The organism is Microlunatus soli (assembly GCF_900105385.1).
In the GTDB taxonomy this organism is placed as follows: Bacteria; Actinomycetota; Actinomycetes; order Propionibacteriales; family Propionibacteriaceae; genus Microlunatus; species Microlunatus soli.
This window is the reverse complement of the sequence record NZ_LT629772.1, coordinates 4,648,142-4,705,812: the sequence shown is the minus strand read 5'-3', so window position 1 is coordinate 4,705,812 and position 57,671 is coordinate 4,648,142. Positions and strand designations below refer to the sequence as shown.

Below are 57,671 nucleotides of genomic sequence, written 5' to 3'. Positions count from 1 at the left end.
ATCGGCCACCACCAGGTCGACCGGCCCGTCGGTGATCGCCGGATCGAGATCACGCAGATTCAACCCCTCGTACGCGATCACCCGCGGGTCGGCCGACACCCGCGGGTGGAGTTGATCATGACCGACGTCGATCGCGTACAGCTGTCGACAGCCGCGCTCCAGCAGCACCTGGCTGAATCCGCCGGTGGACGCACCGGCGTCCAGCACCCGGGCCGGTACCTCGACGGCAAGATCATCCAGCGCCCCGATCAACTTGTACGCCGCCCGCGACACGTACGGGTCGTCACGTACCAGCGCCAGCCGATCGTCCGATTCCACCGGCAACGACGCCTTGCTGGCAACGGATTCGTTGACCAGCACCGTGCCGGCGTCGATCAGTTCACGGGCATGGCTGCGAGATCTGGCCAGACCGCGCCGGGCCAACGCAACGTCGAGTCGGCTCCTGCCAGACGGGGCCGTCATGCCGGCTCGGTCATTCAGAGTTCAGCGCGCGATGGAGATCCTCGTGCACCCGGGCCAGTCGATCATGACGCTCGTCCAGCGGAGCGTCGTCCAGATCCTGCAATCCGTCCAACGCCTGGTCGACGACCGGCTCACCGGTCCGCGGCAGGCTGCTGTCCGGATGATCGACAGCGCCACCCTCCGGCTGACGTGCCGGATCGGTTTCGACCGGTTCGGTTTCGGGGAATTCCTCGGTCATCGGTCAGCCTGCCTTCTTCGCCGTCTTCTTGGCCGCCTTCTTCGCTCCGGCCGGTCCGGTTGCGGTCTTCGCTGCTGTCTTCTTGACTGCGCTCGCCTTGGCCGGGGTCGTCTTGGTCGCGGTCTTCTTCGCAGTGGTCTTCTTGGCCGCCGTCTTCTTGGCCGTCGATGACGGCGCCTTCGCGGCCGGGCGGGTGCTGTTGATCTTGAGTTCGGCAAGGTCTGCGCGCAGCCCGGCTACCTCGTCCCGCAACGCGGTGACTTCCTCGGCACGAGCAAGACCGAGCCGGGTCAGGGACCTGTCCAGGGTCTTGTCCAGTTCGGCGGCCACGGTTCGCTGCAGCAGTTCGCGGTTGGCCTTGCGGGCAGCCATGATCTCTTCGGCGAGCTGATTGATCCGTGCACCGGCCTCGGATGCGGCCTCACCGAGATCGACCTTGCGCGGATCGACCTTGCTGAGATCCATCCTGCTCAGATCGATATTGTCCAAGCCGGTCTGGCTGAGCATCTTCTCGGCCAGCTCACGGGCCCGTTCCCGGGTCATCCGGGAGGCACCGTCGATCGCGGCACCGAAGACCTCGGCCAACGCCGACAGGTTGGGAGCGTTCACCGCTGCTCGGGGCAGGCCCGGCCGAGCCGCGCCCGCCCCGGTACGACGGGTGGACGTGCGGTCGGTCGGAGAATCGTCGCTGTTCATCGGGCGCCTCTCGTCGAACATGCCGTCGGGTTCGACCTCGGGGCGCAGCGCTGCCACCCCAGGTGTTCTGGAGTCAGCGTAACGGCGACAGCGGTCGCTGCGGCGATCAGCCGGCCGTCTGCAGCCGATTGGCCAGCTGAACCGCCAGGTCGAGGCCTCCGACCGGCAGTTCGGCGTCGGCGCACTGCCAGGCCAACTTGGTCGCCGCCCAGGTCGCGTCCAGCAACTCCTCGTCCTTCGGCTCGCGGGACAGCATCAGCTGCTGGCGCTCGACGTAGGCCTCGATCCCCCCGACGGCGATCCGTTCCTCTCCGGTCTGCCTGGTGATCCGTTCGGGCTGCAGCAGGGCACCCGCATCGCGACCGAGATGGGTCGGTCGTTCGATCCCGACTGCGGAGAACAGCTGGACCGGGCCGTGCGAGCCGGTCAGCACCAGCATGCTGTCCATGTCGAGATTGCCGGCACCGGCGATGTCGGTGTCGATCCGATCGCCGACGAAGATCGGCCGGTCGGCGGACAGCCGGCGCACCGTTTCTTCCATCAGCGGCCGGTACGGCTTGCCCGCGACGATCGGATCGGTGTCCACTGCCGTTCGGACGGCGGCCACCGCTGCCCCGTTGCCCGGGACCAATCCGCGTTCGGTCGGCCGCGTCGGATCGGTGTTGGTCGCGACCCAGGTGGCGCCCCGCCGGATCGCCAGCGCCGCCTCGGTGATCATCTGCCAGCTGAGTTCGGGGTAGTAGCCCTGGATCACCGCGACCGGGTTGTCGTCGGCGCTGTCGACGGCGACCAGACCTGCCTCGTCCAGCGCGACCCGCAGCCCTTCGCCACCGACCATCAGTACCGGCACACCGGCGCCGAAGCGGTCGACGAGTTCCCGCACCCCGGCCTGCGCGGAGGTGACGACGTCGGCCTCGTCGCAGCCGATGCCGAAGCTGCGCAACTGATCGGCCACCGCCTTCGGTGTCCGGGCCGCATTGTTGGTGACGAAGCCGACCCGGATGCCGAGCTGCTGGAGTCGATCGACAGCCTCCGGTGCACCCACGACCGGATCCGGCCCGAGGTAGAGCACGCCGTCCAGATCGAACAGGGCGGCGTCATAGCGGTCGATCAGCACGGGCGTTCCTTCATCATCGGTAGGTGTCGTCGGTATCGGTCCGTTCAGCGGTGTCAGGCTCGTCGACGTCGAGCCCTGCCCCATCCGCCAACCCGGATTCGTGATCGGGTCCGGACTCGTCGTCGTGACCGGACTCGTCGTCGGAGTCGTCGAACTCGATGTTCATCCCGTCCAGCTCGTCCACCCGTTCCTGGGCGTCGGTGTCGCCCTGGTCGTCCAACCCGGCCGCCCGGACGAACTCGACGTAGGCGTCGGCCCGGTTGCCCAGGGTCAACAGGACGTCGGCCAGCGCGTAGCGCAGCCGGGCGACCGGGAGTCGCATCGCACGCGACGGCGGCCGGTTGCCGGCCACCTCGGCGATGGTCGCCCGCAACAGCCGGGCCGCCTCGGCCGTCTGACCGAGATCGTCCCGGGCACCGGCCTCGACGATCTTCGCCTCGACCGAGGACGCCGGTTCCATCGGCTGTCCGGCCGCTTCGCGGAGGAGCCGCAACGCCTGCTGCGGACGGCCGAGCGCTCGTTCGCAGTCGGCCATCACCGGCAGGTACTCCGCGGCACCGGTCATCCGACGCAATGCCCGGTACTCTCCGAGAGCGACGTCGTATTTGCCGGCCGCGTACGCCGTCTCCGCGGCCCCTTCACGGACGATCGGCAGTCGTGCTGCCCGTCGCCGCGCTGCCTCGGCATGGGCGTAGGCGAGTTCGGGATTCTCGTCGACCAGCTCGCCGGCCAGCAACAGATGGCCGGCAACGATCTCGGCAAGGTCCTTGGGCAGGCTGCGCAGTTCGGCTCGGACACCGCGGTCCAGCCGGCGGATGTCTGTGCCCGCCGGGATCGTCGGTTCGACACCCTTGGGCTGCAGTCCCGGCGGAGTACGGCGTTCACCCCGATCCGCAGACGGCGCCCGGTCTCCGGCACCCCGGGTCCGCGCACCGCGGCTGCGGTCGCCGCCATCACGACCCCTGCCGTCACGCTCTCCGCGCCCGCGCTCCCCGTAACCTCGGCCCGAACCACCGCGACCGGAACCACCGCGGACCGAGTCACCCCGACCCCTGCCGGACCAGCCTGAACCGTCCCTGCCACCAGCCCGGCCCGAACGCCCGGCGCCGTCCGCTCGCGAATCGTCGCTGCGCCAGCCGCGTCCGGCTCCGTTGTCCCTGGATCTGTTGTCCCTGGATCTGTCATCGCCGGATCTGTTGTCGCCGTGCCTGTTGTTGCCGGCGCTGCTGCCGTTACGACCTCGGCCGCCTCCCCGACCGGAATCCCAGTCGGCACGACCGCCACTTCGTCCACCCGAGTCCCGCCCGGCCCCGCCGCGTCCTCCGGCGTCGCGGCCGTTTTGACGACCGCTACTTCCGCGTCCGGTGCCGCCCCGTCCGCCGGAACCCCGTCCACCGGAGCCCTGTCCAGCGGCCCCGCGCCCGGGTCGCCGCCCGCCGGAGCCCCGTCCATCGGAACCCCCTCCGTCAGAACCCCGTCCGCCGGCACCACCGGTCGGCCGGCCCGACGAGGGACCTCCGGACCGCCCGCCCGGGCGACCCTGTCGCCCGTCGCCGGATCTACCCTCGGAGGAGTCGTCGCCGCCGTACCGCTTCTCAGTCACCGCCCAATCCTCCTGCCACACCGGCATTACTGGCAAACCGCACCCCGTGATCGGACGGTCACCGCATCGGCACGACCCGTACCTCGGGCCCGTTCGCCCGCAGCTCGGCCAGCAGTTCGGCGTCGGCACCGTCGTCGGTGACGACGGTGTCGACCTCCTGCACCGCGGCAAAGCTGCAGAAGGAGTTGCGACCGAGTTTCGCCGACACCACCGGGACCAACCGACGGCGGGCACACAGCAGCATCGCCCGTTTGACCGCCGCCTCCTCGGGATTGGTCGTGGTCAACCCGAGCCCGGGCGACAGACCGTTCACGCCGACGATCGCGAGGTCCGCGCTCAGGCGCTCCAGCCGACGTGTCGTCCAGCCGTCCACGGAGGCCTGGGTCAGGCCACGGATCATCCCGGGCAGCGTGATCACCGTCAGGGCCGGACGGTTGATCAACAACGCGGCGGCGGGCAGGTTGTTGGTGACGATCGTCAGCGGCCGGTCCGCCGGCACCCGGGAGGCGACGACATAGGTCAGCGAGCCCGAATCGATCACCACCACGCCGTCCGGTGGAAGCTCCTCGATCACCGCCGCGGCGATCAGCTGCTTCTCCGCCCGCTGGTCGGCATGACGGGCGGCGAGAGCCTGCTCGAACGGCACCGACTCGACCAGCTCGGCCCCGCCACGGACCCGACGGACCAGGCCACGTCGGACCAACACCTCCAGATCCCGGCGAACGGTCTCGGTCGCCACCTGCAGCCGCTCAGCGATCATGGTCACGCCCGCCGACCGCGATCGCTGTTCCAGCAGGATGTCGGTGATCGCTCGCTGACGCTGCGGCGGATACATCGCCCCGCCGCGCTGCGGGCCCTTTGCCATGACGCCCTCCTCACGCGAGATTTTCACACATCCGGGCACCACAGTGTCCGAATCGGGCAGAAATTCTCTCGATTTGAACCGTTTTCCCTCTGGACCGGGCATTAGAGTGTCAAGTACTGTCCGTTCGCACGGAAGTTCACACCTCACCGCGGAGGTCTGGAACGAGAAGGGGCCGCCATGATCACCCGTCGACCGAACGGCCGCAGGATCCCCCGACCACCCCGAAGACGCCCCGGCGTCCTCGCGGTAGCGATCGCACTCTGCCTGGCGCTGTCCGTCTCCGGCTGCGCGGGTTTCGGCAACCTCGGCAACAAGCCGGGCGTCACCACGATCACGCTGGCCAGTGTCAACAATCCGCAGATGCAGGACCTGGCCCAGTTGCTCCCCGAGTTCAATCGGACCCATCCCAACATCAGGGTCAACGTGATCATGATGGAGGAGAACGACCTCCGCAACGCCACCACCAAGGACGTGGCGACCCGCGGCGGCCAGTACGACGTGATGACGGTCGGTGCCTACGAGGTCCCGATCTGGGCCAAGAACAAATGGCTCACCGACATCACCGACCGGACCACGGCCGACAGCAGCTACGACGTCGAAGACTTCTTCCCACCGGTCCGGGCCAGCTCGACCTACAACGATCGTTTGTATGCCGCCCCGTTCTACGGCGAGTCCTCGTTCCTGATGTATCGCAAGGACCTGTTCGAGAAGGCCGGGCTGACGATGCCGGACCATCCGACCTGGCAGCAGGTCGCCGACCTGGCAGCCAAGGTGAAGAAGCCGGCCGACGACCGCGCCGGCATCTGCCTGCGCGGCAAGCCCGGCTGGGGCGAGATGTTCGCTCCGCTGACCACGGTGGTGAACACCTTCGGCGGCCAGTGGTTCAACACCAACTGGGACGCCCAGGTCGACAAGCCCGGATTCACCGACGGCGTCCAGTTCTACGTCGACACCATCCTCAAATCCGGCGAACGCGACCCCGCCTCGTTCGGCTTCACCGAATGCCTGAACCTGTTCCAGCAGGGTCGGGCGGCGATGTGGTACGACGCGACCTCCGCCGCCGGCACGCTGGAGGCCGACGGCAGCCCGGTTGCCGGCAAGGTCGGCTACGTCGCCGCGCCGACCGACAAGACCGAGGAAGCCGGTTGGCTGTGGTCGTGGAACCTGGCGATCAACGCCGAGTCCCAGCACAAGGATGCGGCCTGGGAGTTCGTCAAGTGGGCCACCTCGAAGGACTACCAGCAGCTGGTTGCCGACAAGTTCGGCTGGACCCGGGTGCCACCGGGGACCCGCCAGTCGCTGTATGAGAATCCGCAGTACAAGAAGGCGAGTTCGGCGTTCGCCGGCATCACGGCCGAAACACTGAGCAAGGTCAATCCGACTCAGCCCGGCCTCGAGCCGCAACCGTGGACCGGCATCCAGTTCGTCGGCATCCCCGAGTTCCAGGACGTCGGAAACCAGACCTCGCAGGAGATCGCCGACGCACTGGCCGGTCGGCAGACCGTCGACGAAGCCTTGGCCAAGGGCCAGGACATCGCCCAGATCGCCGGCGACGTACAGAAGAGGGAGGCAACGCGATGACCACGGCCGCCCTGGATGCGGGCAGCGCCAAGGCGACCCGCAAGAAGGAGATCAAGCTGACCGGCCAGGAGCAGGGCGAACGGAAGTTCGCCCGCAAGCTGGTGCTGCCGGCCTTCATCGTCGCGATCGTCGTCACCCAGGTGCCGTTCCTGATCACGATCTTCTATTCCTTCCAGAACTGGAATCTGGCCCGGCCCGGCGCCAGATCCTTTGCCTGGTTCGACAATTACGTCGCCGTGGTCCGCAACGGTGCCTTCCTGCCGGCGCTGTTGAACACGGTGGTGATCGTCGGCTCGGCGGTGATCGTCTCGCTCGCACTCGGTCTGTTGTTCGCAGTCCTGCTGGACCGCAAGTTCCACGGTCAGGCCGTTGCCCGCACGCTGTTGATCACTCCGTTCCTGGTGATGCCGGCCGCCTCGGCACTGATCTGGAAATGGTCGTTGCTGGACGCCAACGTCGGCATGATCAACTGGGCGCTCGGCCTGATCAACATCCCGCCGGTGGCTTGGAACACCGATCACCCGGGGATGACGATCATGTTCGTGCTGACCTGGCAGTACACGCCGTTCATGATGCTGATCCTGCTGGCCGGACTGCAGTCCCAGTCCGCCGAGGTGCTCGAGGCGGCGAATGTCGACGGCGCCGGACCGTTGCGGATCTTCCGCAGCATGACGTTGCCGCATCTGCGCACCTACGCGGAGTTGGCCACCCTGCTCGGCACCGTGTTGATGATCCAGGTCTTCGACCCGGTGAACATCATGACCAAGGGCGCCGGCAACTCCAAGACCCTGCCCTACCTGCTCTATGAACGAGCCTTCATCGGCCAGCAGGTCGGCGAGGCTGCCGCCTACGGTGTGGTCACCGTGATCGTCACGATCGCGGTCACCACGGTCGCTCTGCGCACCCTGTTCAAGGTCTTCACCGAAGAAGGAGGTGGCGGACGATGAGCACCGCCGTCGAGACCGCAGCCGCCGGCGAGTCGACAACGGCTCCGATCAGGCGTTCGGGCAGCAGCCGGTTCACCCCACGCAAGATCCGGGGCGTGATCGTCACCGGCATCACCTGGGTACTCGTCTTCCTGTTCTTCTTCCCGGTGTTGTGGATGGTGTTCACCAGCTTCAAGAGTGAAGCCGCCGCGGCGCAGTTCCCGCCGAGCTTCATCACCCAGCTCTCCTTCGACCGCTACGCCGCGGTGTTCGAACGCGGGATGGGTCTCTACCTCGCCAACTCGGCCGCGCTCGCGGTCGGGTCGACCGTGGTGGTGATGCTGCTGGCGATACCAGCGGCGTACGCGCTCTCGGTCCGTCGGGTCGGCCGCTGGCGGGACCTGCTGTTCTTCTTCATCAGCACCAAGTTCATGCCCGTTGCCGCGTCGATCATCCCGGTCTTCCTGTTGCTGCGGGTGCTCGGACTGCTGGACAACCTGTGGGCGCTCGGCGTGCTCTATCTGGGGATGAATCTGCCGCTGGCGATCTGGATGATGCGATCGTTCTTCGCCGAGGTGCCTTATGCCGTCGTCGAGGCGGCCCAGATCGACGGCGCGTCCTACAGCCGTGAACTGTGGCGGGTGTCGTTGCCGATCGTCGCGCCCGGAGCCGCGGCAGCGGCATTGATCTGCTTCATCTTCGCCTGGAACGAATACTTCCTGGTCAACCTGCTGACCGCCGTCGTGGCCCGTACGACGCCGCCCTTCCTGGGCAGCTTCGTCGACGGCCGCGGCCAGTTCCTGGCCGTCCTGTCGGCAGCCTCGACGATCGCGGTGTTGCCGGTGATCATCGCGGGTTGGGTCGCCCAGAAGCGGCTGGTCCGCGGTCTGGCCATGGGGGCGGTGAAGTAGACGGACAGCGATCGCACCACCCGACATGACCGCATTGCCGGGTGGCTGGCGGCCGACGGGCGGGTCCAGGTCGTCGACGCCGCGGGCCGGCTCGGCGTCGCACCGGAGACCGTCCGCCGCGACCTGCGACAGATGGAATCGGTCGGCCGGCTGCAGCGGGTCCACGGCGGTGCGGTCCCGGTCCTGACCGAGCCGGATCCACCGCGCACCGACGGCGCATCGGACTACTCCGACCTGGGCCGACGGTTGTGGGGCCGGCTGCCTCGATCCGGGACTCTGTTGATCGGCACCGGCAGGCCGGCACTCGGACTGGCCGACGCCATCAGCGCCGACCCGCCGACGGCAGCGGGACTGACCATCGTGACGAACTCCTTGGACGTCGCCATCGTGTTGTCGAAGATTCCCACCATCGGGGTCTACAACATCGGCGGCACGGTCAGCCCGCAGTCGCACGGCCAGGAAGGCGACTGGGCGCTCAGCGAGCTCGACCGGCTCCGGGTCGACGTCGCCGTGGTCTGCCCGGCAGGCGTCGACGCCGAACGGGGGTTGACCGACCCGACGCCCGGTGGCGCCGCCGTCAACCGTGCCGAGACGCTGGTCGGTGGCCGAGTGATCGCGATGGTTGACGCAGCGTCGGTCGGCGCCGCCGCGTTCGTCCAGTTCGCTACCATCGACGAGATCGATGAGCTGGCGATCGCCGGCGACGTGGCGGCCAAGCTGCTGCAGCACTTCATCGATCGCGGAATAGAGCTCACAGTTGCGCCTGCCGACCAGGCCGAAGGGAGACCGGATCGATGACCCTGGTTGCCGGAGTCGACACCTCGACCCAATCGGTGAAGGTCGTCGTGTGCGACATCGAGACCGGACAGGTGGTACGGACCGGCAGGGCCTCCCATCCCGACGGCACCGAAGTCTCCGCCGCGGCCTGGTGGGACGCCTACCAGGAGGCGACGGCTGATCCGGAACTCCTCACCGACGTCGAGGCGATGGCCGTCGGCGGGCAGCAGCACGGCATGGTCACGCTGGACGACAACGGCGACCTGGTCCGCGATGCCCTGCTGTGGAACGACAACCGGTCCGCCCAGGATGCGCTCGACCTGATCGAGGAACTCGGTGGGCGGTCGGCCTGGGTGAGCAAGGTGGGTTCGGTTCCGGTTGCGTCGATGACGATCACCAAGCTGCGCTGGCTGGCTCGGTGCGAGCCGGACCATGCTGCTGCGACCCGGTCGGTGATCCTGCCGCATGACTACCTGACCTGGAAGATCGGCCAGCAGTCGTTCGCGCCGGTCACCGACCGTGGCGATGCCTCCGGCACGGCGTACTTCGACCCGGCCGGTGACAGCTATCTGCACGATCTCGTCGAACGGGCGATCGGCCACGATCTCGAGCTACCGAGAGTCGCCGGACCGCACGAGATCATCGGTGAGAATCCCGACGGGATCCGACTCGCCCCGGGCACCGGCGACAACATGGCAGGCGCCCTCGCGCTGGACAACGGCCCGGGCGAGGCGATCATCAGCCTCGGCACCAGCGGGACCGCCTATACCCGGGCGGACAGCCAGAGCCACGAACCGACCGGGACGGTGTGCGGATTCGCCGACGCCACCGGACGGTTCCTGCCCTTGGTGTGCACACTGAACTGCGCCCGCAACCTGGAGGCGACGGCGACCATGCTCGGCGTGGATCTCGCCGAGTTCAGTCGACTGGCGGCCTCCGCCCCGGCCGGAGCGGACGGCTTGGTCTTCATGCCCTACCTGGAAGGGGAACGCACTCCCCCGCTGCCCGAAGCGACCGGCGAACTGTTGGGGATGACCCGGGCGAACATGACCCCCGCGAACGTGGCGCGGGCCGCGATCGAGAGCGTGCTGTGGAGCCTGGCCTACGGCGTCGACGTGCTCGCCGAGCAGACCGGCGCGATCACCTCGATCACGTTGACCGGTGGCGCGGCGCAGTCCAGCGCGGTCCAACAGATCGCACCGGCGGTCCTCGGCAGACCGATCACCATCACCGAACCGTTCGAGAGCGTCGCCGTCGGCGCCGCACGGCAGGCCGCCTGGGCGCTGACCGGTGAGCTGCCGTCCTGGAAGATCCCGGTGGTCCGGGAGATCGAACCGACAGCCGCCGATCTCGAGGCCCATCAGGTGATCGCAGAACGCTACCGCAGCGCGCTGGCCGAGCACTACATTTCCTAGTGGGCTGGACGCCGGATCGGGTCAGCGAACGGTCCGCGAGCCCACCGAACCGCCCGCGCCGATTGTCCACCCGGGATCCTATGCCGGCCTGCAGGGAGCCTGGAACGTCGACGAAACGACGCCGGCTGTCGCCGTGTTTGTCCGATGCCATCCCCACGCCGATCTCTCCTCGCCCTGCGAAGGGTCCTGAACGTAAAAACACCTCATGGGTGGCCACGAATGGCCACCCATGAGGTGTTATTGTCCGGCGACGTCCTAGTCTCCCACACGGTCTCCCGTGCAGTACCATCGGCGCTGAAGGGCTTAACTTCCGGGTTCGGAATGGAGCCGGGTGTTTCCCCTTCGCAATGATCACCGAAACTCTATGGAGATGTAATCGGATCGAGGCAGAGCTGATCAATTCAGCCCGCCGATCTACGACCGTATCTCGGGAACTGCACAGTGGACGCGTAGCATCTTTGTATAAACAAGCCCTCGGCCTATTAGTATCGGTCAGCTCCATGCATTACTGCACTTCCACATCCGACCTATCACCCAGTGGTCTGCTGGGGGCCTTACCAGGTTAACCTGTGGGAGCCCTCATCTTGAAGCGTGCTTCCCGCTTAGATGCTTTCAGCGGTTATCACTTCCGAACGTAGCCAACCAGCCGTGCTCTTGGCAGAACAACTGGCACACCAGAGGTTCGTCCGTCCCGGTCCTCTCGTACTAAGGACAGCTCTTCTCAAGACTCCTACGCGCGCAGCGGATAGGGACCGAACTGTCTCACGACGTTCTGAACCCAGCTCGCGTGCCGCTTTAATGGGCGAACAGCCCAACCCTTGGGACCGACTCCAGCCCCAGGATGCGACGAGCCGACATCGAGGTGCCAAACCATGCCGTCGCTATGAACGCTCGGGCAAGATCAGCCTGTTATCCCCGGGGTACCTTTTAGCCGTTGATCTCCGGCGCTTCCACATGCCGCCGTCGGTTCACTAGTTCCGACTTTCGTCCCTGCTTGAGATGTCTCTCTCACAGTCAAGCTCCCTTGTGCACTTACACTCAAAACCTGATTGCCAACCAGGCTGAGGGAACCTTTGAGCGCCTCCGTTACCTTTTGGGAGGCGACCGCCCCAGTCAAACTACCCACCAGGCACTGTCCGTGATCCGGATAACGGACCTACGTTAGATAACCAGAAGAACCAGAGTGGTATTTCAACGTTGACTCCACAACCACTGGCGTGACTGCTTCAAAGTCTCCCACCTATCCTACACAAATTCATCCAATCACCAATACCAAGCTATAGTAAAGGTCCCGGGGTCTTTCCGTCCTGCTGCGCGTAACGAGCATCTTTACTCGTAGTGCAATTTCGCCGAGTCCGTGGTCGAGACAGCGCCCAAGTCGTTACGCCATTCGTGCAGGTCGGAACTTACCCGACAAGGAATTTCGCTACCTTAGGATGGTTATAGTTACCACCGCCGTTTACTGGCGCTTAAGTTCAAAGCTTCGCCCGAAGGCTAACTTCTCCCCTTAACGTTCCAGCACCGGGCAGGCGTCAGTCCGTATACATCGTCTTTCGACTTGGCACGGACCTGTGTTTTTGGTAAACAGTCGCTTGGGCCTGGTCTCTGCGGCCTCTTCCGCCTACCGGGAGCAAGTCCCGGGACAGAATTGGCCCCCCTTCTCCCGAAGTTACGGGGGTATTTTGCCGAGTTCCTTAACCACGGTTATCTCGATCGCCTTGGTATTCTCTACCTGACCACCTGTGTCGGTTTAGGGTACGGGCGGCTAACAACATCGCTCACGAAGGTTTTCTAGGCAGCATAGGATCACCCACTGCAACGGATAAATCCGATACAGGCGTCATCTCTCAGGCATATGGGATGCGGATTTGCCTACATCCCGCCCTACAGATTTACCCCGGGACAACCATCGCCCGGGTTGGGCTACCTTCCTGCGTCACTCCGCAGCTTGCCTAATACGAGTTCGGGTCGCAGAGTCAGTCAACATCACCCCGAAGGGATCCGAAGACCTTCCGTGCTTAGCATCACTCGCCTCGGCAGGGTCGTTGTTTCGCCGGTACGGGAATATCAACCCGTTGTCCATCGACTACGCCTGTCGGCCTCGCCTTAGGTCCCGACTTACCCAGGGCAGATTAGCTTGACCCTGGAACCCTTGGTCATTCGGCGGACGGGTTTCTCACCCGTCATTCGCTACTCATGCCTGCATTCTCACTCGTGTGCTCTCCACAGCTGGGTTACCCCGCTGCTTCCTAGCGCACACGACGCTCCCCTACCCATCAACGCGCCTGGACACTGACCGAAGTCAGAGCCGAGCAGTTGCGTCAATGACACAGCTTCGGCGGATTGCTTGAGCCCCGCTAAATTGTCGGCGCAGAATCACTTGACCAGTGAGCTATTACGCACTCTTTAAAGGGTGGCTGCTTCCAAGCCAACCTCCTGGTTGTCTCCGCAACTCCACATCCTTTTCCACTTAGCAATCTCTTAGGGGCCTTAGCTGGTGTTCTGGGCTGTTTCCCTCTCGACTACGAACCTTATCGCCCGCAGTCTCACTGCCGCGCTCTCACTTACCGGCATTCGGAGTTTGGCTAATTTCGGTAAGCTTGTGGGCCCCCTAGACTATCCAGTGCTCTACCTCCGGTAAGAAACACGCGACGCTGCACCTAAATGCATTTCGGGGAGAACCAGCTATCACGAAGTTTGATTGGCCTTTCACCCCTATCCACAGCTCATCCCCCAGGTTTTCAACCCTGGTGGGTTCGGGCCTCCACGACGTCTTACCGTCGCTTCACCCTGGCCATGGATAGATCACTTCGCTTCGGGTCTAGAGCATGCGACTCATTCGCCCTATTTGGACTCGCTTTCGCTACGGCTTCCCCACACGGGTTAACCTCGCCACATACCACTAACTCGCAGGCTCATTCTTCAAAAGGCACGCCGTCACTCCGAAGAGCTCCGACGGATTGTAGGCAATCGGTTTCAGGTACTATTTCACTCCCCTCCCGGGGTACTTTTCACCTTTCCCTCACGGTACTGGTCCGCTATCGGTCACCAAGGAGTATTTAGGCTTAGCGGGTGGTCCCGCCGGATTCGTACGGAATTTCACGGGTTCCGTACTACTTGGGGTGACGCCCAACAGTGCTCATCTTACGTCTACAGGAGTATTACCTTCTTTGCTGCGCCTTCCCAGAGCGCTTCGACTTCAATGAGCATTTCTGACTGTTTGATCGATTGACAGTTCGATCGGGGCGGCCCCACAACACCATGCTTGCAACGCCTGTCAGCTATCACACAAGTATGGTTTGGCCTCTTCCGCGTTCGCTCGCCACTACTGACGGAATCACTTTTGTTTTCTGTTCCTGTGGGTACTGAGATGTTTCACTTCCCCACGTTCCCTCCCTCTGCCCTATGTGTTCAGGCAGGGGTCGCCGGACATGACTCCGGTATCTTCGAGGTTTCCCTATTCGGAGATCCCCGGATCGAAGTTTGTTTACCAACTCCCCGGGGCTTATCGCAGGTTACAACGTCCTTCATCGGCTCTTGGTGCCAAGGCATCCACCGATTGCCCTTAGTAGCTTGTTATTACTACAAAGATGCTCGCGTCCACTGTGAAGTTCTCAAAATACGGGCGAGATCCGTGAACCTTCCGTTTCCGGCCGGCCCTCGGTCCGCTGAGTTGTTGGTTCGCTGACTTTCGTCTGTGCGACCGACCCCTCAGGACCCAACAGCGTGCTTCAGGTCTTCAGCTCACTCACTCGAGGTTCCACTCCGCCAGGCGGTTGTACTAACGAGTGCGATGAGTCATCGGACTTAATGGTCAATGTTCCACATTCCGGTGCCTGCTCAGCCGAGAACGTGCGTCTCGGGACTGAGCGCATGGACGAGCAAGCTCGCCATATGGCTCCTTAGAAAGGAGGTGATCCAGCCGCACCTTCCGGTACGGCTACCTTGTTACGACTTAGTCCTAATCGCCAGTCCCACCTTCGACAGCTCCCTCCCTTGCGGGTTGGGCCACCGGCTTCGGGTGTTACCGACTTTCATGACTTGACGGGCGGTGTGTACAAGGCCCGGGAACGTATTCACCGCAGCATTGCTGATCTGCGATTACTAGCGACTCCGACTTCATGGGGTCGAGTTGCAGACCCCAATCCGAACTGAGGCCGGCTTTTTGAGATTCGCTTAACCTTGCGGTTTCGCAGCTCTTTGTACCGGCCATTGTAGCATGCGTGAAGCCCTGGACTTAAGGGGCATGATGACTTGACGTCATCCCCACCTTCCTCCGAGTTGACCCCGGCAGTCTCCTATGAGTCCCCACCATTACGTGCTGGCAACATAGGACGAGGGTTGCGCTCGTTGCGGGACTTAACCCAACATCTCACGACACGAGCTGACGACAGCCATGCACCACCTGTATACCGACCTTGCGGGGGCTACATCTCTGCAGCTTTCCGGTATATGTCAAACCCAGGTAAGGTTCTTCGCGTTGCATCGAATTAATCCGCATGCTCCGCCGCTTGTGCGGGCCCCCGTCAATTCCTTTGAGTTTTAGCCTTGCGGCCGTACTCCCCAGGCGGGGCACTTAATGCGTTAGCTTCGGCACGGAACTCGTGGAATGAGTCCCACACCTAGTGCCCACCGTTTACGGCGTGGACTACCAGGGTATCTAAGCCTGTTTGCTCCCCACGCTTTCGCTCCTCAGCGTCAGGAAATGCCCAGAGAACCGCCTTCGCCACTGGTGTTCCACCTGATATCTGCGCATTCCACCGCTCCACCAGGTATTCCATTCTCCCCTGCATTCCTCTAGTCTGCCCGTATCGGAAGCAGGCTCGGGGTTAAGCCCCGAGTTTTCACTTCCGACGCGACAGACCGCCTACGAGCCCTTTACGCCCAATAATTCCGGACAACGCTCGCACCCTACGTATCACCGCGGCTGCTGGCACGTAGTTGGCCGGTGCTTCTTCTGCGCCTACCGTCACTTTCGCTTCGTCGGCGCTGAAAGTGGTTTACAACCCGAAGGCCGTCATCCCACACGCGGCGTTGCTGCATCAGGCTTGCGCCCATTGTGCAATATTCCCCACTGCTGCCTCCCGTAGGAGTCTGGGCCGTATCTCAGTCCCAGTGTGGCCGGTCGCCCTCTCAGGCCGGCTACCCGTCGAAGCCTTGGTGAGCCGTTACCTCACCAACTAGCTGATAGGCCGCGAGCCCATCCCTGACCGCCGGAGCTTTCCACCTCAAGCGATGACGCCCGAGGTCGTATCCGGTATTAGCGGCTGTTTCCAGCCGTTATTCCAGAGTCAAGGGTAGGTTGCTCACGTGTTACTCACCCGTTCGCCACTCGTGTACCCCCGAAGGGGCCTTACCGTTCGACTTGCATGTGTTAAGCACGCCGCCAGCGTTCGTCCTGAGCCAGGATCAAACTCTCCGTTGAAAAATATCGGTGTCGATACTTGCGTATCGATTACCGTCAACTAGTTCGATCGCTGACCTCGATCTCCAAAGAGATCGTGTCAATCAATCAAAGGAATCCGCATCCAAGTCACATCGCAAAAGTGATGTGCTCAGCTTACGGGGTATTACTTGTGCATAAACTGGCATTGACTTTTAGCACGCTGTTGAGTTCTCAAGTTTCGGGCGCACACCGCGCGGTTTTCTTTCGATCTCCGCTTGGGGCAACTCGACTTACTTTAGTGATTCGCTTTCCGCCTTGTCAAATCGAGGCTTTCGGCTCTTCACTTTGTCGTTTTGCTCCTCTTTCAGGCTTTTATTCCTGTCCGAGACAACCCGACTTAATTTACCAGATCTCCGCTCCGAGTCAAACTCGGAAGTTTTGCTCCGGTGCTTGGTTTTGCTGCCGTCTTCAGGCCCTCTGGGCCTCGTTGTGGCAACTCGATCAAGCTTACCGAGGTGGTGGGCCCGAGTCAACTCGAGCTTTCCCTCCTCCCCGCGGGCATCGAGAGCTGCCGTGGTTTGGCTTTCGCGCTCGGAGCGCACGCCATCACGGCTGCTTCGTTACCGTTGGGTTCCGCACGGTCCGGCCGCGTTCTGCCTCTCGGCTTCCCGCGTCCCGCTCCCCGGCGGCTCAGAGAACATTACGCGTGAGCGAGTTGGGGGTCAAATCGCGGGGCTGTGACCGTGGTCACATCCTGTAGACCCGATGCTGACTAGGCCGTATCCGATCGGATCGTCAACATCCTGACGTCTGCGCCGCGATCCGGGCGGCCCCCACGGTCTTCTTCCCCCGGCGCAACACCACGTACTCGCCGGCCAACAGGTCGGATTGCTCGAGCCGTCGGTCGGGGTCGCTGACCTTGGTGTTGTTCAGATAGGCACCGCCCTCGGCGATCGCCCGACGGGCTGCCGACTTGCTGGCGACGACGCCACTGGCCTCCATCGCGTCGACGAAGGTCGGTAGTTCACCGTCGCTCTTCACCGCCGGAGCACCCAGTTCCTCGGCGACGTCCCGGATGGTCTCGTCCCCCAAAGCCTGGAGTTCGGAGCGCCCGAAGAGAGCCGCGGCCGCGTCGTTGGCCGCCTTGGTGTCGGCCGGCGAGTGCACCAGGTCCGTCACGTCGTCGGCCAGAGCGTGTTGGGCTGCGCGCAGCTGGGGCTTGTCCCTGGTCTGCTGTTCCAGCTCGGCGATCTCGTCCTGGCCGCGAGGGCTGAAGACCTTCAGGTAGTCGATGACCTTCTCGTCCTCGGCATTCAGGAAGAACTGGTGGAAGGCGAACGGGCTTGTCATCCCCCGGTCCAGCCACACCGTTCCGCCCTCGGTCTTACCGAACTTGGTGCCGTCGGCCTTGGTCAGCAGCGGCGTCGCGATCGCGTGCACCTTCGTGCCGTCCGACCGGCGGATCAGCTCGACGCCGGCGGTGATGTTGCCCCATTGGTCGCTGCCGCCGAACTGCAGCGTGCAGCCGTACTGTCGGTACAGGTTCAGGTAGTCCAGCGCCTGCAACAGCACGTAGGAGAACTCGGTGTAGGAGATCCCGGCTTCCAGTCGCTTCTTCACCACATCCCTGGCCAGCATCCGGTTCACCGGGAAGTGCTTGCCGATGTCGCGGAGAAAGTCCAGCACCGGCAGGTCGCCGGTCCAGTCCAGGTTGTTGACCAATCGAGCAGGATGCGGGCCGTCCATGTCGACGAAGCGTCCGACCTGCTCGCGGATCTTCTCCACCCAGCCGGCGACGGTCTCCTTGGAGTTCAGCACCCGCTCGGCCGAGTCCTTCGGGTCTCCGATCAGTCCCGTCGAACCGCCGACCAGGATCAGCGGATCGTGACCGGCGGCCTGCAGGTGTCGGGCGACGATCAGCTGCACCAGATTGCCGAAGTGGATGCTGGGAGCTGTCGGGTCGAAGCCGATATAGAACGTGACCGGTCCCGCGTTCAGATGCTCGGCGAGTGCTTGCTCGTCGGTGCAGTTGTCCAGCAGGCCACGCCACTTCAGTTCATCGAGTACTCCCACAGCCGCCAGCCTATCGGGCCGAACTACCGACGCAGCTTCGCCAGCTGTTGGGTGATCTCGGCGAGTTGTGCGCGGACCTGCTCGGTGGCGGTACCGCCACGGCCGTTCCGGGCGTCGATCGAGCCCTGCACGGTGAGCACGTCTCGTACCTGCGGAGTCAGTCTCGGGTCGATCGAGGACAGTTGCTCGGCGGTCAGGTCGGACAGTTCCATCCCCCGTTGTTCGCAGTAGCGGACACAGGCACCGGAGATCTCGTGTGCCTCCCGGAAGGGAACCCGTTGCCGGACCAGCCAGTCGGCGACGTCGGTGGCCAACGAGAAGCCCTGGGAGGCCTGGGCCGCCATCGCCTCGGTGTCGAACGTGAGGGTTCCGACCATCCCGGTCACCGCCGGGATCAGCACCAGCAGCTGATCGATGGAGTCGAAGAGCGGCTCCTTGTCCTCCTGCAGATCCCTGTTGTAGGCAAGTGGCAGCCCCTTGAAGGTGGCGAGCAGCCCGGACAGATTGCCGATCAGCCGGCCGGCCTTGCCGCGAGCCAGCTCGGCGACGTCGGGATTCTTCTTCTGCGGCATGATCGAGGACCCGGTGGACCAGGCGTCGTCGAGCTCGGCGTAGCCGAAGTCGTGGGTCGCCCAGAGGATGACGTCCTCACTCAACCGGGACAGATCGACGGCGATCTGTGCGAGCACGTACGCCGCCTCGGCGGCAAGATCACGGGAGGCAGTGGCGTCCATCGAGTTCGCCGCGCTGCCGGCGAAGCCGAGGTCGCGGGCCGTCGCCTCGGGATCCAGCCCGAGGGAGGTGCCGGCCAGTGCCGCGGACCCGTACGGGCTGATGGCCAGCCGCTTGTCCAGATCCCGCAGCCGGGACAGATCCCGCAGCAGCGGCCACGCGTAGGCCGCCAGGTGATGGGACAGCAGCACCGGCTGGGCATGCTGCAGATGGGTCCGGCCGGGCATCGCCGCACCGAGGTAGGTCGTGGCCTGCGCGTGCAGTGCCTTGATCAGGTCGGCCACGTCGGCACCGACCGCGCCGAGCGTGTCACGCAGGTACATCCGCAGCAGGGTGGCGATCTGATCGTTGCGCGACCGGCCGGCGCGGAGTCGGCCACCGAGCTCGGGACCGGCGAATTCGAGCAGGCCCCGTTCCAGTGCACCGTGCACGTCCTCGTCGGTGTCGGCCGGACCGAAGCTGCCGTCGACGACGGCGGCCTCGAGTCGGTCCAACGCGGTGATCATCTCGGCGTGCTCGTCGTCGGTGAGCAGGCCGGCTCGATGCAGTGCGCCGGCGTGGGCACGCGATCCGGCGATGTCGTAGCGCGCCAGCCGCCAGTCGAACTGGGTCGACTTGCTCAACGCGAACATCGCCTCGGCGGCACCTCCGGAGAAGCGCCCGCCCCACAACTGACCACTAGCGGTCCCGGTCATCTCTTCCTTTCGGTGTTCAGCGCGAGCTGAGACGGATGAATTCCTCGGCCAGAGCCGACCCGCCATCCGGTTCGCGGGTGATCACCATGATGGTGTCGTCGCCGGCGATGGTGCCCAGGATGCTGTTCCAGCTCGCCCGGTCGATCGCCGAGGCGAAATACTGCGCCGCTCCCGGTGGGGTCCGGATCACGACCAGATTGGCCGATGCCTCCGCCGAGACCAGGATCTCCGCGCACATCCGGGCCAGTCTCTCGTTGAAGGCCGCCTGCTCGCCGACGATCGGACTCCGGTCGCCACCCTCCCCCGGCACGGCGTAGATCAACTGACCACCCTCACCGCGGACCCGCAGCGCCCCGAGATCGAGCAGGTCGCGAGACACCGTGCCCTGGGTGACATTCACACCCTCACCGGCAAGCAGCTCTGCCAACTCGGCCTGTGAGCGCACCTGATGATGTTCCACCAGCGAAATGATCTTGGCATGACGGGCCGATTTGGTGATCGGCCCGCCGCTGCGGCGGTCAGGGTCGGACATTCTGGGCCTGCCGGTAGAGCCAACTCAACACGGCCTTCTGCGCGTGCCGACGATTCTCTGCCTCGTCCCAGACGACCGACTGTGGGCCGTCCAGCACTTCGGCGGCGATCTCCTTGCCGCGATAGGCGGGCAGGCAGTGCAGCACGATGGCGTCGGGGTCGGCCAACCCGAGCAGGTCCTCGGTCACCGCGTACGGAGAGAAGACGGCCTCCCGGGCCGCAGCTTCATCCTCCTTGCCCATCGACACCCAGGTGTCGGTGATCACCACGTCGGCGCCGGTCGCCACCGCAGCCGGGTCATGATCGACCTTCACCGAACCGCCGGTCTGCTCGGCGATCTTGGCCGCCCGGTCGAGGATGTCGCTGTCGGGGAAGTAGCCCTCGGGTGCACCGAACCGGACATTGATCCCGGCCGATGCACCGGCGAGCGCCCACGAGTTGCCCATGTTGCAGGCCGCATCACCGAGGAACGCGGCCGTCAGGCCCGCGAGCTCGCCCTTGTGTTCGCGGAGCGTCAACAGGTCGGCCAGCAGTTGGCAGGGATGGTAGTCATCGGTCAGCGCGTTGACCACCGGGACGCCGGCGTAGGCCGCCAACTCCTCGATCTTGGCCTGCTCGTAGGTCCGCCAGACGATCATGCCGAACTGTCGACCGATCACCCGGGCCACATCGGGAACCGACTCACGGACACCGATGCCGGCGAGCTTGCCGTCGACCTGCATCGGGAATCCGCCGAGCTCGGCGATGCCGGCGGCGAAGGAGGATTGCGTGCGCAGCGTCGGCTTGTCGTAGATCGTGGCGACGCTGACCGGTCCGGCGAGCGGTTTGGCACCGTACGGGTCGGCCTTCAGGTCGGCTGCCAGATCGAGGATCTCGGCCTGCTCGGCCGGCGTCAGGTCGTCGTCGGCGAGGAAATGCCGAAGCGACGCGGGCTGGGTGTCGGTCATGCTGCTCCTAGGAACGTCGGCAATGCCTCGATGAAGGTGTCGATCTGCTGGCTGGTGATGATCAACGGCGGCGCGATGCGGAGCACATTGGGTCGCGGCGCGTTGATGATGAAGCCACCGTCCAGGGCTGCGTCGGTGACGGCCTGAGCGATGTCGGAGGTCAGGACGACGCCACGCAACAGCCCCTGGCCGCGGACATGATCGACAGCGGGATGATCAAGAGCGGCGATCCCTTCACTCAGACGAGCACCCTGCTCGGTGGCGTTGGCCAACAGATCGTCGCGTTCGATCACCGACAGCACGGCGAGTCCGGCGATGCACGCGACAGGATTGCCGCCGAAGGTGCTGCCGTGGGACCCGGGCGCCAGCAGGTCGGCCGCCGGCCCGATCGCGACGCAGGCGCCGATCGGGAAGCCGTTGCCCAGGCCCTTGGCGACGGTGACGATGTCGCCGACGACGCCGGAGCGCATCGACTCCAGCCAGTACCCGGTGCGGCCGATCCCGGTCTGCACCTCGTCCAGCCAGAGCAGGGCGCCGTGCGCGGAGGCGAGCTTCCTGGCCGCGGTCAGATAGCCGTCCGGTGGGACCACGACGCCGTTCTCCCCCTGGATGGGTTCCAGGACGACGGCAGCGGTCTGGTCGTCGATCGCCGCCTCCAGGGCCGCGATGTCGCCGTACGGGACGAACTCGACGTCACCGGGCAGCGGCTCGAACGGCTTGCGGTACTTCTCGTTGGCGGTGATCGCCAGGGCACCGATCGAGCGTCCGTGGAACGATCCCTCGGTCGAGATGATCTTGGTCTTGCCGGTCAGCCGGGTGATCTTGAACGCGGCCTCGTTGGCCTCGGTGCCCGAATTGGCGAAGAACACCCGCGCCGGGGCGTCCGCAGCAACCAGCGACGTCAGTTTTTCGGCCAGTGCGACCTGGGACGGTGTGGCGAAGAAGTTCGAGACGTGACCGAGCGTGGCGATCTGCCCGGTGATCGCGGACAGCACCGTGGGGTGGGCATGGCCGAGGGCGTTCACGGCAAGGCCGGACAACAGGTCCAGATGCTTGGTCCCCTCGGTGTCCCAGACATAGCATCCCTCGCCGCGGACGAACACCCGCTTGGGGCGGCCGAAGGTGTGCATCAGGTGTTGGTCGTAGCTGTTCAACAACGCCGCCGACCCTCGGTCGGTCGGGGACGACAGTTGATCACTGACAGCTGTGCTGTCGCCGATCCGGGCCTGGAGCTCGGTCATGACTTCTTCTCCTCTGCGGCGTACTCACCGTTGGCCAACTCTTCGGGCGGTATCCCGGCGGCAGCGGGAAAGACACGGCTGCCGAGCCGCACCAGGCCGTCCTGGGTCACCATGGTGCCGATTCCGGCATTGGTGAAGACTTCCAGCAACAGGGCATGCGGCACCCGACCATCGGTGACCGTAGCGCGGGTCAGTCCGCCCTCGACGGCCTTCAGGCAGGCCTCCATCTTCGGCACCATCCCGGACTGCAGCTCGGGAAGCATGGTGCGCAACTCCGAGGCCGGCAGTTCCTTGATCACGTCGGTGCTGTTCGGCCAGTCGGCGTACAGCCCTTCGACGTCGGTGAGCATCACCATCCGGTCGGCCTGCAGGGCAACCGCCAATGCCGCCGCAGCTGTGTCGGCATTGACGTTGTGGACCACCCCGTGCCGGTCCGGAGCAATACTGGCGACCACCGGGATCCGACCGGCGCTGATCAGTCCGTTGATCGCCTCGGTCCGCACCATGCTGACCTCGCCGACCAGACCAAGATCGACTTCCTCGCCGTCGATCCGCGCCAGCTTCTTGGTGGCGGTGAACAGTCCACCGTCCTCGCCGGACATGCCGACGGCGAGCGCGCTCTGCCGGTTGATCAGTCCGACCAGGTCGCGGCCGACCTGGCCGACCAGCACCATCCGGACGATCTCCATCGCCTCCGGGCTGGTCACCCGCAGACCGCCCTTGAACTCGCTGGTGATGCCCAGGCGATCCAGCATCGCCGAGATCTGCGGACCGCCGCCGTGCACCACGACCGGATGCACACCGCAACGCTTCATGAACACGATGTCCTGGGCGAACGCAGCCTTCAGGTCCTCGTCGATCATGGCGTTGCCGCCGTACTTGATCACCACCGTCTTGCCTGCGTAGGTCTCCAACCAGGGCAGCGCCTCGGTGAGGATGGACGCCTTCTCCACCAGGGAAAGCTTCTCGGCCTTGCGGATGATGCTCACGATACGTACTCCGCATTCTCTTTGACGTAGTCGTAGGTGAGGTCGTTGGTCCAGATGGTGGTCTCGTGGTCGCCAGCGTGCAGATCGACGTCGACCGCGACCTCCCGAGGACCGAGATCCACCAGTTCGCGGGGTTCGCCGATCGAACCACCGACGCACACCTTGATGCCGTTGAACGAGACGTCGAGCTGGTCCGGATCGAAGTCCGCGTCGGTGGTGCCGATTGCTGCCAGGACCCTGCCCCAGTTGGGATCCTCGCCGAAGATGGCGCACTTGAAGAGGTTGTTCCGGGCGATCGTCCGGCCGACCATGATCGCGTCGTCGGCGCTTACCGCGCCGTGGATGTTGATAGCAATGCGATGCGCGGCCCCCTCGGCATCTCCGAGCAGCTGTTGGGCAAGTTCGTGGCAAACGGCTGTCAGTGCCGCTTCGAACTCCGCCCGATCCGCCGCCTCACCTGATGCACCGCTGGCCATCGCGATCACGGTGTCATTGGTGGACATGCAACCGTCGCTGTCCACCCGGTCGAAGGTCGCCGCTGTCGCTTGGCGCAACGCCGAGTCCAGTTCGGCAGCATCGATCACCGCGTCGGTGGTGATCACGACCAGCATCGTGGCCAGACCGGGAGCGAGCATTCCCGCGCCCTTGGCCATGGCGCCGACGGTCCAACCGGAGCCCGAGGCCGTGGCCTGTTTGGAGTGGGTGTCGGTGGTCATGATCGCCTCGGCAGCATCGTCGCCGCCGTCGGTGCTCGACTGCTGGACAATGGCCGGTATTGCACCGGTGATCTTGTCCATCGGCAGCCGAGTGCCGATCAGCCCGGTGGAACAGACAGCGACATCGATCGCGCCGATCCCGAGGGCGTCGGCGACGGCCTCGGCGGTGGCGTGGGTGTCGGCGAAACCGTCGGGACCGGTACAGGCGTTGGCACCTCCGGAGTTCAGGATGACGGCCTGCAGCTTGCCGTCCTTGATCACCTGTTCCGACCACTGCACGGGTGCGGCCTTGACCCTGTTGGAGGTGAAGACCGCGGCGGCGGTGAAGTCAGGACCGAGGTTGCGGACCAGAGCAAGATCGGCTTTGCCTGTCGCCTTGATGCCGGCAGCCAGTCCGGCAGCGGTGAATCCCTGCGCAGTCGTGACGCTCACGGTGCGACTCCGATCGTGGTCAGGCCGAGAGTCTCCTCCAGGCCGAGGGCGATGTTCGTACATTGAATGGCACCGCCGGCGGTGCCCTTGGCCAGGTTGTCGATCGCGGCGATCGCCACCAGCCGACCGGTGTGTGGGTCGACGGTGGCCTGCAGATGGGCGGTGTTGGCGCCGATGGTGGCCTGGGTCTGCGGCCACACGCCCTGGGGCAGCAGGTGCACGAACGGCTCCTCTGCGTAGCTGCGCTGGTAGGCCGCGTACACGTCCTCGGCGCCGATCGACGGGTCGCTCAACTTGGCGGTGCAGGTGGCCAGGATGCCGCGAGCCATCGGCACCAACATCGGGGTGAACGAGACCTTGGGGTCGTCGGCGCCACAGGCGGCGAGATTCTGCTCCATCTCCGGCGTGTGCCGGTGGATCCCACCGACCTGGTACGGCGTCGCCGATCCCATGATCTCGGCAGCCAGATAGGTGACCGCGAGCTTCTTGCCGGCCCCGGACGGTGCGGTTGCCAGGGCCACGACGACGTCGTCGGTGTTGATCAGACCGGCCCGGACGGCCGGCAGCAGGGCAAGCGTCGAGGCGGTCGGATTGCAACCGGGAACGGCAATCCGCTTGCTGCCGGCGAGCTTCTCCCGCTGTCCGGGCAGCTCAGGCAGGCCGTACGGCCAACTGCCGTGGTGGTCCGATCCGTAGTACTGCTGCCACTTGGCCGGATCGACCAGCCGGTGATCGGCAGCGCAGTCGACGACCAGGATGTCATCGCCGAGTTGTTCGGCTATTGCACCGGACGCGCCGTGCGGCAGGGCCAGGAAGACGATGTCGTGACCGGCAAGGTGATCGGCGTCGGTGGGCTCCACCTCGCGCTGGGCCAGCGGCACCAGGTGCGGGTGATGTTCGCCGAGTCGACTGCCGGCACTCTTGGCGGCCGTCACGGCACCGATCTCGATCTGCGGGTGGTTGAGCAGCAGCCGGAGCAGCTCGCCGCCGGCATATCCGGTGGCTCCGGCCACCGCCGCTGTGTACTTCGTCACGGCATGATCATGCCATGGTCTGCATAACTATTCAAAGCCAATGGTTGGACGCCCACTCCCGATCGGCCTCCCGCGGCTCGATCCGGCGGCCACAATCGCGGCACCAACCGCGACCAACGGCGCCCGAACCGTCCCGGTCCGCGTCGCTCCATCGCACTGCCCCGCTCCACCTGCTCCTGTCGTACCACCCGGAAGCGACCCGCCAGTCAGGTTCGTCTCGCGACCCCGGCTCGTCGGGCCACCCCGGCTCGACCGGCCACCCCGGCTTCTCGTCCCACCCGACCCGTTCGTCCGGCTTCGACCTCCTGCGGTCGGACGCGCGGCGATGGCCCTCGGCGACCCGATGCCGCGCGCTCCCCCAGCTCGCAACCTCGCGGGGGCCGAGGATGTCGACGAACCAGCCCTGTTGCAGGGCAGGGATCCAGCGGCCGACGGTCCGCCCATCCTCGGTCCGCCCATCCTCGATCCGCCCATCCTCGGTCCGATCGGTCCAGTGATCGAGCCGGTCATCGCCGAGCCGGTTGCCATCGGGTCGGTCGTCGTCGGGCTCGAGAACGGCCGCGTACCGCACCGCCGGATCGGCAAGGTCGAACTCGATCCGCCGTCCACCCTCGGCGAGGATCGGCAGCCTCAGCTCGGGGTCCGGTAGGCCGGCCCGGATCCAATGCATCCGGAGCGCGGAGGCCCCGAGGCTGTCGGACCGGGCGTCAGCGAGGGGCACCAGTTCTCTGAGTTGCGCGACGCCGGAACGACCACGAAATCGGGGGACCTGATCGCGGAGTTGATCATGGCAGAAGTCGCCCAGCCGCAACAGCGCATCCAGGGCGCCGAGCGCCACATACTCGGACTCGGTCCGCCCGAGATCGCACGCCGTGCGCAGTGGCGTCGTCACGCAGCAGCCGTCGATGATGCGGAGATCGTCGGGTGCATAGCGATGCAGGGAGCGATTCCAGCAGAGTCGGCGCCCGATCGAATAGCCGGCGGTCTGTTGATCGAGGTCGACGCCGTACAGCCAGGCCGCGGTACGTCCGGTGACGACCGCCGAGTCCCCGACGGCTAGAGCGAGGGCACGGGCACGGTCGATCGTCGAGCCGATCGGCTGCGCGGCGAACACACCACGGAACAGCCGATGCAGCCCACCGGACCGGATCAGTTTGCCCAGGTCGGCCGAGCTGACTCCGTGGCGTCGCGCTTCGGCCAGCGTGAACGGTCGATCGGACGGCAGCTGGGCATCGTCGAGCGAGATCGGGGGTTTCGCAGCAGGCATGAAGCCATCCTGCTGGCCCCAGCGGATCGGAATCGGTTCAGAGCGGACGGCCTGTGGACAGCTTCAGCATCGGACAACACCCGATCCCGCCGGACACCACTGCACCGGCAGCAAACCGGCACCGGACCACGGATCCGGGCTCAGCGCATCGGGCTCAGTGCATGTAGAGGCCACCGTCGACGTTCAGGGTCTGTCCGGTGACGAAGCCGGCGTCCTCGCTGATCAGGTAGGCGATCGCCGCGGCGATGTCGCGAGGCGTACCGATCCGCGGCAGGACGCCGTCGGCAGCCATCGCCTGCTTGCGCTCCTCGGTCAACGTCCCGCCCATGATGTCGGTGTCGATCGGACCCGGCGAGATCACGTTCACCGTGATGCCCTGGCCACCGAGCTCACGAGCCACGCTCCGGGACAGGCCGATCACGCCGGCCTTGGCCGCGGAGTACGCGGTCTTGCTGTACGTGCCGCCGCCGCGCTGGGCCGATACCGAGGACAGGCTGACGACCCGGCCGACACCGTTGCGCACCATGGATTCCGCTGCCCGACGGGTGGCGTAGTGCACGCCGTTCAGATTGGTCGTGATCACCCGGTCCCATTCCTGTGGCGTCACCTCGAGGTACGGATCGGGTGACGAGACGCCGGCGATGTTGACCAGCGCGACCAACTGCGGAAGTGCCGCCTCGAGGGTGTCGAAGGCCGCCCGGACCTGGCTCTCCTGCGAGACGTCGGCACCGGCTCCGGCGGTCTGCACGCCGTGCACGGCCCTGATCTCCTCGGCGACCTTGGCGGCGGCGTCGGCATCCAGGTCGATGATGCCGACATTCCAGCCGCGCTCGGCGAGGTAGTACCCGGTGGCTCGGCCGATGCCACGGGGCGAGGCGGCGCCGGTGAGGATGACCGTCGGTGAGTCGGGAAAGGACGTGGCAGTAGTCATGGTCGTGCGGTACTCCTCGAGGCGTGGCGATCCGACCGTCGAACCGCAGGAAAATCCTATAGGAAACGAAGTTCGTGCTCCGACCGGCCCGTGGGATCCGGGCCGCTGCTCAGATCACGCGCTGTTCGGCTCCGGTCGCCGCGGCGGCCGCATCGACGGCGGCTTGCCGGACCTCGGCGACCTCCGCATCGGTCAGGGTCCGGTCCGGCGCACGGAACCGCAGCGCATAGGCCAACGATTTCCTGCCGTCACCCAGTTGGTCACCGGTGTAGATGTCGAACAACCGGACCTCCTCCAGTAGCGCTCCGGCTCCGGCACGCAGGGCCTGTTCGACGGCAGCGGACGGCACCGAATCGGCGACGATCAGTGCGAGATCCTGCTTGACCACGGGATGGGTCGAGATGTCGGCGACCCGGCCGATCTCCGGCGCCGCCGCGATCAGCGCATCAAGATCAACTTCCACCGCAACCGTGTTCTTCGGCAGGCGGAGGTCATCGATCACGGTCGGGTGCAGTTCGCCGGCGTAACCGATCGACGTCCCGGTGCCGTCCGGACCGACCACGACCACCGCCGCACATCGACCGGGATGCCAGGGCGCGTGTTCGGCCTGCTCGATCCTGATCGTCGCACCGACGGCACGTGCGGCGATCTCGGCGACGGCGACGGCGTGCCGCCAGCTCACCGGTTCCGCCCGTCCGGTCCAGCCGTTCGGGCGGGCGTGCCCGGTCAGCACCGCCCCGAGCATCCGGGGTTGATCGCCGATGGCGGCGTCCATCGCTGCGAGCTCGTCATCGGTCGGTCGATGTTCGACCCCGACCCGCGGCGCGACGCCGGAGCCCTGCGGCGCAAGGAAGACCGAGCCGATCTCGTACAACGCCAGATCGTCGATGCTGCGACTGGTGTTCCGGTTGACCGCGGCGAACAGTTCGGGCAGCAGTGTGCTGCGCAACGCGGCCTGCTCCTCCGACAGCGGGTTGGCCAACCGCAGCAGCCGTCGGCGTACGTCGTCGGTCGGGACGCCGAGTTGATCAAGGACCGTCGGCGCCATGAACGGGAAGGTCAGCACCTCGACATGGCCGGTGTCGGCCAGCGCGGAACCGATCCATCGGCGAAGTCGCTGCCGTCGACTGAGACCGCGGCCCGGCGGCGGGCTCGGAACGACGGGCTCGACCCGCTGGTAGCCGTAGATCCGGCCGACCTCCTCGACGAAGTCGTACGGGTCGGTCAGGTCGGGCCGCCAGCTCGGTGGCGTCAGGGTGAGCCGCTCGCCGTCGTCGGCGACGGCCACGCCGACCCGCTGCAGATGGTCGACCACGGTGCCGTGGTCGATCGGGGCACCCATGATCCGGGCCGGAAGTTGATCATCGATGCCGACCTGCGGTGCCGCGGGGACGGCACCGGCCACGGTCTCCTCGGAGCTGAGCCGGCCGTGCCCCAACGCGACCAGCAACTGCGCTGCGCGATGCGCCGCAGAGTAGGTGGCTGCCGGGTCTGCACCACGCTCGAACCGGCGGGACGCCTCGGAGATCAACTTGTGTCGGCGAGAGGTCCGAGCGATCCCGACGGCCTCGAAGTTCGCCGCCTCGATCACCACCGTATCGGTCCTGTCGTCGACCTCGGTGTCCGCACCACCCATCACTCCGGCGAGGCCGATCGGTCCGCGGTCGTCGGTGATCAACAGGTCCGCCGGATCAAGATCACGGGTCACGTCGTCGAGCGTGATCAACTTCTCCCCCGGCTGCGCATTCCGGACCACGATCGGTCCCGACAGCTTGGCCGCGTCGTAGGCGTGCAACGGCTGCCCCGACTCCAACATCACGTAGTTGGTGATGTCTACCGCCAGCGAGATCGACCGCATCCCGGCTTGATGCAGACGGCGCTGCATCCAGCGCGGACTGGGCGCGGTCGGGTCGAGATCGGTGATCGTCAGCGCGACGAAGATCGAACAGCCGTCGGAGTTGATCGTGACCGGGTAGCCCGCCGATCGAACCGCGGACCCTTCGACAAGATCAGGGATCTTCGAGACAGGGTCGGTGAAGTCGACGTCCAGCGCGAGGGCGGCCTCGCGAGCGATGCCGCGGACCGACCAGCAGTAGCCGCGGTCCGGGGTGACGGCGATGTCCAGGACGTCGTCGCGGAGGTAGATCGCCGGGGCGGCATCCGCTCCGACGGTCAGTGGGGCTGGTGGTCGGTGCCGGATGATTCCCGGCCCTTCGACGAGCTCAGGGCCCTGGGTGTCCGGGGTGAGCACCATGATGCCGGCATGATCGTCACCGACGCCGAGTTCGCGTGCCGAGCAGATCATCCCGTCACTGAAGTGACCGTAGGTCTTGCGGGAGGCGATCTCGAAGCCGCCGGGCAGCACCGCTCCGGGGAGGGCGACGACCACCAGGTCGCCGACGGCGAAGTTGCTGGCGCCGCAGATGATGCCGCGGCCGGGACGAGAGAAGTCGGTCGGCTTGCCGCCCGCGTTGTGCTCGCCGACGTCGACCCGACACCAGCGGACGGTCTTGCCGTTGGAGTGCTTCTCCTCCTGGAACTCCTCGACCTGGCCGATCACCAGTGGCCCGGTGACGTCGGCGCCGGTCTGGTCGACGGTCTCGACCTCCAGGCCGACCCGGATCAGGGCGTCGGAGATCTCCTGCGCGGTGACAGTCTCCGGGACTGCGGCATAGCTCCGCAACCAGCTCAGCGGAACCCTCATCGTGCACCTCCGACCAGGGAGCGGCTGAACCGGACGTCACCCTGCACGGTGTCGCGCAGGTCGGAGAGGTTGTTGCGGAACATCAGCGTGCGATCCACACCCATCCCGAAGGCGAAGCCGGAGTAGATCGAGCTGTCCACCCCGCAGGCCTCCAGCACTCGCGGATTCATCACGCCACATCCTCCCCATTCGATCCAGCCCTCGCTCTTGCAGGTCCGGCACGGGTTGTCCGGGTCCCCCACCGAACTGCCGTGACAGACGAAGCACTGCAGGTCGACCTCGGCCGACGGTTCGGTGAACGGGAAGTACGACGGTCGCCAACGCAGCACCATGTCCGGTCCGAACAGCGACCGGGCGAAGTGCTCCAGCGTCCCGCGCAGGTGACCGAAGGTGATGCCCTTGTCGACGGCCATGCCCTCGATCTGGTTGAACACCGGGAGGTGGGTGGCGTCGTACTCGTCGGCACGGAAGACCCGGCCCGGACAGACGACGTAGACCGGCAACTCACGATCGAGCAGTGAGCGGGCCTGAACCGGTGAGGTGTGCGTCCGCAGCACCCGGTTGCTTTCCGGCGGATCGACGAACAGGGTGTCCTGCATGGTCCGGGCAGGATGGTCCCGCGGGATGTTCAGCGCATCGAAGTTGAGCCACTCGGCTTCCAACTCGGGACCTTCGGCGATCTCCCAGCCCATCGCCACGAAGATGTCGCTCATCAGGTCGATCAGTCCGGTGATCGGATGGATCGCCCCGTGCCCGACGAGCTCGGTCGGCAGCGTGACGTCGACCCGTTCGGCGGCCAGCCGCTGCTCCAGCTCGGCCGCGGAGATCTCCGCCTCGCGCGCCTTCAATGCCTGACTGACCCGGCCCCGGGCCTGCCCCATCCGCTTGCCGACCTCACGCTTGGCCTCCGGCGGCAACGCTCCGATCTCCCGATTGGCCAGGGCCAACGGCGACCGATCGCCGGAGTGGGCGATCCGGGCCTGCTTGAGCTCGGCGACCGTGGTCGCCGCGGTAAACGCCTGCAACGCCTCGGCCACCATGGCGTCGACGTTCTCCGCGCTCAACGACGCGACCTGGACGGGGTCATAGCTCTTGTTCGGCCCGGACATCGGACTCCTCACGCGGTCAGCACATCAGTTGCGGCCCACCCGACGGCGAGTCGCGCCAGCACAGTCTAGAAAGGTCCGGCAGACAGCAGCCAATCGGTTGTCCACCGACACCACCCGAGCAGGTCCGGAGGTGACACCTGCCCACAGTTCCGATCCGCCGAGCCGGCGACCCGACAGCACAGCGCCGAGGTGCCCGCCGGCTGACACGGCCGGCCCGTCCGGAGTGGGTTCTTCGCGCGGATGACTCCAGGAACGAGGCCCAGTCCGTTGGCGTCGACAACCCGACCTCGAACAACGTGGTTTCCGCTCCGCCCGACCGGAACGCAAGGATCGTTCCGCCGTCCGGATCCATGATCATCTGCCGCTGGGATCATCCGCAGCTGGGTGGCCGCGGTCGAGTGCCCGCAGGTCGGGTGGATGGACCGGCGGCAGCACGCGCGGAGGCGGCGAGCAGCGGCAGCACGGACGACCGGCTGACAACCAAGCCTGCGCCAGGCCCCGGGCCCGAGCCCAGCATCCCGGCCCGAAACATGGACGACTGTCCAGAAATCGGAGCCGAGATCGCGATCCGCCACCGAAACACGGACGAGTGTCCAGAATTCCGGTTCCGGTCCATCGAGTGGAATCACGAACGGTCACCCAGGGCGCGAGGCTGTCAGGCGGGAGTTGTCAGGTTCGTTGGGCGAAGGCGGAGGCGTACAGGCAGACGGCGGCGGCCGTGCTGAGGTTGAGGCTCTCGGCCCGGCCGTAGATCGGGACGGCGACCGCACGATCGGCCAGCGCAAGATGATCTTGATCCAGCCCGTGGGCTTCGTTGCCCATCAGCCAGACCGTCGGCGCGGCCAGCTCGCCGGCGCGAACCAGTTGATCGAGGTCGGCGTCACCACCGCCGGCAGCGGCGAGGATCTGCATCCCGGCCGTACGGCATTGCTGGAGCACCTGCTCCAGGTCGACGTCGACGACGATCGGCAGATGGAAGATGCTGCCGGTGCTGGCGCGTACGGTCTTGGGGTTGTAGAGATCGACCGAGGCGCGGGACAGGATCACCGCGTCTGCACCGGCGGCGTCGGCACAGCGGATCACGGTGCCGGCATTGCCCGGGTCGCGGATCTCGGAGCAGCAGACGATCAGGCGGGCCTCGGCAGGCACGGCATCGACCAGGTCGACATCAACGGTCCGACAGACCGCGATGATCCCTTGTGGCGTTGACGAATCGGTGAGTGAGCCGAGGTCGGCTTCGGAGACGCCGACTCCCGGCGCCGACGGATCGATCCGACCGTCGACCAGATCCGGATGCCGACCGGCGGCTCGGTCGGTGCACAAGATCAATTCGGCCGCACCGGCGGCCAGCGCCTCCCGTACGGCCTGCGGTCCTTCGGCGAGGAATCGACCACGAGCAAGGCGTTCCTTGCGGCGGAGCAAGCGACGAGCCGACCGCAGCTGCCCCTGACTGGCCGGTGGTAGTCCGGCGGGTGGCAGCGCGGTCGGCTCGTGGTTGCTCAACGGCGGGTCGGATCGGGTGGCGATCAGGCCGCGGCTGCGGTGTTGCTGTTCTCCTTGGCGACCTTCACCAGAGCGGCGAACGCGGCGGAGTCGGTGACGGCGAGATCAGCGAGGATCTTGCGGTCGACCTCGACACCGGCGGTGCGCAGGCCGGCGATGAACCGGTTGTAGGTCATGCCCTCGGCGCGGACGGCGGCGTTGATCCGCTGGATCCACAGCTTGCGGAACTCGCCCTTGCGCGCACGACGGTCGCGGTAGGAGTAGGTGAAGGAGTGTGCGAGCTGTTCCTTGGCCTTGCGGTACAGCCGGGAGCGCTGACCCCGGTAGCCGGAGGCCTGCTCGAGGACCTCGCGACGCTTCTTCTGCGCGTTGACGGAACGCTTGACGCGTGCCATGAGAAATCTCCTTGATTCGTTCTGGGTGTTGCGGGAGGTTCAAGGTCCTTCGACCAGCTCAGGACCCCTGGCACGCCCTACTTGCGGAGCAGCTTCTTGATCTTCTTGGCGTCGCCGCCCTCAAGGGTGTCGATACCGTCGACGCGGCGCAGTCGCTTGCTTGGCTTGTGCTCGTTCAGGTGGGTCTTGCCCGCCTTGCGGTGCACGATCTTGCCCGAGCCCGTCGTCCGGAAGCGCTTCTTCGCACCGGAGTGCGTCTTCATCTTCGGCATGGCGATGCCGCTCCTTACCTCGTCGACGTCCACCCCCCGGCCGGGGGCAGACTTCGTTACTTCACTTCGTTGGTCCTGCGTGAGTCCGGCCACGCCCCCGACCTCGCTGTTCGGGGCGCAACCGTGCACCTGCGCCGGCGGCGGACTCAACTCCGCGGCGCTTCGTGAACCGTGTCGGCTCAGATCTGATCCGGATCGAACGCGGCCAGCGCGTCCTTCTTCCTGGTGGTCGGCTTGACCCGATCCTCCTCGGCCAGCTCCGCCCCGTCACCGTTGGCGTTGGCGGCGGACGTGCCCGCCTGCTTCAACGCGGACCGGTTCTTGTGCGGGCCGAGCACCATCAGCATGTTGCGACCGTCCTGCTTGGGAGAGGACTCGATGAAGCCCCACTCCTCCACGTCGGTGGCCAACCGCTGCAACAGGTTGTACCCCAGCTCCGGTCTGGACTGCTCGCGCCCCCGGAACATGATGGTGATCTTGACCTTGTCGCCCTCCTTGAGGAAGCGGACCACGTGACCCTTCTTGGTCTCGTAGTCGTGTGCGTCGATCTTCGGACGCAGCTTCATCTCCTTGATGACGGTGTTGGTCTGGTTCCGTCGGGACTCACGGGCCTTCTGGGCGTTCTCGTACTTGAACTTGCCGTAGTCCATGAGCTTGGCGACGGGCGGGCGCGCCATCGGCGCGACCTCGACCAGATCGAGTTCGGCCTCGCGGGCAAGCCGCAGGGCGTCTTCGATCCGGACGATCCCGACCTGCTCGCCGGCGGGTCCCACCAGGCGAACTTCGGGAATGCGAATTCGTTCGTTGATTCGCGGTTCGGTGCTGATTGCTCCTCCAGAGTGTTGAGCTGATGTTTCGGTTCGTGCGGTGCAGACCGCTTCCGTCGACCGTCCCGGGTCCGCGGCGAGTGCCGAACATGACGAAGGGCCCTCGCCGACGGCGAAGACCCTGGATGGTACGAACGACCACACCGGCTCTACCGGATCCACTCGGACGCGCCGAGTGAGGCGTTCGTGACCGACCCGACAACTGCCGCTGAGGCGTCGTACGGGTGGGAGATCGGGTCTCCGCTTGGCGGACTCGATGACGGATCACCGAATCGGTCGCACAAAGTCTAACATCAAACGGCGGTGAACCTATTCCGCGCGGGATGCGGCCAGGCCTGACCGTCCGAGACGACCGGCGGCGGCGCAACCGGCACCGGAAGACTGTTTCCTATACGATATCTGCTCCTGTCAGATCCGCACCGACGAGGAGACGACGATGTCCGATCGGTTCGAGCTCAGCGAACGCGCGACCAAGAAGGTGTTCAAACGCCTGGTCCCCTTCCTGTTGCTGATGTACGTGATCGCGTTCCTGGACCGCAGCAACGTGTCCTTCGCGCAGGAAGAGTTCGAGGTCGACTTCGGGATCAGTGCGGCGGCGTACGCGCTCGGTGCCGGCCTCTTCTTCGTCGGCTACGCGATCTTCGAGATCCCCAGCAACCTGCTGCTGCACCGGGTCGGTGCCCGCTGGTGGCTGGCCCGGATCATGGTCAGCTGGGGCATCGTGTCCAGCCTCTTCGTCTTCGTCCAGGGGCCGGTCAGCTTCTACATCCTGCGGTTGCTGCTCGGGATCACCGAGGCCGGCTTCTTCCCCGGCGTGATCCTCTACCTGACCTATTGGGTGCCGGCCCGACATCTGAGTCGAGCGCGTGGCTACTTCTACATGGGCATCGCGCTGGCCGGGATGATCGGCAATCCGCTGTCCGGTGGGCTGCTGGAACTGAACGGCGTGGCCAACCTGCGCGGTATCCAATGGATGTTCCTGGTCGAGGGTGTGCTGGCCATCGCGGTCGGAGTCTGGTCCTACTTCTTCCTCACCGACCGGCCGCGGAACGCGACCTGGCTGCCCGACGACGAGCGCACCGCGTTGGCCGACACGGTCGAGCAGGAGGACAACACCAAGGCCGCGGGCGAGGGGCCGCAGAAGGTGCTGCTGGCGTTGGCCAACTGGCGGATCTGGTATTTCGCCGCGCTCTACTTCTGTATCCAGATCGCGGTCTACGGGATGACCTTCTTCCTGCCCACCCAGGTGACCAAGATCACCGGGCAGGAACTCGGCTTCGCGGCGGCCCTGGTGACCGCGATCCCGTGGGTCTTCGGGCTGGCCTCGGTCGCCTTCTTCCCCGGTCTGGCCGACCGGACGCGGCGCCATCGCACCATCGGGACGGTGCTGCTGCTGGTCACCGCGGTAGGAATCTTCCTCTCCGGCCTGCTCAGCGGCACGCCGGTGTTGGCAATCGCCGGCCTGGCCCTGGCAGCGATCGGATTCGTCGCGGTGCAGCCGATCTTCTGGACGCTGCCGACGGAGTATCTGACCGGGTACGCCGCAGCCGCCGGGATCGGCTTGATCAACTCGTTGGGTAACCTCGGAGGGTTCCTGGCGCCGATCATGCGGAGTTCCTTCGACGACAGCGTCGGCGGCAACGCCGGCCTGAACGCCCTGGCATTGGGGGCGGTGGCCGCGGCAGCACTGCTGGCACTGACCACCTTCTTCCCGAAGGCCAACGACATCGAGACCGGGGCGGCTGAGACGATGGTCCCGCGCTCCCGCTGACGAGAGGAACCCGATGAAGGCCGGCACCCGATGAAGGCACTCGTCCTGAACGGTGACTACGACATCTCCCTGCAGGACCGTCCCGAGCCCGAGCCCGCCGCCGGCGAGGTGCTGGTGGAGGTGATCGCGACCGGGATCTGCGGATCGGACTTCCACGGCTACTCCGGGGAGAACGGCCGGCGGCATCCCGGTCAGGTGATGGGGCATGAGACCGTCGGCCGGATCGTCGCCCTCGGCGCCGCTGTCGATGATCATCAGATCGGCGAGCTGGTGACGGTCAATCCGGTGCTGAACTGCGGCGATTGCGATGCCTGCCGCGCCGGCCAGCAGGCCTGGTGCCCGAATCGGTCGTTGTTCGGCGTCACGCCGGAGATCTCGGCCGCCTTCGCCGAACGCTTCGTGATCAGGGCGTCCAACGTGATCACCCTGCCCGCCGACCTGCCTCCCGAGCTCGGTGCGCTGGTCGAACCACTCGCGGTCGGCTACCACGCTGCCCGTCGCGGCGGCTGCGGACCGCAGGACCGGGTGCTGGTGATCGGCGGTGGCCCGATCGGCCAGGCCTGTGTGCTGGCCGCGCACCGGCTCGGCGCCTCGCGGGTTGCGGTGTCGGATCCGAAGGACACCCGACGCGCGATCTGTGCGCGGCTGGGTTCCGAGACGATCGACCCCGCGGCTGGTGAACTGACCGACGCCGTCGAGAACGCACTGGGCGGTCGCCCGAATCTCGTGCTCGATGCGGTCGGGGTCTCGGCGACGGTCGCCGACGCACTCACCGTCGCCGGGCTCGGCGCCCGGATCGTGTTGGTCGGGATGGGGTCGCCGCAGCTGGAGCTCTCGGCGTACGCGGTCAGCACCGAGGAACGGACGCTGTTCGGCTCCTTCACCTACACCGCCGAGGAGTTCGCCGCGACGGCCGCCTGGGTGGGCAGCCGGCCCGCCGGTCTGGATGCCCTGATCGACGGCCGGGTCGGCTGGGAGGACGCTCCGCAGAGCTTTGATGATCTTGCTCGCGGGGCCAGCGCCGCCAGCAAGATCCTGGTGTTTCCCGGTGGTGCACCGACCTCGTCGGCGGTCCGATCATGACGGCGCGAGCGACGACGGCGAGGATCGCCCAGGTCCGGGCGTACACGGTCGGTTCCGGCGGCGGCGCTGACTACCATGATCAACAGGGCTACCACTGGATCGATGATCACATCTCGACGCCGATGGCACGCTATCCCGGATATGCCGACAGCCGCCGCAGTTTCGGTTTGAACGTGCTCGGCACCCTGGTGGTGCAGATCGAGGCCGACGACGGCACCGTCGGCTTCGGTGTGACCACCGCCGGCGAGCCCGGCGCCTGGATCGTGGAGCGTCACCTGTCGCGCTTTCTGGAGGGCAGGCCGGTCACCGAGATCGAGAAGATCTGGGACCAGATGTACGCCTCCACGTTGTTCTACGGCCGCAAGGGCCTGGTGTTGAACGTGATCAGCGCGATCGACCTCGCCCTGTGGGATCTACTCGGGCGGCTCCGGCAGGAACCGGTGTACGCGCTGCTCGGCGGGCCGGTCCGCGACGAGTTGATCATGTATGCCACCGGTGCCCGTCCTGATCTTGCTCAGCAGCTCGGCTTCGTCGGCGGCAAGATGCCGCTGCACCACGGGCCGTCCGAGGGTGCGGAAGGGTTGCGGGCCAATCTGGCGGAGCTGGCGGCGATGCGGGAGAAGGTCGGAGACGACTTCTGGCTGATGTGGGACTGCTGGATGTCGCTGGATCTGGACTACGCCACCCGGCTGGCCGACGGCGCTCATCGGTACGGCCTGAAGTGGTTGGAGGAGGCGCTGCCCCCGGACGACTACTGGGGTTATCGCGATCTTCGACGCGCCGTCCCGCGCGGCCTGCTGGTGTCCACCGGTGAGCACGAGGCGACCCGATACGGGTTCCGGATGCTGCTGGAGATGGGCTGCGCGGACATCCTGCAGCCCGATGTCGGCTGGTGCGGCGGGATCACCGAGCTGATCAAGATCTCCGCATTGGCCGATGCGCACGGCGCGCTGGTGGTGCCGCACGGATCGAGTGTCTACAGCTATCACTTCGTGATCACCCGGACCAACAGCCCGTTCTCGGAGTTCATCATGATGGCGCCCGAGGCCGACGAGGTGGTGCCGATGTTCACCCCGCTGCTGGTCGGCGAACCGGTGCCGGTGAACGGCCGGCTGCGGTTGCCGGAGACCCCCGGCTTCGGTGTCGAGCTCAATCCCGAGGTCGAGCTGATCCGGCCCTACTCCGGTCGGGAGTCCTGAGCGGGCACGGCCCAACCGAATTCGTCGTTGCCGGTGTCGACCAGCCGATGGCCGGCGGCCAGCTGCTGCAGGATCTCGCCGTCGATGGCCAACGGATGCGGCCCGTTGACGTCGATCAGCAGGGCTGTCGCGCCCTCCTGCAGTGCCGAGGCGGCGGCCAGGTCGAGGGTGACCGGCACCGGGCGGGCCTCGGCGTTCCAGACGGTCAGCGAGTCGTTGCCGGTGAAGGCCACCATGGCCCGGGAGCCGTCGCCGGCCTGCAGCAGGACGACGGCCATCTCGGCCTCTTTGTCACTGCTCAGCCCGGCAGTGGTCACGCCCTCGACGGTCGTGGTGGCGACGACCGGGACCAACAGCCGTACCGTGCACAGCTCGGCGACGGCCCGCAGGTAGTCCGGCAACTCCCCCGACACGGTCGCGGCGAGTCTGGCGCGGGCGGTGGCATCGGCCTGCCCGTCGTCGCCGGGGAACGGGGTATCGGCGAGGGAACGTTGGTGAGTCATGACCGGTTCAGCGTAGTGCCGTTCGATGTTTTGAGGGCTCGGTGGGGGTGGTCACCGATCGGCAGCGACCCCGGCGGCGTGGCAACCTTGAGGTATGCCCCAAGCCGATGCCGTCCTGCTCCCGATCTGTGTCGCCATTGCCCTGATCGGTGTGATTCTCGCGGGCCTCGCCTGGCGGCGTGGTCGCAAGGGCCGGGTGCTGCAGGCCGCAGCACTGGTCATCATCCCGTTCGGTCTCTATCTGACCGGCTTCCTGCGGGTGCTCTGGGATGCCGTGGTCGACATCGTGCGCTGGGCGTTCCGGCTGGTGATCTCCCCGAGCCTGTGGATCGGCGTCAGTCTGATCGGGCTGTGCGTGGTGTTGTTCGTGATCGGGCTGTTGGTGAACAGGTTCGGCGCCGATCCGAAGCCGAAGGAGAAGCCGGTGAAGGGCGGAGCGGCCGGCGCCAAGCCGGCGGTCGGAGCACCGAAGGCGGCCGGCGCCGCCAAGTCGGGCAAGCAGCAGCCGGAGTCCGATCCGGAGATGGACGAGATCGAGGCCCTGCTGAAGTCCCGCGGGATCGAATAGTCCGACGGCCCCGTCGACCGAGAGCCTTCAGTGGGCCCGGCCGGCGGACATCAGGCGACGAAGCTCGGCGACGGCCCGACCGGCGCGGGCTCCGTCACTGCGCTGGATCCCCAGCAGCATCTGCCGACGCGGGTCATCCGGATCACCGACCTGCAGGGTCGGCCACGGATCGCCGTCGCGATAGACGACCCGATGGACCTCCGACCAGTCGAAGCGGCGCACGCTGAGACCGTTGCGCAGCCAGACACCCTGCCGATCCGCTCGTACGGTGCTCAATGCCAGACCGGTGATCATGCCGACGATCACCACCAGCACCCCCAACAGCGTGATCAATTGGAACGGTGTGAACAGCGCCTTCAGGTGAGGCGGGAGGGCGATCCAGCCGATGATCACCACGATCACCAGCGCACCGGCGAAGATCGCGCCGACGATCCGCAACCGGCGAGGGTGAAAGGTCAGCTGCCCCGATCCGTCGGTGTCGGTCGGTTCATGGTCCTTCGACAAGCTCAGGACCCTTACAACCGGCTGGCCGCGATGTCGGTGACCAGGATCGCACGGGCCCCGACCTGCCACAGGTCGTCCATGATCTGCTGAGCCTTCCTGCGCTCGACCATGGCGCGGACGGCGAACCAACCCTCCCGGGACAACGGGGCGATGGTGGGCGACTCGAAGCCGGGAGTGATCGCACTTGCCGCGTCGAGATGATCTTGGTCGACGTCGTAGTCCATCATCACGTAGGTGCGGGCGATCAGCACTCCGTTCAGCCGGCGGACCAGCGTCTCGAAGCCGTCCGGCATCTCGGCTCGGTCGGCCGGCTTGATCAAGATCGCCTCGGACTGCAGGATCGGGTCACCGAACATCTCCAGTCCGGCCTGCCGCAGGGTGGTACCGGTCTCCACCACGTCGGCGATCACGTCGGCGATGCCGAGCCGGATGGCGATCTCGACCGCACCGTCCAAGTGGATCAGCCGCGGAGAGACACCGCGCTGCGCGAGGTGCTGTTCGACCAGTCGCGGATACGAGGTCGCCAGTCGGGCGCCGTCCAACTTGTCCTCGGTCAGGTCGCTGCCGGTCGGACCGGCGAATCGGAAGCGGCTCCGGGCGAAGCCCAGACCGAGCACCTCATCGGCGGCTGCGCCGGACTCGATCAGCATGTCGCGGCCGGTGATCCCGACGTCGACGGTCCCCTCGCCGACGTAGGTCGCGATGTCCTTCGGACGCAGGTAATAGAACTCGATGGCGGTCTCACCGTCGAGGTGGACCAGTTGCTTGGTCTCGGAGCGCTGGGTGTAGCCGGCCTCCCGGAGGATGGCGGCGGCGCCCTCGGACAGCGCGCCCTTGTTGGGCACGGCGATCCGCAAGGGTGTGCGTTCGGTTGGCATCGGTACAGATCCTCACACGGGCAAGTCGGTGCGTGGGCGGGACGACGGGGTCTTCTCGGATCACAGATGTCGATACACGTCGGTCGGCTCCAGGTCCAGCGCCAGCATCATCACCTGCAGGTGGTAGAGCAACTGGCTGATCTCCTCGGCCGCCCGGTCCTTGTCCTCGTGCTCGGCGGCCATCCACACCTCGGCGGCCTCCTCGACGACCTTCTTGCCGATCTCGTGCACGCCGGCGTCCAATCGCGCGACCGTGCCGGAACCGGGCTCACGCAGCCGTGCCTTCTCGGCCAGCTCAGCGAACAGGTCGTCGAACGTCTTGGTGGAGCCGGGATCGGTCGAGGTCACGCCGACAGCGTAGTGCCGGCCGTCCGGCCTTCCCCAACCTGTCCATCCGGCCGCGGCGGCTCGGCGCCCCGATCACGTTGGATCCGCCACCAGGAGACGAAGCCGACCACGACCACCGCGGCGTAGATGATGTACATGATCGCCGACGGGTACAGCTGGGCGGCGAACAACAGCGGGACACCGACGGCGTCGACGGCGATCCAGATCAGCCAGAACTCGGTCCAGCCGCGGGCCATCCCGTACGTGGCGAGCACCGATCCGGTGAGGATCCAGGCGTCGCTGGCGGGGCCCCACGAATTCAGCGCCCGCAGCACGAAGTAGAAGACCACCCAGAGCACGACCGCGCCGCCGAGCAGTTGCAGCCGCTCGTTCCGGTTGGCCCAGCGTGGCTGCACCGCTGCCCCGGCATTCGCCCCCTGGTTGGCGCGGCGGAAGCGATACCACTTCACCCAGCCGTAGACGCTGACGATCAGGAAGAAGATCTGCCGTCCGGCCTGACCCCACAGGTTGAGGTCCTGCGGGGTGTGGAAGGTCGCGCCCAGGAAAACGGTGAAGAGGATGATGTTGCCGACGATGCCGATCGGCCAGGCGGACACCCGGCGAGCCATCCCGAGCAGGGCGCTGGCGACACCGAAGCCGTTGCCGATGATCTCCCGCCACAGGATGCCGGGGCCGATGTCGATCTTGGCGTTCACCAGCCGTGCCAGCAATTCGGAGACGTCCACGTTTCTGCTTCCTCCATATTCCGGATCCACCAGCGGACCCGGGGTATGGAGTCGCCCCCGCGGCGACCGAGGACGGCGCACACGTCGGCAGACCCGCGGTTCCTCCCATCCGGACTTTCACCGTCGGTCGTGGAGTTTCACCACATCAACCGAATCCGACCTGCTGATCGTCATCGGGTCGCGGACTGTCACCGCCGGCTCGGACTTTCACCGACCCCGGAACCACTCACTACACCCTACCGAACCGCCGATCGGCGGCCACTATTCCCCGAAGTTGTCAGAGTCGGCGAAGTTGTCAGAGCCGGATGCCGAGGAGTGCATCGACGGCTTCGGCGACCTGGTGCGGGGCGTCGGAGTCGGTGCCGTCCGCGGCGGCGCTGGCCCCGACCCAGGCGTCGACGGCGGCCAATGCGGTCGGGGCGTCGAGATCGTTGTTCAGCGCGGCCCGGAGCTGGCCGATCATCTCCTGGGCCGGCAGCCCGGCGTCCTGACCGACCGCCTGCCGCCAGCCGGCCAACCGGTGCTGTGCCGAGGCCAGCAGTTCGTCGGTCCAGGACCAGTCGGTCCGGTAGTTGTTGGCCAGCAGCGCCAACCGGATCGCCATCGGATCGACGCCGTCCTCGCGGAGTTTGGAGACCAGCACCAGATTGCCCAGCGACTTGGACATCTTCTCCCCGTCCAGACCGACCATGCCGGCATGCACGTAGGACCGCGCGAAGGGCTTCTCGGTGGCCACCCGGGCGCCGGCGGCGCACATCTCGTGATGGGGGAAGATCAGGTCACTCCCGCCGCCCTGGACGTCGAACTCGGTGCCCAGGAACTCCAACGCGATCGCGGTGCACTCGATGTGCCAACCCGGACGACCGGCACCGAACGGGCTGTCCCAGGACGGTTCTCCGGGCCGAGCCCGGCGCCACACCAGGCAGTCCAGCGGCTGTTCCTTGCCCGGCCGGTCGGGGTCGCCGCCGCGCTCGGCCGACAGTTTCAGCGCTTCGGCCTCCACCAGATGACCGACCTCACCGAAATCGGCGTCCCGACCGACCCGGAAGTACAGATCGGGATATTCCGGATCGTCGACGGCATAGATCGCGCCGCGCTGTTGCAGTTCCTCGATCAGATCGTTGACCAGGCCGATCGACTCCACCGCACCCTGGTAGCGGTCGGGCGGGATCACGTTCAGGGCTTCCATGTCGTCCCGGAAGAGCTGGATCTCCCGCTCGGCAAGGGACCGCCAGTCCTCGCCGGTGGCGTCGGCGCGTTCCAGCAGCGGGTCGTCGACGTCGGTGATGTTCTGCACGTACCGGACGTCCAGGCCGTTGTCCCGCCAGACCCGGTTCAGCAGGTCGAAGGTGACGTAGGTGTTGGCGTGCCCCATGTGGGTGGCGTCGTACGGGGTGATCCCGCAGACGTACATCCGAGCGGTCCCGTGCTTGGGTCCGAGATCGATGATCGCCTGCGCCGCGGTGTCGAAGATCGACACCTCGCTCGGGCCGGAGGCTCCGGCCGGCACGGACGGAAGGGACGGGGCTTTCCAGGCCTGCATACCCGCCACCCTACCGACCTGTCGTCGGGCCCGATCCGAACGGGGCCACCATCCGAACGGGCTGGATCAGTGGGAATCGGCCAGAAGGGTGGCCACGATCAGAAGGGCGGCCACGGGATGGTGTGCCAATCACCGTGCGGATACGGCATCCGTCCGGTGGTCAGCAATTCGTAGCCACGTTCCAGCAGGGCGTCGATCTCGTCGGTGTCGAGCAGGTCACCGACCTCATCGGCCGCTCCGTCCAGCACGGTGGTGATCATCGCCCGTTCGGTGTCGGACAAGGTCTCCCCGGACCATCCCCAGAGCAGGGTGCGCAGCTTGTTCTCGGTGTGGAAGCAGATCCCATGATCAACACCGAACACCCGGCCCTGGCTGGCCAGGATGTGACCGCCCTTGCGATCGGCGTTGTTGACCAGCGCATCGAAGACGGCCATCGTCCGCAGCCGCTGATCATCGGCATGGATCACCGCGATCGGGCTGTCGTCGGCGGCGTACCCCTCGACGATCGGGAACCAGCCCGTCGCCGGCACCTGATCGATGGGCACCAGGTCGACCACCCGGTCGACCTCGTCCTGGGCGGAGTCCACCCAGACCTGCATCGAGCCGACCCCGAACGGCCCGTCGACAAGGGTGGTCACCGGGACGACGTCGAAGCCGCCCAGCCGAGACACCCGGTAGGCGGCCACCTCGCGGAATCCCAACGTGTGCTCGGGAAAGTCCCACAACGGACGTTCGCCCTTGATCGGTTTGTAGACGCCCTGGAGTTGATGGCCGTCGTCACCGGTGATCCGGGCCAGGAAGGTCTGGTTGGACGCCTGACGGAGTCGTCCGATGATCTCCATCTCGCCGTCGCCGGGCTCACTGATCAACGCCGGATGATCAAGACGGGATGATGCAACCGGAGGATCCGGGACGGCTTCAGAAGAGCGGTCGGCGATAACCATTGGCCCTGGGGCAGATATGGCCATCGGCGTCGATGGGCTGCAGACAGAACGGGCAGGCGGGCCGGCCGGCGTCGACCAGTGCCTGGGCACGGGCGATGAAGTCGCGCGCGTATGCCGGGCTGATCTGGACCACGATCATCTCGTCGGCATCGACCTCGTCGTCGACCTCCGGGGACACCGGCTCTGCCGGGCCGCCCTCCTCGGCCTCCGGCTGGTCGACGTTGGAGAACAGCTCGATCACCAGCTTGTTCTCCCCCGGGTCCCAGGCGATCGTCATCGTGCCGACCCGGAACTCCTCGGTGATCGGCGCGTCCAGCGGTGAGATGTCCGCGGCCTGCTGGACCGGTGGCGGCACTTCGGCCTGCCCGCTACTGCGGCGCAGTACCTCGTCCAGCACCCGTTCCAGATGCTCGGCGAGGACGGAGACCTGCTGCTTCTCCACCACCACACTGGTGATCCGGTTGCCCTCGCGGGCCTGCAGGAAGAACGTCCGCTCCCCCGGCTGCCCGACCGTCCCGGCGACGAACCTGTCGGGCGAGTCGTAGCGGTGCACAAGAATCGCCATGGGATCTAGCCTATGCCCGGCCGGTCAAGCCAGGTCGTCGGCGCCCATTCCGCCGCCGACAGCGGCGTCGCTCGGCCGCGCCGCGGGCTGCCGGGCAGACTTCTTCTTCGCCGACTTCCGGCCTGGCTTCTTGGGGGCCGGTTTGGGCATCAGCGATGCCAGATCCTGACCGACGGTGTTCATCCGCAGCACGAACGGCCGGGACGCGGCGTAGTGGATCACCGAGATCGAGGCCGGATCGACCATGATCCGCTGGAAGCTGTCCAGATGCATGCCCAGCGCGTCGGCCAGGATCGCCTTGATGACGTCGCCGTGCGAGACGGCGACCCAGATCGCATCGTCGCCGTGCTCGGCGGCGATCTTGGCGTCCCAGGTCCGGATCGTCGCGGTGGCTCGGGCCGACATCTCCGTCATCGCCTCGCCGTCGGGGAAGCGGACCGCCGACGGCTGCTGCTGCACCGTCCGCCACAGGTCCTCCTTGGCCAGCTCCCGCAGTTTGCGGCCCGTCCAGCTGCCGTACCCGCACTCGATCAGACCGGCTTCGGCAATCACCGGCAGCCGCTCGGCGCGGGCATCGACGACGGCCTTGGCCGTCTGCCGGCAGCGGCGCAGCGGTGAGGAGACGACGGACGCGATCGGCAACGGCGCGATCCGCTCCGCCGAAGCGGCCGCCTGACCGATCCCGACATCGTCCAACTCGACGCCGGGTGTCCGACCGGCGAGCACGCCGGTCAGGTTGGCTTGGGTCCGGCCGTGCCGGAGGAGCAGCACCGTGGTCACGATGGGGACTGTACGTCAGCGCCCGCATCGGCTGCGGCTCGCCGGGTCGGTGTGTGTTCGGCGTGCACCTGGTCGGGACGCAGCGTGCGCCCGCGGTCGTCGGTGAACCGGACCGTCACCGGCCTGCCCTCGTCGCTGCGGAATTCGACGTACGGGTCGTCGCCGTGCTGCACGTTGACGTCGGCCCACTGCTTCAGAGCGATCAGGGCGACCAGCGAGTCGCTCCCGGCATCGGTCAGCCGGTAGCGATCACGGGCACGTTGCCCGGGCTCCCGGTAGGACTCCCTGGTCATCAGACCGGCGTCGACCAGTCGGGTCAATCGGGAGGTCAGGACGTCGGGGGCGATTCCGAGCGCGTCGCGGAAATCGGAGAACTTCGTCGCGCCGGCGAGCGCCTCCCGGAGCAGCAGCAGGGCCCACTTGTCACCCAGCACGGCAAGGCCGGCCGACAGCGAACAGCTCCTGCTCGCAGCCTCGACCCTGGGTGATCCGGTGTGTGCCATGTCTCAAGTATGCCCCTGAGTTGGAAAACCGGATTCAGGTGACCTAACTTGGTTTCACCTATTCAGCTCAGGCCTTGGAGGCACCCCCATGAAGATCGCTGGATCCACTGCACTGGTGACCGGAGCCAACCGCGGCCTCGGCCGCGTGTTCGCCGAGGAGCTGCTCGAACGCGGCGCCACCAAGGTCTATGCGACCGCCCGCAGACCCGAGTCGGTCGACATGTCGGGGGTCGAGGTGCTGCGGCTCGACATCACCGATCCGGACAGCGTGGCGGCCGCAGCCGCAGTCGCCGGTGACGTCGATCTGCTGATCAACAACGCCGGGATCGCCACGGCACAGAACGTCGTCACCGGCGATCCGGACGCGCTGCGGGCCGAGATCGACACCCATCTGTTCGGCACCCTGTCGATGGTCAAGGCGTTCGCGCCCGCCTTGGCCCGCAACGGCGGCGGCGCGATCGTCAACCTGCTGTCGGTGGTCTCCTGGCGGGCGATCGCAGGCAACAACGCCTACCACGTCGCCAAGGCAGCCGAATGGGCGCTGACCAACAGCATCCGGCTGGAGTTGGCCGAACAGGGAACTCTGGTCACCGGCCTGCACCTGGGTGCGACCGACACCGACATGATGCGCGGTTTCGGCTGGGACATCCCGATGAACGACCCGGCCGATGTGGTGTCAGCTGCCCTGGACGGCGTCGAGCACGACGAACTCGAGGTGCTGGCCGATGACTCGAGCCGACAGGCCAAGGCCGCGCTCGCCGAGGACCCCCGCTCGGTCTATCGGGAGTTGACGGGCGCGGATCCGCTCGACCTGGTCCGCCCCGGTGAACAGGTTCACCAGGACGGGAACTGATACCTGCCACGCAGGTAGCCCAGCGCCTGGTCGGCCTCGGTGAGGTCGGCCAGCACCACCTTCTCGATCCGGGCCCGGACCAGCAGTGCCCAACCGGCCCGTTCGGGTTCGCCGTCCAGCAGCCTGGCCCCGATCCAGGCGGGTGCGCCCTCGGCCACCGGGCCCCATTCGGTCTGCCCCCATCGTCCGGTGCGGAATTTGCCACCGGGTGATGGGGTCACGCCGGCGAAGACGTCGGCGATCTGACGATGCTGGCCGCCCAGCACGCTGATCGCCACTGTGCCGGCGTCGGCGATCGACTCCCCCAGACTCGATTCGGGATTCACCAGGCCGATCACCTCGCCGGGGTCGCCTTCGGCGATGATCATCGAGGAGACGGTCAACCCGGCACGGTCCCGTTCCGATCCACTGGCCCAGATCGTCACCGGCGCGTTCAGTCGACCGCGTGCACGGCGGATCGGGTCGCGGTCGGGTTCGGGGGTCAGGAACGGGTGCTCGGCGTGGATCGACACCACTCCTTTGTATCCGACACCGTTCGCCGATCCTCCGCTCGGTCCGCTCGTCGGTCGGTCCGGCGGTCGGTTCAGTGGTCCGAGCACGGTCGTACCGGCGTCGTACTGCGGGCCGAATTCCACGTCATCCGGCACCGGATCGGTGCGCCAGCTTGGGGCGAACGGCTCCGACAGGACAAGATGGCGAGCGCCGATGGACGGCGTACGTGGTGCGAAGGTGGGTAGCAGATGGGTTGGTTCGAGGCATTGGTTCTCGGCATCGTGCAGGGACTCACCGAATTCCTCCCGATCTCCTCCAGCGCGCACATTTCGATCATCGGTCAGTTGTTCGGCGATGCCGACCCCGGCGCCGCATTCACCGCGATCATCCAGATCGGCACCGAAACCGCGGTGATCGTCTACTTCCGCAAGGACATCGGCCGGATCATCAAGGCCTGGTTCCTGGCGCTGATCGGCAAGATCGACCGCAGCGACCCCGACGCCAGGATGGGTTGGCTGGTGATCATCGGCTCGGTCCCGATCGTGCTGCTCGGCCTACTGCTGCAGAACTGGATCGACAGCACCTTCCGCAATCTGTGGATCACCGTGGCGATGCTGGCCGGCTTCGGTCTGGTGATCGGGGTGATCGACAGCCTGAGCAGGCAGCAGCGCAAACTCGAGGACCTGACCTGGAAGCACGGCATCCTCTACGGTCTGGCGCAGTCGTTGGCGCTGATCCCGGGCGTCTCACGGTCCGGCGGAACGATCACCGCCGGTCTGGCGATGGGCTACACCCGTGAGGCCGCGACCCGCTACTCCTTCCTGCTGGCCATTCCCGCCGTGATGGGCGCCGGCATCTACCAGTTGTACGAGGCGCTCACCGGCTCGGCGGCCACCCAGGTCTCCTGGGGTCCGACCATCCTGGCCGGCGTCGTCGCCTTCGTGGTCGGTTTCATCATGATCGCCTGGATGCTGAAGTTCGTCAGCACCCACAGTTTCTGGCCGTTCGTGATCTACCGGATCGGCCTGGCCCTGGTGGTCGCCGCGCTGCTGCTCACCGGCGTGCTGGATCCGTTCGGCAGCGCGTAGATCACCCGCGGGTGCGATGCGTCGCAGACCGCGCCCTACAGCAGATTCGCGAGCCCCTTCAGGGTCGTCGATCGAGCCGGGCCTTGCGCACCTCGGCAGACTCAGCGCCCCGGCCAGGTTGCGCGCCCTTCGACATGCTCAGGGACCTCGGTCGGGAGCGTTCCCTTCGACCGGCTCGTGGACGTCGGTCACGTTCGATCGGCACCGGCGAGCAACGCAAGCCGTGGCACAGACTGCCGTTCGGTGCGGCTGAGGGGCGCTGGGTGGGTCGGGCGTTTGCAACTCAGCCCTGCGGGCTTGCGAGCAGGGGTGAGGCTGCGAGGGCGGGCGCCCCCTCAGCCGTACCGAACGGCACCCCCGCACCAAGATCGCGAAGACAACCGATCCATCGACGGGCTCAGGCGACGCCGGAGCGTTCGTAGGCGGTGGCGATGGTAGTGAGCGCGGCGAGTTTGGTCTCGACCGTCCCGTATGGGCTGACCGCACAGGTGGTCAGACCGGAAGCGGCGAAGGCCTGGAGGCGTTCGGCGAGCCGGCCGGTGTCACCGACCAGCGAGGTGTCGTCGATGAACTGCTGCGGCACCGCGGCCATCGCGTCGCGTTGCCGTCCGCCCAGATAGAGGTCCTGGATCTCGGCGGCCTCGGCCTCGTATCCCATCCGGACGGCGAGCCGGTTGTAGAAGTTCTGTTCCCGGCTGCCCATGCCGCCGATGTAGAGCGCGGCGTACGGCCTGATCGGGTTGGCGGCCGCTGCGGCGTCGTCGCCGATCACCAGCGGCACGGTGGCCATCACGTCGAAGTCGTCCAGGGTCTTGTTGATCTTGGCCCGACCGGCCTCGATGTGCCGGAGCTGCTCGGCGGCGAAGTCGGGCGCGTAGAAGATGCCGAGCCAGCCGTCGGTGAGCTCGCCGCAGAGCTCGAGGTTCTTCGGGCCGACGGCGGCGAGATAGCGCGGGATCCGTTCACTGACCGGCTTGATCATCAGCTTCAACGGCTTGCCCGGTCCGTCCGGCAACGGCAGCGGGAAGTGCTTGCCCTGATGGGCGACGGTTCTGCGGTCCAGGGCCAACTCGAGGACCTCCAGGTATTCCCTGGTCCGGCCCAACGGCGCAGCGAACCGGACGCCGTGCCAACCCTCGGAGACCTGCGGACCGGAGACACCGAGACCCAGCCGGAAGCGGCCGCCGGACAGCCGGTCCAGGCTGGCGGCGGTCATCGCGGCCATCGCCGGGGTCCGGGCCGGGATCTGCATCACCGCAGCGCCGAGTCCGATCGTCGTCGTCTGCCCGGCGAGCCAGGCCAGCACGGTCGGCGTGTCCGAGCCGTAGGCCTCGGCGGTCCAGACCGAGTCGAAGCCGAGGTCCTCGGCATGCCGGGTCAGCCGAAGTTGATCTTGAGGATCATCCGATCCGACCATGTATCCGAGATTGAGAGCGAGCCGCATGCAGCACACGGTAACCCGCACCAGCCCCCGTTCCCGCGCACCGTGGCAGTGCCAGCGCGCGGTACAGCATGCGCGGGGACGGCGAAAGTGCGCGGGAACGGCAGGGTTACTGGGTGAGGAGCCGGACGATGGCGGCCAGGCCGATGATCACGATGATCACCCGTAGTACGGTCGGCGGCAGCTTGCGGCCGATCTTGGCGCCGATCAGACCACCGATCGTCGAGGTGACGGCCAGGATGCCGACCACCGGCCAGCTGATCGGGGCGACGAAGGCGTAGATCGTCCCGGCCACCAGATTGACCACAGCGCTCAACACGTTCTTGAAGCCGTTCAGCCGTTGCAACGGCTCGGACAACATCAAGCCCATCACACCGACCAGCATGATCCCCTGGGCGGCGGTGAAGTAGCCGCCGTAGATGCCGATCAGGAAGATCAGGAAGTACAGCAGTGGCGCGTGCCGGGTCCCGGCATCGGGTCCGACGGGCACCTCTCCGGACTCTCGGCGTCGGCGGACCCAGCGGGTGAGGAACGGTTGCACCGCGACCAGCAGCACGGCCAGCCCTACCAGGACCGGGACGATGGCCTCGAAGGCGTCGGGAGGCAGTGACAGCAGCAGGATCGTGCCACCGATGGCGCCGATGAAGGAAGCGATGCTGTAGCGGATCAGCCGGTTGCGCTGGCCGGTCAGCTCGTGCCGGTAGCCCCAGGCGCCGGTGACGGTGCCGGTGATCAGGCCGATCGCGTTCGAGGTGGTGGCGGTGACCGGCGGGTAGCCCAGCGCGACCAGTACCGGGAACGTGACCAGGGTGCCGGAACCGACCACCGTATTGATCGTCCCCGCCCACAGCCCGGCCAGCGCGATCACCACGATCTCCCACCAACTCACAAGCCGCAACCTTAGGAGACTGCTGAACAATCTGCCCTGCTGGCCCGGTGCGCTGCACGCACATCGGCGGCGTTGCGCTCCTTCAACGTGCTGACGCACGCCCTCAGGCGCGCGCCGTGCCGCTGCACGCACATCGCACCGCTCGCGACGGGCACATTGTTCAGCACCCTCCTTGGGGTCGTCCAACGCGGAGATCGGGACCGGCAGGCGTTAGGGTCGTCTCCCATGGAGACCCGGCGTGTCGGCAGCAGCGGACTGGAGGTGTCCCGACTGGGGCTGGGCACCCTGACCTGGGCCCGGGACACCAGCGCCGAGGACGCCCGAGACCTGTTGACCGATTTCTGTGCCGCCGGTGGCAACCTGATCGACACCGCGGCCGCGTACGCAGCCGGTGACGCCGAGCGGCTGATCGGCAAGCTGACCCGCGATGTGGTCGACCGCGACGACCTGGTGATCGCTACCAAGGCCGGGTTCGCGATCCGCAACGGCAAACGGATCACCGACACCTCCCGGCGGGCGCTGTTGCAGGACCTGGAAGGTTCGCTGCGCCGGCTGGACACCGACCGGGTCGACATCTGGCAGGTGCACGCCTGGGGCGCGGCCCCGTTGGACGAGACGCTGTCCGCACTCGACCACGCGGTGACCAGCGGCAAGGCCCGCTACGTGGGCATCTCCAATTTCGTCGGCTGGCAGACCGCCCAGGCGGCGACCTGGCAGCAGGCGGTGCCGGGACGCGCGGCGATCACCAGCACCCAGGTCGAATACTCGCTGCTGGCCCGCCGGGCCGAGGTGGAAGTACTGCCGGCGGCCCGCGAACTGGGGCTCGGCATCTTTCCCTGGTCGCCGCTGGGCCGGGGTGTGTTGACCGGCAAGTACCGGACCGGGATCCCCCGCGACTCCCGCGCGGCCAGTGATCACTTCTCCTGGTTCACCGAACCGTATCTGCAGACCCGTTCCCGGGCGATCGTCGAAGCGGTCGCCAAGGCAGCCGACGGGCTGGACCTGGATCCGTTGCAGGTGGCCCTGCTCTGGGTGCGTGACGCGCCCGGGATCACTGCCCCGCTGCTCGGTGCCCGGTCATCAGCCCAGTTGAAGGACGCCCTGGCCGTCGAGGGCAAGGCGTTGCCGACGGAGATCGCGACCGCCTTGGACGACGTGTCCGGCGGCCGGATGGCCGCCCGGCCGACCAGCCCGTTGCGCTAGCCGAGCTCGACCACGATCCGCTGGGTGCTGCCGGCCTGCCCGGTGAGGCTGCCGAAGGTCACCGCCAGTTCGTTGCCGGTACGGGTCGCGGTCACGGTGTCGGGCGCTGAGATGACCCGGCTGACCTTGCGTTTCCAGATCAGGACGGCCGAGGTCAGCTGCCGACCCGGATCGGCCACGCAGATGGCAGCCCTGCCTCGCTCCTCGCTGATCAGCACCGAGGCCGGAGCGGACATCGCCAGGTCACCCAGCTGTCCGGCCTGCCAGAAGTTGATCGCCGTCACCTTGCCGGTCGGCATCGAGATCCCTTGCTGGGCAGCGGAATTGGCCAATACGCGGACCTTGCTGCGCAGCTCACGGGCGTAGGCCTCGGTCTGTGTCCGGCTCGCCCCCGGAAGTAGCAGGTAGCCGTACCCGGCATCGTCGGGTTCGACGCCGTGATCGGTGGTCAGGGTGAGGTAGCGACGGGTGATCGGATCGGTGCTGCCACCGTCGTTGATGTCGTGCCAGGTCCCGGTCCGTTCATCGCGGAGCGCGGTCAATACGGTCGGCTGCAGGAACACGTAGCCGGCGTGACCGTCCAGGTGGGCCCAGCCCGGGTGGTCGAAGGTCTTCGTCCAGCCCTGGGTTCCGGGCTGTCGGACTCCGTCGACGAGCAGGTCTGCTGTGCCCTGCTCGCCGAGTGCCCGATTGTCGATGATCGTCTCGGCGGGCTCGGCGTCACGCGAGCCGATGCCGGCGCCCAGGCAGACGATCGCGTCATCCAGGCAGAACCAGGATTTCCTTGCCTTCAAGGTGCTCTGGAAGCCGATCAGGTGCTGGCCGAAGGCGCCGAACGTGCCGTCACCGGTGCCGCCGACCCAGGCCGCGTCGGGTGTCGGATTGGTCCACGGGCCGCCGGCCTCGTCGGCGAGGCGTTTGGTGGACACCGTGGTGCCAGGCAGCCGATAGGGATCGACGGTCGGCCAATAGGCATCGGAGTACTGCCCGAGATCATCGGCGGTCCACCACTGCAACCAGCCAGATCCGGTGTGCCAGCCACGCTTGTTCTCGTGGTTGCCGGTCTCGTAGTAGGCGATCCGTTCCGAGGCCGCGGAGATCGCTGCGGCCCAGCCGGGTCGGCGGTGGGTCGCTCGGTCCATCTGGGCGAAGACCCGGTGCTCGACGGGTTCATCCCGCGGGTCGACGGAGTCGTCGTTGATCACCTGCAACATGTCGGCCAGTCCGACCAGGCTCAGACCGGCTCCGACCGCCTCGTCGTAGTCGTCCCGCTGGGCCCACCCCTTGATCATTCCGCGCCAGCGCCGGGCCTGCTCGGCGTCTGCGCCCTTGGCGATCAATGCGATCGACGGCAGCACCGAGTGCCCCTTGGCGTGATCACTGCTGGTTTGGCGGGTGATGCCTCGCCCGGAGACGCAGTCCATCATCAGACCGTTGTAGATGAACGGTGCCAACGCATTGTCGATGGTGTCCAGGAAGAGTGATCGATTCGGGTCGGTGATCTCGAAGCTGCTACCCCGCAACAGGGCGAAGAGCCGTCCGAGCCCGCTGACCAGGACGGCGCCGTAGCCACCGATATAGGGGATCTTGCTGTGCTGGATGAATGATCCGTCGGCGTAGTAGCCGTCCCCGGTGGTGACGTAGGGAAAGACCGGCGACAGCGCGTCCCGGGCCAGCGTCAGCCGATCGGCGTTGTCGGCCAGCAGGCTGCGCAGGATCACGCTCAGGCACAGGTCCACCCGGTTGGCGCCGGTGCTGGTGCCGGTGTAATGGTCAAAGGTCGAGTCCGGAACGTAGTAGTCGACCGCGGCGGCGTACCGGCTGCGTTGTTCGGTGGTCAGTTCGTCGAAGATCAGGATCGCCGTCGTCATGAGGTCCTGGGCGCCGCCGATCTGGAAGTTCCACCAGTTCCCGAACCGGGCCAGGCCGTCGGCGTACACCTCGGTGTTGAGCTGGTCGAGTCCGTCGATCACCGCCTGGGTCGCGGTGCTGTCTCCGGTCAGCCCGGTCCCCGGCTGGCGGACCGCCTCGGCGATCTGCCGCAACCGGGTGATCGTGGTATTCATCCGGGCCGAGTAGTTGAACGAATCGGTGTCGGTGTCCGGGTCCGGGTCGTGGTAGTTCAGGTCCGGCCAGAGCGAGCCCGCTGCCGGGGCGAGACCGTCCAGATAGCGCCGGGCGGTCTCGCCGACCGCTCGGAGTTTGCCGGCGAACGGCTCCGCGTCCGGATCGAAGCCGCTGCCGAGGAAGAGGTCGGTCCAGGTGCCGCGCAGGGTGCCGAACTCGGCTGGGTCGGCAACTGCCGGGATGGTGCTCCGGCTCGGCAGCACGACCAGTCCGGTGGCCAGTGCGCCACTGCCGGCCAGCACCGTGCGCCGACTCAGCCGCGGAGGTTGCTGATCATCACCGGAGACTGCGGCGTCGGGGGTCTGCATGTTCGCTGAACCTACCCGGACCGCCCGAACCGGGCCAGCCCTATACCGTCCCCGCCCCTCACCGCTGACCCGTCAGTTTCTCCCCGACACGCCGGGCGTGTCGGGGAGAAACTGACGGGTCAGCGGTGAGGGGCGGGTGGGTTCAGGAGCCGAGTAGGCGGTCGAGGTCGGGGTCGAGGGTGGATCGCACCTTGATGATCTTGCGGCGGATCCACACCTCGCGGGTGCCGTCGCGGTAGCGGCGCAGTCGGGTCAGCTCCCAGCCGCCGTACTCGGCCTGGTCGGTGAGCAGTCTGCGGACAGCACCACGGGAGAGATGGCGGCCCAACCGGACTCGCTCGACCTGGTACTCAACGGGCTGTTTCATTGCCGCTTCAGGCTAGTACCGAGATCAAGCGATCGCGAGGAACTTGTCCAGAACCCGGGCGCCGAATTCCAGCGAATCGGTCGGCACCCGCTCGTCGATGCCGTGGAACATGCCGACGAAATCGAGGTCGGCTGGCAGCCGCAGCGGCGCGAATCCGTAGCAGCGGACACCGAGCCGGTCCCAGGCCTTGGCGTCGGTGCCGGCGCTGAGCAGGTACGGCACCGCCCGCGCTCCCGGATCCTCGGTCAGCAGGCTGGCCTGCATCGCCTCGGTCAGCGCACCGGCGAACTCGGTCTCCACCGACGGCAGGTCGACGGCGTGTTCGTAGCGGACCTTCGGCCCGATCAGTTCGGTGATCGTCTCCAGGAACTCCTCCCGGCCACCCGGCACCGTTCGGCCGTCGATCGCCGCCGTCGCCTGCCCGGGGATGACATTGTGCTTGTAGCCGCCAGCGATCATGGTCGGGTTGGCGGTGTTGGACATGGTGGCGCCGATCATCCGGGAGATGCTGCCCAGCTTGGCCAGGGTCTCCTCGACGGTGTCCGGATCGAGTTCGATCTCCAGCGCCTCGGAGATCGCATCCAGGAAGGCCTGCTGGGCCGGAGTGATCCGGTCCGGCCACTTGTAGCTGCCGATTCGCGACACCGCGCCGGCCAGCTCGGTGACGGCGTTGTCGTCATTGCGCATCGAGCCGTGGCCGGCGGTGCCGTCGGCGATCAGCTTGAGCCAGTTCATGCCCTTCTCGGCGGTCTGGATCAGGTACAGCCGAAGATCATCCTTGATCGTCAGCGAGAAGCCGCCGACCTCGCCGATCGCCTCGGTGCAGTCCTTGATCAACTCCGGATGTTGATCAACGAGCCACTGCGATCCCAGCGAACCGCCGGCCTCTTCGTCGGCGGTGAACACCAGCCGGATCGGCCGCCGCGGCGCGACGCCGGCTCGGGCCCGAGCACGGACGACGCTCAACACCATCGCGTCGAAGTCCTTCATGTCGACCGCCCCGCGTCCCCAGACACAGCCGTCGGTCACCTCGCCGGCGAACGGATCGACCTGCCAGTCGGCGGCGTTGGCGGGGACGACGTCCAGGTGGGCGTGGATCAGCAGCGGCGGCGCATCGCGATCGACGCCGTCGGGTTCCCAGTTGGCCACCAGGCTGGTCCGCCGCGGCGCGGACTCGTACAGCTCGCTGGCGATGCCGACCTCGTCCAGTAGGCCGGCCACTCGTTCGGCGGCGTCCCGCTCCCCCGGTCCCGGCTCAGGACCGTAGTTGGACGTGTCGATCCGGATCAGGTCGCGACAGATGTCGACGACCTCGGCGTCGGGTGCGTACTGCTGTTCAACGGCCGGCTGGGAGGGTACGGTCATGCCCCGATTCTGTCATCGCCCTCAGGTTCGACCCGATCAGAGGGTGCCGACCAGTCGTCCGATGATGTAGGTGACCGTCATCGCGACCGCCCCGCCGAGGACGTTGCGTAGGATGGCTCGCCGAGCCGGCGCCCCACCGAGGCGGGCACTCACCAGACCCGTGCACGCCAGCGCGATCACCACCGCGGCGAAGGTCAGCGGGATGCGTACCAGCTCCGGGGTGAGGACGATCATCAGCAGCGGCAGCAATGCGCCGACGGTGAAACTCAGCGCCGACGCGAGGGCCGCCGTGAGGGGATTGGACAGGTCGTCGGCGTCGATCTTGAGCTCGGCGTCCAGATGGGCACCGAGCGCATCCTTGGCGGTCAGCTCTTCGGCGACCTGGCGGGCCAGCGGCTCGGACAGCCCCTTGTCCCGGTAGATGCCGGCGAGCTCGTCCAACTCCTCCTCCGGCATCTCGGCCAGCTCGCGCTTCTCCTTCTCGATCAGCGCCCGTTCGGTGTCGCGCTGCGTGCTGACCGAGACGTATTCACCGGCAGCCATCGACAGCGCGCCGGCCACCAGTCCGGCCAGACCGGCCAGGCCGATGGCGCCGCGGCCGACCGAGGCGCCGGCCACACCGACCACGATGCCGGCGACGGAGACGATGCCGTCGTTGGCGCCGAGCACACCGGCCCGCAGCCAGTTCAGCTTCTGGTTGATGCCGCTGCCCTGCGGCTCGGCATGCGTCGAGCGGTCCTCGCCGTCGAACGGCCGGCCGTGGTCCGCGGTGGGCATCGTCTGGGTCATGGGCGCCATTCTAGAAGCTTCTTTGGAATGATTCCAGAAAACTGAGCCTTGCCTAACTCGTCGCCCCGGCCGTACCGGTCCACCCGTCCGGCAGATCGTCGGCGAAGGCTGTCATCCAGTAGTGCGGAAGGACGGCGCTGAGCGGTTCCCAGCTGACGACGGTCGGGTCGTCCGGGATGGTGACGGCGACCCGGACGTCCGGGCCGTGGATCGCCAGCCGTTCCCGGCAGACCCCGCACGGGCTGAGCACGACGAAGCTGCCGTCCCCGCGGCGATGCAGACAGATCGAGGCGAGGATCGGTTGCCCCAATCGGTACGCTGCCGCGAACGGCTCCAGTTCGTGGCAGCTCTCCACCGACGGGTTCAGCACCTCGGGCGCGGTGCCGGTCAGGATGGTCCCGTCCGCGAGCAACATGGCCGCGGCCCCGGCCTCCTGACCATCGGCGAACCGCTCGGTGAT

Annotated in this window: 52 protein-coding genes, 3 rRNA genes and 1 riboswitch (2 of these 56 running past the window's edge); of the genes, 12 read left to right on the top strand and 43 right to left on the bottom strand. The window is 66.6% G+C overall.

Annotated features, from left to right (window positions below; genetic code table 11):
- From BLU38_RS21465 to BLU38_RS21435, 6 genes are all read right to left on the bottom strand, one after another.
- Positions 1-462 carry the 5' portion of a TlyA family RNA methyltransferase gene (locus BLU38_RS21465; RefSeq protein ID WP_091527441.1) on the bottom strand. It extends 321 nt beyond the left edge of the window, so the window shows 462 of its 783 coding nt (coding positions 1-462); the start codon lies at positions 460-462; the stop codon falls past the left edge of the window.
- Between the two features lie 10 nt (positions 463-472).
- A complete protein-coding gene (locus tag BLU38_RS21460) occupies positions 473-700 on the bottom strand; it encodes a hypothetical protein (RefSeq protein ID WP_091527440.1) in 228 nt (75 codons plus the stop codon).
- Between the two features lie 3 nt (positions 701-703).
- Positions 704-1,453 (bottom strand): hypothetical protein, encoded by a 750-nt coding sequence (locus BLU38_RS21455; RefSeq protein ID WP_231919970.1) that lies wholly within the window; start codon positions 1,451-1,453, stop codon positions 704-706.
- A 49-nt stretch (positions 1,454-1,502) separates the two neighbouring features.
- Entirely contained in the window at positions 1,503-2,513 is a 1,011-nt protein-coding gene (locus BLU38_RS21450) for an HAD-IIA family hydrolase (RefSeq protein WP_157683603.1), read from the bottom strand.
- Positions 2,514-2,526: 13 nt separating this feature from the next.
- Positions 2,527-3,249, bottom strand: a complete 723-nt coding sequence (locus BLU38_RS21445; protein WP_091527438.1) for a hypothetical protein — start codon at positions 3,247-3,249, stop codon at positions 2,527-2,529.
- 925 nt (positions 3,250-4,174) lie between these two features.
- Entirely contained in the window at positions 4,175-4,981 is an 807-nt protein-coding gene (locus BLU38_RS21435; protein ID WP_172836196.1) for a DeoR/GlpR family DNA-binding transcription regulator, read from the bottom strand.
- A 177-nt stretch (positions 4,982-5,158) separates the two neighbouring features.
- On the opposite strand from BLU38_RS21435, the gene BLU38_RS21430 reads away from it, so the two are divergent.
- From BLU38_RS21430 to xylB, 5 genes are read left to right on the top strand one after another with little or no spacing between them, the layout of a single operon-like run.
- Positions 5,159-6,562: an ABC transporter substrate-binding protein gene (locus BLU38_RS21430; protein WP_091527435.1), complete on the top strand. Its 1,404-nt coding sequence runs from the start codon at positions 5,159-5,161 to the stop codon at positions 6,560-6,562.
- Positions 6,559-7,509: a carbohydrate ABC transporter permease gene (locus BLU38_RS21425; RefSeq protein WP_091527434.1), complete on the top strand. Its 951-nt coding sequence runs from the start codon at positions 6,559-6,561 to the stop codon at positions 7,507-7,509. Before BLU38_RS21430 ends, BLU38_RS21425 begins: the two co-directional genes overlap by 4 nt.
- Positions 7,506-8,399 (top strand): carbohydrate ABC transporter permease, encoded by an 894-nt coding sequence (locus BLU38_RS21420; RefSeq protein WP_091527433.1) that lies wholly within the window; start codon positions 7,506-7,508, stop codon positions 8,397-8,399. Before BLU38_RS21425 ends, BLU38_RS21420 begins: the two co-directional genes overlap by 4 nt.
- 33 nt (positions 8,400-8,432) lie before the next feature.
- The gene (locus BLU38_RS21415; protein WP_269458194.1) at positions 8,433-9,197 is read left to right on the top strand and encodes a DeoR/GlpR family DNA-binding transcription regulator; all 765 of its coding nucleotides are present in this window, start codon (positions 8,433-8,435) and stop codon (positions 9,195-9,197) included.
- Complete coding sequence (gene xylB, locus BLU38_RS21410; protein WP_091527431.1) at positions 9,194-10,591, top strand: xylulokinase; 1,398 nt, start codon at positions 9,194-9,196, stop codon at positions 10,589-10,591. Before BLU38_RS21415 ends, xylB begins: the two co-directional genes overlap by 4 nt.
- 242 nt (positions 10,592-10,833) lie before the next feature.
- On the opposite strand, the gene rrf is transcribed toward xylB, so the two are convergent.
- The 19 genes from rrf to infC all read right to left on the bottom strand — a co-directional run bounded on the left by rrf (position 10,834) and on the right by infC (position 34,324).
- A 5S ribosomal RNA gene (rrf, locus tag BLU38_RS21405) occupies positions 10,834-10,950 on the bottom strand.
- Positions 10,951-11,053: 103 nt separating this feature from the next.
- Positions 11,054-14,170, bottom strand: a 23S ribosomal RNA gene (locus tag BLU38_RS21400).
- A 327-nt stretch (positions 14,171-14,497) separates the two neighbouring features.
- Positions 14,498-16,016, bottom strand: a 16S ribosomal RNA gene (locus tag BLU38_RS21395).
- Together the 16S, 23S and 5S rRNA genes form the textbook arrangement of a ribosomal RNA operon.
- Positions 16,017-16,772: 756 nt before the next feature.
- Positions 16,773-18,050 (bottom strand): tyrosine--tRNA ligase, encoded by a 1,278-nt coding sequence (tyrS, locus tag BLU38_RS21390; RefSeq protein ID WP_091527430.1) that lies wholly within the window; start codon positions 18,048-18,050, stop codon positions 16,773-16,775.
- 23 nt (positions 18,051-18,073) lie between these two features.
- Positions 18,074-19,477, bottom strand: coding sequence for an argininosuccinate lyase (gene argH / locus BLU38_RS21385; protein ID WP_091527429.1), 1,404 nt, complete (start codon positions 19,475-19,477; stop codon positions 18,074-18,076).
- Between the two features lie 16 nt (positions 19,478-19,493).
- Complete coding sequence (locus tag BLU38_RS21380) at positions 19,494-20,009, bottom strand: arginine repressor (RefSeq protein WP_091527428.1); 516 nt, start codon at positions 20,007-20,009, stop codon at positions 19,494-19,496.
- Positions 19,996-20,955: an ornithine carbamoyltransferase gene (argF, locus tag BLU38_RS21375; RefSeq protein WP_091527427.1), complete on the bottom strand. Its 960-nt coding sequence runs from the start codon at positions 20,953-20,955 to the stop codon at positions 19,996-19,998. The genes BLU38_RS21380 and argF overlap by 14 nt, the downstream gene beginning before the upstream one ends.
- Positions 20,952-22,196, bottom strand: a complete 1,245-nt coding sequence (locus BLU38_RS21370; protein ID WP_091527426.1) for an acetylornithine transaminase — start codon at positions 22,194-22,196, stop codon at positions 20,952-20,954. The genes argF and BLU38_RS21370 overlap by 4 nt, the downstream gene beginning before the upstream one ends.
- Positions 22,193-23,185, bottom strand: a complete 993-nt coding sequence (argB, locus tag BLU38_RS21365; RefSeq protein ID WP_091527425.1) for an acetylglutamate kinase — start codon at positions 23,183-23,185, stop codon at positions 22,193-22,195. Before argB ends, BLU38_RS21370 begins: the two co-directional genes overlap by 4 nt.
- Positions 23,182-24,333 (bottom strand): bifunctional glutamate N-acetyltransferase/amino-acid acetyltransferase ArgJ, encoded by a 1,152-nt coding sequence (gene argJ, locus BLU38_RS21360; RefSeq protein ID WP_091527424.1) that lies wholly within the window; start codon positions 24,331-24,333, stop codon positions 23,182-23,184. Before argJ ends, argB begins: the two co-directional genes overlap by 4 nt.
- The gene (gene argC / locus BLU38_RS21355) at positions 24,330-25,367 is read right to left on the bottom strand and encodes an N-acetyl-gamma-glutamyl-phosphate reductase (RefSeq protein ID WP_091527423.1); all 1,038 of its coding nucleotides are present in this window, start codon (positions 25,365-25,367) and stop codon (positions 24,330-24,332) included. The genes argJ and argC overlap by 4 nt, the downstream gene beginning before the upstream one ends.
- Positions 25,368-25,398: 31 nt before the next feature.
- A complete protein-coding gene (locus BLU38_RS21350) occupies positions 25,399-26,634 on the bottom strand; it encodes a type IV toxin-antitoxin system AbiEi family antitoxin domain-containing protein (protein ID WP_091527422.1) in 1,236 nt (411 codons plus the stop codon).
- A 154-nt stretch (positions 26,635-26,788) separates the two neighbouring features.
- Complete coding sequence (locus tag BLU38_RS21345) at positions 26,789-27,565, bottom strand: SDR family NAD(P)-dependent oxidoreductase (RefSeq protein WP_091527421.1); 777 nt, start codon at positions 27,563-27,565, stop codon at positions 26,789-26,791.
- 109 nt (positions 27,566-27,674) lie between these two features.
- Complete coding sequence (gene pheT, locus BLU38_RS21340) at positions 27,675-30,269, bottom strand: phenylalanine--tRNA ligase subunit beta (RefSeq protein WP_091527420.1); 2,595 nt, start codon at positions 30,267-30,269, stop codon at positions 27,675-27,677.
- Complete coding sequence (gene pheS / locus BLU38_RS21335) at positions 30,266-31,378, bottom strand: phenylalanine--tRNA ligase subunit alpha (RefSeq protein WP_091527419.1); 1,113 nt, start codon at positions 31,376-31,378, stop codon at positions 30,266-30,268. The genes pheT and pheS overlap by 4 nt, the downstream gene beginning before the upstream one ends.
- Positions 31,379-32,047: 669 nt before the next feature.
- The gene (locus BLU38_RS21330) at positions 32,048-32,881 is read right to left on the bottom strand and encodes a TrmH family RNA methyltransferase (RefSeq protein ID WP_231919969.1); all 834 of its coding nucleotides are present in this window, start codon (positions 32,879-32,881) and stop codon (positions 32,048-32,050) included.
- Between the two features lie 23 nt (positions 32,882-32,904).
- Positions 32,905-33,276 (bottom strand): 50S ribosomal protein L20, encoded by a 372-nt coding sequence (rplT, locus tag BLU38_RS21325; RefSeq protein WP_091527418.1) that lies wholly within the window; start codon positions 33,274-33,276, stop codon positions 32,905-32,907.
- Between the two features lie 77 nt (positions 33,277-33,353).
- Positions 33,354-33,548, bottom strand: coding sequence for a 50S ribosomal protein L35 (gene rpmI, locus BLU38_RS21320; RefSeq protein WP_091527417.1), 195 nt, complete (start codon positions 33,546-33,548; stop codon positions 33,354-33,356).
- 179 nt (positions 33,549-33,727) lie between these two features.
- Positions 33,728-34,324: a translation initiation factor IF-3 gene (gene infC / locus BLU38_RS21315; RefSeq protein WP_231920426.1), complete on the bottom strand. Its 597-nt coding sequence runs from the start codon at positions 34,322-34,324 to the stop codon at positions 33,728-33,730.
- Positions 34,325-34,811: 487 nt separating this feature from the next.
- Here infC and BLU38_RS21310 point away from each other — a divergent pair, with 487 nt between their 5' ends.
- The 3 genes from BLU38_RS21310 to rhmD are packed head-to-tail and all read left to right on the top strand — an operon-like array spanning position 34,812 to position 38,428.
- Entirely contained in the window at positions 34,812-36,146 is a 1,335-nt protein-coding gene (locus BLU38_RS21310; protein WP_091527416.1) for an MFS transporter, read from the top strand.
- Positions 36,147-36,176: 30 nt separating this feature from the next.
- Entirely contained in the window at positions 36,177-37,229 is a 1,053-nt protein-coding gene (locus BLU38_RS21305) for a zinc-dependent alcohol dehydrogenase (protein WP_091527415.1), read from the top strand.
- Complete coding sequence (gene rhmD, locus BLU38_RS21300) at positions 37,226-38,428, top strand: L-rhamnonate dehydratase (protein ID WP_091527414.1); 1,203 nt, start codon at positions 37,226-37,228, stop codon at positions 38,426-38,428. The genes BLU38_RS21305 and rhmD overlap by 4 nt, the downstream gene beginning before the upstream one ends.
- On the opposite strand, the gene BLU38_RS21295 is transcribed toward rhmD, so the two are convergent.
- On the bottom strand, positions 38,407-38,931 hold the full coding sequence (locus BLU38_RS21295; RefSeq protein WP_091527413.1) for an SseB family protein: 525 nt from the start codon (positions 38,929-38,931) through the stop codon (positions 38,407-38,409). The two genes, rhmD and BLU38_RS21295, sit on opposite strands and share 22 nt — an antisense overlap.
- A 94-nt stretch (positions 38,932-39,025) precedes the next feature.
- Here BLU38_RS21295 and BLU38_RS21290 point away from each other — a divergent pair, with 94 nt between their 5' ends.
- Positions 39,026-39,499 (top strand): hypothetical protein, encoded by a 474-nt coding sequence (locus BLU38_RS21290; RefSeq protein WP_091527412.1) that lies wholly within the window; start codon positions 39,026-39,028, stop codon positions 39,497-39,499.
- A gap of 27 nt (positions 39,500-39,526) precedes the next feature.
- Here the strand turns inward: BLU38_RS21290 and BLU38_RS21285 are convergent, their stop codons facing one another.
- The 9 genes from BLU38_RS21285 to BLU38_RS21245 all read right to left on the bottom strand — a co-directional run bounded on the left by BLU38_RS21285 (position 39,527) and on the right by BLU38_RS21245 (position 46,289).
- Positions 39,527-40,003 (bottom strand): PH domain-containing protein, encoded by a 477-nt coding sequence (locus BLU38_RS21285; RefSeq protein WP_091527411.1) that lies wholly within the window; start codon positions 40,001-40,003, stop codon positions 39,527-39,529.
- 11 nt (positions 40,004-40,014) lie between these two features.
- Positions 40,015-40,881 (bottom strand): ATP phosphoribosyltransferase, encoded by an 867-nt coding sequence (gene hisG / locus BLU38_RS21280; RefSeq protein ID WP_091527410.1) that lies wholly within the window; start codon positions 40,879-40,881, stop codon positions 40,015-40,017.
- 60 nt (positions 40,882-40,941) lie between these two features.
- Entirely contained in the window at positions 40,942-41,229 is a 288-nt protein-coding gene (locus BLU38_RS21275; protein ID WP_091527409.1) for a phosphoribosyl-ATP diphosphatase, read from the bottom strand.
- A complete protein-coding gene (gene pnuC, locus BLU38_RS21270) occupies positions 41,226-41,954 on the bottom strand; it encodes a nicotinamide riboside transporter PnuC (protein ID WP_091527408.1) in 729 nt (242 codons plus the stop codon). Before pnuC ends, BLU38_RS21275 begins: the two co-directional genes overlap by 4 nt.
- Positions 41,955-42,047: 93 nt before the next feature.
- Positions 42,048-42,182, bottom strand: a riboswitch (FMN riboswitch).
- Positions 42,183-42,249: 67 nt separating this feature from the next.
- On the bottom strand, positions 42,250-43,497 hold the full coding sequence (gene mshC / locus BLU38_RS21265) for a cysteine--1-D-myo-inosityl 2-amino-2-deoxy-alpha-D-glucopyranoside ligase (RefSeq protein ID WP_091527407.1): 1,248 nt from the start codon (positions 43,495-43,497) through the stop codon (positions 42,250-42,252).
- Positions 43,498-43,595: 98 nt separating this feature from the next.
- A complete protein-coding gene (locus BLU38_RS21260; protein ID WP_231919968.1) occupies positions 43,596-44,366 on the bottom strand; it encodes an SCO1664 family protein in 771 nt (256 codons plus the stop codon).
- A 49-nt stretch (positions 44,367-44,415) separates the two neighbouring features.
- Positions 44,416-45,006 carry a DUF3090 domain-containing protein gene (locus tag BLU38_RS21255; RefSeq protein WP_091527406.1) on the bottom strand — a complete coding sequence of 197 codons (591 nt, stop codon included), beginning with the start codon at positions 45,004-45,006 and terminating at the stop codon, positions 44,416-44,418.
- A 24-nt stretch (positions 45,007-45,030) separates the two neighbouring features.
- Positions 45,031-45,786, bottom strand: a complete 756-nt coding sequence (locus tag BLU38_RS21250; protein ID WP_091527405.1) for a histidine phosphatase family protein — start codon at positions 45,784-45,786, stop codon at positions 45,031-45,033.
- Positions 45,783-46,289 (bottom strand): winged helix-turn-helix transcriptional regulator, encoded by a 507-nt coding sequence (locus tag BLU38_RS21245; protein ID WP_091527404.1) that lies wholly within the window; start codon positions 46,287-46,289, stop codon positions 45,783-45,785. Before BLU38_RS21245 ends, BLU38_RS21250 begins: the two co-directional genes overlap by 4 nt.
- Before the next feature lie 88 nt (positions 46,290-46,377).
- Here BLU38_RS21245 and BLU38_RS21240 point away from each other — a divergent pair, with 88 nt between their 5' ends.
- Complete coding sequence (locus BLU38_RS21240; protein ID WP_091527403.1) at positions 46,378-47,142, top strand: SDR family oxidoreductase; 765 nt, start codon at positions 46,378-46,380, stop codon at positions 47,140-47,142.
- On the opposite strand, the gene BLU38_RS21235 is transcribed toward BLU38_RS21240, so the two are convergent.
- Complete coding sequence (locus BLU38_RS21235; RefSeq protein ID WP_091532905.1) at positions 47,124-47,654, bottom strand: flavin reductase family protein; 531 nt, start codon at positions 47,652-47,654, stop codon at positions 47,124-47,126. The genes BLU38_RS21240 and BLU38_RS21235 overlap by 19 nt on opposite strands.
- 228 nt (positions 47,655-47,882) lie before the next feature.
- Between BLU38_RS21235 and BLU38_RS21230 the strand changes: the two genes are divergently transcribed.
- Positions 47,883-48,722 (top strand): undecaprenyl-diphosphate phosphatase, encoded by an 840-nt coding sequence (locus tag BLU38_RS21230; RefSeq protein WP_091527402.1) that lies wholly within the window; start codon positions 47,883-47,885, stop codon positions 48,720-48,722.
- A 397-nt stretch (positions 48,723-49,119) separates the two neighbouring features.
- Here BLU38_RS21230 and BLU38_RS21225 read toward each other — a convergent pair whose 3' ends face one another.
- Complete coding sequence (locus BLU38_RS21225) at positions 49,120-50,166, bottom strand: LLM class F420-dependent oxidoreductase (protein ID WP_091527401.1); 1,047 nt, start codon at positions 50,164-50,166, stop codon at positions 49,120-49,122.
- 106 nt (positions 50,167-50,272) lie between these two features.
- Positions 50,273-51,052 carry a sulfite exporter TauE/SafE family protein gene (locus tag BLU38_RS21220; RefSeq protein ID WP_091527400.1) on the bottom strand — a complete coding sequence of 260 codons (780 nt, stop codon included), beginning with the start codon at positions 51,050-51,052 and terminating at the stop codon, positions 50,273-50,275.
- 225 nt (positions 51,053-51,277) lie between these two features.
- On the opposite strand from BLU38_RS21220, the gene BLU38_RS21215 reads away from it, so the two are divergent.
- Positions 51,278-52,255 carry an aldo/keto reductase gene (locus BLU38_RS21215; protein ID WP_091527399.1) on the top strand — a complete coding sequence of 326 codons (978 nt, stop codon included), beginning with the start codon at positions 51,278-51,280 and terminating at the stop codon, positions 52,253-52,255.
- Here BLU38_RS21215 and BLU38_RS21210 read toward each other — a convergent pair.
- The 5 genes from BLU38_RS21210 to BLU38_RS31830 all read right to left on the bottom strand — a co-directional run.
- Complete coding sequence (locus BLU38_RS21210; protein WP_091527398.1) at positions 52,252-54,690, bottom strand: polysaccharide lyase 8 family protein; 2,439 nt, start codon at positions 54,688-54,690, stop codon at positions 52,252-52,254. The two genes, BLU38_RS21215 and BLU38_RS21210, sit on opposite strands and share 4 nt — an antisense overlap.
- A 142-nt stretch (positions 54,691-54,832) precedes the next feature.
- Positions 54,833-55,057: a DUF5703 family protein gene (locus BLU38_RS21205; RefSeq protein ID WP_091527397.1), complete on the bottom strand. Its 225-nt coding sequence runs from the start codon at positions 55,055-55,057 to the stop codon at positions 54,833-54,835.
- A 24-nt stretch (positions 55,058-55,081) separates the two neighbouring features.
- Positions 55,082-56,422, bottom strand: a complete 1,341-nt coding sequence (locus BLU38_RS21200) for a M20/M25/M40 family metallo-hydrolase (RefSeq protein WP_091527396.1) — start codon at positions 56,420-56,422, stop codon at positions 55,082-55,084.
- Positions 56,423-56,458: 36 nt separating this feature from the next.
- Complete coding sequence (locus BLU38_RS21195) at positions 56,459-57,220, bottom strand: VIT1/CCC1 transporter family protein (protein ID WP_407939616.1); 762 nt, start codon at positions 57,218-57,220, stop codon at positions 56,459-56,461.
- A 43-nt stretch (positions 57,221-57,263) separates the two neighbouring features.
- Positions 57,264-57,671 carry the 3' portion of a cytidine deaminase gene (locus tag BLU38_RS31830; protein WP_231919966.1) on the bottom strand. The gene runs 528 nt beyond the window's last position, so only the last 408 of its 936 coding nucleotides appear in the window; its start codon lies off the right edge, out of view; it ends in the stop codon at positions 57,264-57,266.

Coding starts and splice junctions, on each gene's coding strand:
- BLU38_RS21225 (WP_091527401.1), bottom strand. CDS start 50,166: ATGCGGCTCGCTCTCAATCTCGGATACATGGTCGGATCGGATGATCCT.
- BLU38_RS21425 (WP_091527434.1), top strand. CDS start 6,559: ATGACCACGGCCGCCCTGGATGCGGGCAGCGCCAAGGCGACCCGCAAG.
- BLU38_RS21240 (WP_091527403.1), top strand. CDS start 46,378: ATGAAGATCGCTGGATCCACTGCACTGGTGACCGGAGCCAACCGCGGC.
- BLU38_RS21350 (WP_091527422.1), bottom strand. CDS start 26,634: ATGCCTGCTGCGAAACCCCCGATCTCGCTCGACGATGCCCAGCTGCCG.
- xylB (WP_091527431.1), top strand. CDS start 9,194: ATGACCCTGGTTGCCGGAGTCGACACCTCGACCCAATCGGTGAAGGTC.
- BLU38_RS21295 (WP_091527413.1), bottom strand. CDS start 38,931: ATGACTCACCAACGTTCCCTCGCCGATACCCCGTTCCCCGGCGACGAC.
- BLU38_RS21370 (WP_091527426.1), bottom strand. CDS start 22,196: ATGACCGAGCTCCAGGCCCGGATCGGCGACAGCACAGCTGTCAGTGAT.
- BLU38_RS21420 (WP_091527433.1), top strand. CDS start 7,506: ATGAGCACCGCCGTCGAGACCGCAGCCGCCGGCGAGTCGACAACGGCT.
- BLU38_RS21305 (WP_091527415.1), top strand. CDS start 36,177: ATGAAGGCACTCGTCCTGAACGGTGACTACGACATCTCCCTGCAGGAC.
- BLU38_RS21435 (WP_172836196.1), bottom strand. CDS start 4,981: ATGGCAAAGGGCCCGCAGCGCGGCGGGGCGATGTATCCGCCGCAGCGT.
- BLU38_RS21205 (WP_091527397.1), bottom strand. CDS start 55,057: ATGAAACAGCCCGTTGAGTACCAGGTCGAGCGAGTCCGGTTGGGCCGC.
- BLU38_RS21200 (WP_091527396.1), bottom strand. CDS start 56,422: ATGACCGTACCCTCCCAGCCGGCCGTTGAACAGCAGTACGCACCCGAC.
- rpmI (WP_091527417.1), bottom strand. CDS start 33,548: ATGCCGAAGATGAAGACGCACTCCGGTGCGAAGAAGCGCTTCCGGACG.
- BLU38_RS21310 (WP_091527416.1), top strand. CDS start 34,812: ATGTCCGATCGGTTCGAGCTCAGCGAACGCGCGACCAAGAAGGTGTTC.
- BLU38_RS21430 (WP_091527435.1), top strand. CDS start 5,159: ATGATCACCCGTCGACCGAACGGCCGCAGGATCCCCCGACCACCCCGA.
- BLU38_RS21195 (WP_407939616.1), bottom strand. CDS start 57,220: ATGGCGCCCATGACCCAGACGATGCCCACCGCGGACCACGGCCGGCCG.
- argH (WP_091527429.1), bottom strand. CDS start 19,477: ATGACCGGGACCGCTAGTGGTCAGTTGTGGGGCGGGCGCTTCTCCGGA.
- BLU38_RS21245 (WP_091527404.1), bottom strand. CDS start 46,289: ATGGCACACACCGGATCACCCAGGGTCGAGGCTGCGAGCAGGAGCTGT.
- rplT (WP_091527418.1), bottom strand. CDS start 33,276: ATGGCACGCGTCAAGCGTTCCGTCAACGCGCAGAAGAAGCGTCGCGAG.
- mshC (WP_091527407.1), bottom strand. CDS start 43,497: ATGCAGGCCTGGAAAGCCCCGTCCCTTCCGTCCGTGCCGGCCGGAGCC.
- BLU38_RS21210 (WP_091527398.1), bottom strand. CDS start 54,690: ATGCAGACCCCCGACGCCGCAGTCTCCGGTGATGATCAGCAACCTCCG.
- rhmD (WP_091527414.1), top strand. CDS start 37,226: ATGACGGCGCGAGCGACGACGGCGAGGATCGCCCAGGTCCGGGCGTAC.
- BLU38_RS21230 (WP_091527402.1), top strand. CDS start 47,883: ATGGGTTGGTTCGAGGCATTGGTTCTCGGCATCGTGCAGGGACTCACC.
- BLU38_RS21215 (WP_091527399.1), top strand. CDS start 51,278: ATGGAGACCCGGCGTGTCGGCAGCAGCGGACTGGAGGTGTCCCGACTG.
- BLU38_RS21345 (WP_091527421.1), bottom strand. CDS start 27,565: ATGACTACTGCCACGTCCTTTCCCGACTCACCGACGGTCATCCTCACC.
- BLU38_RS21380 (WP_091527428.1), bottom strand. CDS start 20,009: ATGTCCGACCCTGACCGCCGCAGCGGCGGGCCGATCACCAAATCGGCC.
- pheS (WP_091527419.1), bottom strand. CDS start 31,378: ATGTCCGGGCCGAACAAGAGCTATGACCCCGTCCAGGTCGCGTCGTTG.
- argF (WP_091527427.1), bottom strand. CDS start 20,955: ATGACCGACACCCAGCCCGCGTCGCTTCGGCATTTCCTCGCCGACGAC.
- BLU38_RS21290 (WP_091527412.1), top strand. CDS start 39,026: ATGCCCCAAGCCGATGCCGTCCTGCTCCCGATCTGTGTCGCCATTGCC.
- hisG (WP_091527410.1), bottom strand. CDS start 40,881: ATGCCAACCGAACGCACACCCTTGCGGATCGCCGTGCCCAACAAGGGC.
- BLU38_RS21255 (WP_091527406.1), bottom strand. CDS start 45,006: ATGGCGATTCTTGTGCACCGCTACGACTCGCCCGACAGGTTCGTCGCC.
- pheT (WP_091527420.1), bottom strand. CDS start 30,269: ATGAGGGTTCCGCTGAGCTGGTTGCGGAGCTATGCCGCAGTCCCGGAG.
- BLU38_RS21460 (WP_091527440.1), bottom strand. CDS start 700: ATGACCGAGGAATTCCCCGAAACCGAACCGGTCGAAACCGATCCGGCA.